Source organism: Pseudonocardia nematodicida, assembly GCF_040105385.1.
Lineage (GTDB): Bacteria > Actinomycetota > Actinomycetes > Mycobacteriales > Pseudonocardiaceae > Pseudonocardia > Pseudonocardia nematodicida.
Genome location: NZ_JBEDNQ010000006.1, coordinates 112210 through 167984 on the forward strand (window position 1 = coordinate 112210; position 55775 = coordinate 167984).

A 55775-nucleotide genomic window follows, 5' to 3' on the forward strand; every position below is an offset into this window, starting at 1 on the left:
CACCGGCCGCTACTCCTGGCGCGGCCCGCTGAAACACCGTGTCCTCATGGGACACAGCCCGTCGATCGTCGAGCCCTCCCGGTCGACGACGGCGTCGATGCTGCGCGACGGCGGCTACGCCACCGCGGCGATCGGCAAGTGGCACCTCGGGCTGAACTGGCGCTGGGACGACGGCACGGTCCTCGACGGGTTCGCCCCGGACGCCCCGCTGTTCCTCGACGCCGACACCGACTCCGGGGAACGGATCGACTACGCCGCCGGATTCACCGGCGGCCCCGTCGACCTGGGCTTCGACTCCTTCTTCGGCATCGCGGGTTCGCTGGACATGGCCCCCTACACGTTCCTGCGTCAGGACGGGGTCGACGACCTCCCGGTGAAGCCGAAGGTGGAGTACGCCACCGCCCAGCGGCCGGGCCTGCAGTCCGAGGACTGGCAGGACGACCAGGTCGACGTGCGGTTCGCCGAGGAGGCGGTGAGCTGGATCCGGGAGGACCGGCCCAAGGACCGCCCGTTCTTCCTCTACTTCGCCACCGCCGCGCCGCACCGCCCGTGCGTGCCTCCCGACTTCGTCGCGGGCCGGTCGCAGGCCGGCCTGCGCGGGGACTCGGTGTGCCTCGTCGACTGGTGCGTCGGGGAGATCATGTCGGCACTCGAGGCGGAGGGCATCGCCGACAACACGCTGATCATCGTGAGCAGCGACAACGGCGCACCGCTGATCTTCCCCGAGGACGGCGACGTCGTCGGGCACCTGCCGAACGGCCCGTACCGGGGCCAGAAGGGCGACATCTGGGACGGCGGACACCGCGAGCCGTTCGTCGCCCGCTGGCCGCGGCGCCTGCCCGCCGGCCGGACCGTGACCGACCTGCTCTGCCTCACCGACGTCTACCCCACCCTGGCCTCGGCGGCCGGCCTACCGGTCCCGGTCGGCGCCGCCGAGGACGGCGTCGACGCCCTCGGGCTGCTCACCGGGGAGGTGCCCGCGGACGAGGGGCGGACTGTGGTCCACCACAGCCGGGAGGGCCGTTTCGCCATCCGCCGTGGCCGGTGGAAGGCGGTGTACTGCACCGACTCCGGTGGTGGGTTGTCCGCCCCGGTCGAGGAGTTCTCACCCGGGATCCTGTCCCGGCGCGCCGAACCCTTCGACCGGGACCACCCCGAGGGGCAGCTCTACGACGTCGAGAACGACCCCTCCGAGCAGGACAACCTGTGGGACTCGGAGCCCGCCCTCGTCCGGGAGCTCTACCGGGACCTGTGCGACATCGTGCGCGAGGAGTCGAACGGGCTGCCGTTCGACGCGCTCCCGCGCGAGCAGGTCGGCTCCGGAGCCTGACGCTCCACCCCCGCACGTCGCGCGGGCCCGGCCGGGGCCCGCGCGCCACCCCCCGCTTCCCTTCATCGGCCCGGCGGCATCGACGCCGTCACACCACGGGCCGTAGGAGTTCTCATGCTGACCATCGTCGGTCTTCTCACCATCGCGACCGTGGTGTTGCTCCTGGTCACGGGCCGGGTCACACCGATCGCCGCATTCAGCCTGCCGGCTCTGGGTGCCGCGCTGTTCCTGGGCCACGGGGCCTCGGACCTCGCCGGCTTCTTCGAGAGCGGCATCGGTCAGGTCGTGAACATCGCCGTGATGTTCGTCTTCGCGATCCTGATGTTCGGGACGCTGGCCGACCTCGGGCTCTTCGACCCGCTCGTGCGGGTGATCCTCCGGGTGACCGGCGGGAACATCGTCGCGATCTGCGTCGGAACCGTGATCCTCGCGGTGATCTGCCAGCTCGACGGGGCGGGCCCCACGACGCTGCTGGTCACCATCGCGGCGCTGCTCCCGACCTACCGCAGGCTCGGGATGAGCCCGCTGCTGCTCCTGTCGCTCACCACGCTCTCGATCGGGCTGATGAACCTCACGCCGTGGGGCGGACCGCTGGCGCGGGCGTCCGCGGTGACCGGGATCGACGTCGCCGAGCTCTGGCGGCCGCTGATCCCGCTCCAGCTGATCGGTGTGGTCCTGCTGATCGGGATCGCGGTCGTCCTGGGGATGCGGGAGCGCCGGCGGATCGGCACCCGGGTGCCGGAGCCGGCCCTCGTCGGCGGTGGCCCGCCGTCCGGGACGGACGACAGCGCCGGGGACGGCGCGGACGGCGAGCGACCCGACGGCACCGGCGCAGACACGGAGGCCCGAGACGACGACACGCCGGCGGTGGACCCGACGGCCGGGCGGCCCGATCCGTCGATGCTGCGCGGGACCCACACGTTCCGCATGTGGTTCAACCTGGCCGTCGCGCTCGGGACGATGGGTCTGCTGGTCACCGGCACGCTGCCGCCCGGCTACGCGTTCCTGCTCGGCGCCAGCGTCGTGCTGGTGGTCAACTTCCGGAGCCGCGACGACCAGATGGCCCAGATGCGCAGGCACGCCCCGAACGGGCTGACGCTCGCGGCGATCATCCTGGCCGCCGGCACCTTCCTCGGGGTCATGTCGGAGACCGGCATGCTCGAGTCCGTCGCGCTGGACCTCATCGCCGTCCTGCCGCAGTGGCTGGTCGAGAACCTGCACATCCTGTTCGGGTTCCTCTCGGTCCCGCTGGACTTCGTGCTCAGCGTCGACGCCTACTGGTTCGCGCTGTTCCCCGTCGTCCTCGAGGTCACCGGGACCACCGACATCAGCACGACGACGATCCTCTACTCGATGCTGATCGGGAACACGATCTCGTCGATCCTCGGCCCGCTGAACCCGGTGATCTGGCTGGCCCTGAGCCTGGTCAGGGCCGAGTTCGCGGCCTACGTGCGCTATGTGTTCCCGTGGATGTGGGGCTTCAGCCTCGCGCTGTTCGGGGCCGCCATACTGCTCGGACTGGTGCAGATCTGACGGGACCCACGGTGCGGGAGGAGACACGATGGCCGGATGCTGTCCGCCCGGACGCCACCCGGGGCCGGGGGGTCCCGCCGGAACGATGACCGCCGGAGCGCTGCCCTCCGCCGCGACCGGCGGGGAGGAGCACGACGACACGCTCGTCGAGCTGCCCGGCGGCACGTTCCGGATGGGTACCGACGACCCGGACGGGTTCCCCGCCGACCACGAGGGTCCGGTCCGGGAGGTCACCGTGGCGCCGTTCGCGATCGACGTCCATGCGGTGTCGAACGCGCGGTTCGCACGGTTCGTCGAGCACACCGGCTACCGGACCGAGGCCGAGCGCTTCGGATGGAGCTACGTCTTCGCGCCCTTCCTCCCGGCCGAGCTGCGACGGGGAGCGCCCCGGCCGCAGCAGGCACCGTGGTGGTGTGGCGTCCGTGGCGTCACCTGGGCGCGGCCCGAGGGACCCGGCAGCGCGATCGACGACCGGGCCGATCACCCCGTCGTGCACGTGTCGTGGAACGACGCCGCCGCGTACTGCCGGTGGGCGGGGCGTCGGCTGCCGACCGAAGCCGAGTGGGAGTACGCCGCCCGCGGCGGGCTCGACCAGGCCCGCTATCCGTGGGGCGACGAGCTCACCCCGGGCGGGGAGCACCTCTGCAACATCTGGCAGGGCCGGTTCCCGTCCCGCAACACCGCCGAGGACGGCCACAGGGGAACCGCACCGGTCGGCAGCTACCGCCCCAACGGGTTCGGCCTCTACGACGTCGCCGGCAACGTGTGGGAGTGGTGCGCCGACCGGTTCGGCCCGGGGCAGGCGAACCGCAGCATGCGTGGCGGCTCCTACCTCTGCCACGACTCCTACTGCAACCGCTACCGGGTCGCCGCCCGGACCGCGAACACACCGGACAGCTCGAGCGGCAACACCGGGTTCCGCACGGTCGCCGATCTCCGGGCGGGTGCCTGACCGACGAGACCTGGAGCCGGAGGGACGACCGATTCACCGGCCGATCCGGCGGGGACCACGACGCCCGACACTCGGTGCGTGAGCCGACCGCCCCCCGGAACACCGGGTGGCGTGCGCCTCCGGCCCAGCCGGAGGACCATCGGCCGTCGACGGCGGAGGGGAACGATGGACGACACGGACCGTGGCCCCACTCTCCGGATGGGGACGGCGTCGGGCCGGTGGGTGCTGCTGGTGACGGTGCTGGGCTCCGGCATGGCGATGCTGGACGCCACCGTCGTCAACATCGCGCTGGAACGCATCGGCACCGACCTCGACGCGAGCTTCGCCGGCCTGCAGTGGACCGTCAACGGCTACACCCTGACCCTGGCCGGGCTGATCCTGCTCGGCGGCTCGCTCGGTGACCGCTTCGGCCGCCGGCGCATCTTCCTCATCGGGGTGGTGTGGTTCGCGCTCGCGTCGCTGCTGTGCGGTCTCGCACCGAACATCGGCACGCTCGTCGCGGCCCGCATGTTGCAGGGCGTCGGCGGGGCGCTGCTGACGCCGGGCAGCCTGGCCATCATCTCGGCGTCGTTCCGCGGCCCGGACCGGGCCGCGGCCATCGGCGCCTGGTCGGGCCTGGGCGGTGTGGCGGGAGCGATCGGCCCGTTCGTCGGGGGCTGGCTGGTCGAGTGGAGCTGGCGGGCGGTGTTCCTGATCAACGTGCCGTTCGCGGTGGCGCTCGTCGTCCTGGCGCTGCGGCACGTACCGGAGAGCAGCGACCCCCGTGCCGCGTCCTCGCTCGACGTCCCCGGGACGGTGCTGGTCGTACTGGCGCTCGGCTCGCTGACCTGGTCGCTGACCGCCGCGGGCGAGGGCGGTGCCGGTGCGCTCTCGATCGGCGTCGGAGCGGTCGGCGTCGTCCTGCTGGCGCTGTTCTTCCTGGCCGAGCGGCGTTCCACGCACCCCCTGGTACCCGGTGAGCTGTTCGCGAACGCCCGCTTCACGGCCACCAACGTGGTCACCCTGCTCGTCTACGGGGCGATGGGGGTGCTGTTCTTCCTGCTGGTGCTCCAGCTCCAGGTGGTGGCCGGGTTCAGCCCGCTCGCGTCGGGCACGGCCCTGCTCCCGGTGACCGTCCTCATGCTGCTGCTCTCCGCGCGTTCCGGCCGGCTGGCGACCCGGATCGGGCCGCGTATCCCGATGGCCGTCGGGCTGACGGTCGCCGCCGTCGGGCTGCTGTTGCTCCTGCGCGTCGGCCCCGACGCCTCCTACTGGACCGACGTGCTCCCGGCGGTGGCCGTGTTCGGGCTCGGGCTCGCCGGCGTGGTCGCCCCGCTCACGGCCACCGTGCTCGACTCCGCCGCGGACCGGCACGCCGGCGTCGCCTCCGGGGTGAACAACGCGATCGCCCGGGCGGCCGGGCTGCTCACCGTCGCACTCGTGCCCGCGGTCACCGGTCTGAGCGGCGACGCCTACACCGATCCGGGCGCGATGAACGCCGGCTTCCGGACCGCGATCATGGCCGCCGCCGGGTTGCTCCTGGCGGGTGCGCTGCTCAGCGTGATTGCGGTACGCGGGCCGCTGGGGGCCGCACCCGAGACGCCGGCCCCGGAGGGCGCGCCGCCTCCGGCGGCCGACGACGTCGACACCGCGGTCCTGTCGCACTGCGCGGTGTCCGGGCCGCAGCTGCACGCCGCCGATCCGGCTGCTCGATCGGGCCGGTGAAGGACTCGCCGGTCCTGATGAAGGCCAGTTCGGGCGGGTGGTCCGTCACGAGCTGACGCCGACGCGACGGGGCCCCGCCCAGAACCTGCGGCCGGGCCTCGCGTTACGCGCCGACTCGGCGTGCGTGACTACCCCGGTTGTCGGCGCACAGACCGGGGAGGAAGGAGTCAGTTGGTCCAGGTGATCGGGTCGGAGAAGCTGAACGACGGCGCGTACTTCACCGCGTTCATGTCCGTGGTCTGCTGGTCGCCGCACACCATCCCGGAGGTCGTGCCTCCCGGGGTCAAGTCCCCTGCCCTCCTGGCGCCACGACCAGCGACGGCGATCCGTCACCCCGAGCGGTACAGCGATTCACCATCAACGCCCCCGGCTTACGAGCCGACTGACCCGTCCGTGACCTGGGAAAAGATCCTGAGACGGACGCGCTTCGCTCGCAGGGAACGCTGAGATCGACGATGGAGCCGGACGGTGGAGCCGGAGATCGGGATCGAACCGACGACCCACTGTTTACAAGCCCGTTGACGGCGGTCACATTGTGCTCTGACGTGCAGTTGCGTTCACACCTCGAGTCGCACCGTCCTCGCTGCAGACCACGGAGCGCGGTGCAGGTGGATCACATGGGTGGTCACACGCCGCGAGAGCCACCCTCGCTTGCCTTGGTCGCGCCTCGTCGACGAGGCGCAACCCTGGATCGTGCGCCTGGGCGGCATCTACGCCATAGCCGGTGCGGTCGACGTACTCGTCGACCGCCTCTTCCAGAACGTCAAGGTCAACTCCAACGAAGTGGTACACGCCCACCATGGCGACCCGGCCAACGGTCCGGGCTACAAGTTCCTGGCCACCGCCTGGTCGGTCGAGGCCACGGGCGGCCCGGCCTGCTACCCGGGTCTGGACATGGACACCGCTCACAGGGACATGGCGATCACCGATTCGCAGTTCGACGCGGTCTACTTCGAGATCGAGTCCACGCTTCATTTCCTCGGCGTTCCGGACGTCGAGACCGAGGAGTTCATGGGCATCATCGAGCGCTACCGCGGCCAGGTCGTCAAAGCCTGACCTGGAGCTGGCGATGTCATCACAGCCCCAATGCGCTGGTTGAAGCTGGAGGCGGGCCGACCGGCGCACTCACCCCAGGAACGGACCAGCCCATGCTGTGACGAGACGCAGCGGACCGTGCGGGACGAACGAATCTCTTCGGGCGAGCTCGGCGGTTGGCATCGTGTATCGAGCGGAGCCAGCCTTCCGCAGCACAGGAGTAGGCGTCGATCCGTCAGGGCCGGAAAAGGGGCGTTATCGGGTGGGTCTCACCGCGGCGCAGTGCGCGCAGCAGACGCCGTGCGAGGGTCAGGCGACGCCGTACCTGCCGGACCGGCTCGAGCTGGGTGACCTCGTGCAGCGGGCGGTGCACGCCAGTGCCGCGGGCTGCTGGCTCCTCTGCGCCGTGCTGTGCCTGACTGACCTGGATCATCGTCTTCTCCGCGGCCCGGCCTAGAGTGTGGAGTTGGCGGGTCGTACCGCGGTGTTCCCCGGATTCGAGCGGCCGGCGCAATCGAGTGCTGTCGCGGCAGGCGGGGGTGGGCAGGGGTGGACGCTGGCTCGGTCGGCCTCGCGGCCCATGTGCAGCTGGTGGAGCAGATGCCGGAGCGCCTCGCTGCCGCCGTCGCAGCAGGGGCGTTGGACCCGGCCGAAGCGGCCGAATTCGTTCATCGAGCACGACTTCTGCTCGAGGCACGCCTCGCAGAAGGCCGAGAACAACGGCAGGCTTCGACAGCCCCGCGGCCACCGCGACGCTGAGAGAGTTCGGCCTACGACCGGGCGTAACCCGATGAGGTGGTGTGTCGTTGTCGAGGTAAGGCGTCGGCTGGACGTCTGCTCCCCGCCCGACCGATACACGACGACCCCAGACCCTGGTCGCTCTTCCCGTCGGGCCGACACGAGGAGAGCTCGTGTTCCACGGTTTCACCAAGAAGTTCCTGCAGGACTCGATCGAGCGCAGCGCCGAGAACGGGATGGACCGTCGCAGGTTCCTCCGCGCGGCCGGCCTCACCGGCGCTGGCGTCGCCGGGCTCGGCGTTCTGGGCAGCGGTGTCGCATCGGCCAGTGAGGGCGGCCTGCTCGACGGCATCCTCGGCAGCGGGAGCAGCGGGAGTGAGTCGGCGGTCTCGGACGCCGCGGTGCTGAACTTCGCGCTCAACCTGGAGTACCTGGAGGCGGAGTTCTACCTGCGCGCCGTGACCGGCAATGGTCTGGCGGACTCGCAGATCGACGGTCGGGGAGACCTGGGCCGGGTCACCGGCGGTTACAAGGTCAAGTTCGAGACCAAGCTCGGCCGCCAGTACGCCGAGGAGATCGCCCAGGACGAGCGGGCCCACGTCGATTTCCTGCGTGGAGCCCTCGGCGACGCCAAGGTCGCACGCCCTGCGATCGACCTGCAGGACGCCTTCACCGCTGCTGCCATGGCGGCCGGCGTGATCGGGCCGGGCGAGACCTTCGACCCGTTCAAGGACGAGACGAGCTTCCTTCTCGGCGCCTTCATCTTCGAAGACGTCGGCGTCACCGCTTACAAGGGCGCGGCGCCGCTGGTGGAGAACAAAACGTTCCTGGAGGCCGCCGCCGGGATCCTCGCCGTCGAGGCCTACCACGCCGGCCTGGTCCGGACCCTGCTGCTGCAGGGCGGCGCCGCGGACGTCGTCGGACAGATCTCCGACGCACGTGACTCGCTCGATGGCCCGTCGGACCTCGACCAGGGCATTGTCGACCGCAACGGCAACGCGAACATCGTTCCGGCCGACGAGAACTCGATCGCCTTCTCGCGCACGCCGGGCCAGGTCCTCAACATCGCCTACCTCAACCCCGACTCGGTCACCTCCGGCGGCTTCTTCCCCGCCGGGGTGAACGGCGAGGTGAACACCAGCGACGCCAACGGCTGACCGTTCCGAGTCGCGGAGCCGATTCCGGCCTCACGATGTGGGGTCCGCAAGAGGACAGGAGATGTCGATGGGCGCGATGAGCCCGACTCACTGGTTGATCGTCATCGCGGTCTTCGTGCTGTTGTTCGGCGCGAAGAAGCTGCCGGAACTCGCAAGGTCGCTCGGTCAGTCCACACGCGTACTGAAGAGCGAGATGCGAGTGCTCCGGGAAGACGAGACAGATCGCTCCGGCGAGCACCTGGAACTGCGAGCTGTGACCGGTTCCGGAATGTCTCTGCCCGGGTCAAACGAGACTCGGACGTCTCCCAGAAGCTGACCGACCGCAACCGCAGAAGGCGCCGCTGTCCCGAAGGGTTCGGGCCGGCGGCGCTTTCCCGTGTCTGCCACTCGCCGTCCCTCACGGTGTGGCACGTTGACGTCCCAACTGTGCGGATCGACGAAGACGCGAAACCCGACGGGCCGGTCCGCCGAGGCGGACCGGCCCTTCGATTTGCGGATGGTGCGAGATCAGCCGGTGAAGCCGGAGACCTGGTCGAGGATCGACCGCTGGGACTGCTCGGTGGAGGCGCGGTTGCCCTGGTCGTTCGTCGACTCGATCGAGTTGTCCTGCAAGATCGACTGGCTGTCGCCGCCCCGCGAGTCCTCGTTGGCGAAGTCGCTGAGGCCCAGAACATCGGAGATGTTGAAGGCCGGGTTGGCCTGGGTGACCGGCGCGAAGCTGGTGTTGCCCTGCTCGGTGCCGGCGGTCTGCTCGCCGCTCACGGCACCCTCGGTGACCTGGCGCTGGTCCTGGTCGAAGTCGAAATCGTCGGCGAACGCCATGCCGGCGACGCTGAGGGACATCGGAACGGCCATCGCGGACGCGACCAGAGTACGCACAGACTTGCGCATGAAATCCTCCTGAGTTGGATGCACCACCGAGCAATTGACCGGAGGTGCTGGAACGGACGCTAACGCGTTTGCTCGCGTCAAGATCGGCCGGGACCCCCTCACTTTTCACTCGATCGTGGTGAACCGACGATCAACCCAAACCGAAGTGCGTAGATCGGCACCCCTCTGACCTGCATTTTTACCGGCCCACCATTGCGCTATGTCTGTCGTTCTACATAGTTGCGAAACGGCGCAACCGTGACACACGATCGGATGAAAACTGAGTCGATTAGTGCTACGAACGTGGCCATTGTAATGTTACGGAAAGTAGCATGCTGCTCGCCAGCTGCGATCGGCCGCTCAGTTGATCTTGTGGTTTACGGGCTCTTCCGGATTCGGGGTGCAGGTGAGGCCGTGAGAGGCCGTGGCGGCCGGGCCGTGTCGCTGCGGTGAGGCGGGCCCCGGGAAGTTGATGATGCGGGTTTTTACACCTTGCTCATCAGTGCCCCGGGAGCCGTCGAGGGCGGCGTCGGTGATCGTGACCACGGTGGTGTTCTGCGACCTGCTCGAGCGTGTCACGCGAGCGCCCTGGCGCGGGTCGACCCGCGAGAACCTGCTGGTCAGATGCGGAGCCGGAGGTCGGGATCGAACCGACGACCTACTGTTTACAAGACAGTTGCTCTACCACTGAGCTACACCGGCGGAGCCCCCAGCCTATCGCCTCCGCCCCGTCGCACCCCTCTGGCCTGCCCGTACCCACCCCGGCGTGATCTCCGGCCGTGCCCCCGTTACCGCTCCGCAACACGGCCCTAGCCTGGTGGCGTACGACGGCACGACAAGACGGGGGTGACGGGGCTCGTGGCCGAGGAGACGCCGACGGCCGACCGGTTCGCACGGCGGCTGCGCGGTGCGCTGCGCCGGGACGCCAAGAAGCTGCTCACCCCCGGTCCGTCGACGGTGCCGATGCTCATGCTCGGCCCGCAGGTCCCCGACGACGCCCGGGTCCAGGAGGTCCTGGACCTCTGCATGCGGATCGGCGAGATCGAGCTGTCGTCGGGCGAGTCGGTCGACGAGGTGACGGCGACGATGCTGCGCCTGGCCAACGCGGCCGGGCTGCCCGCCGTCGACGTCGACATCACCTTCACCTCGATCACGATGTGCTGCCACCGCGGCAACGCGGCCCAGCCCGTGACGACCATGCGGCTGGTCCGCTACCGCACCCTCGACCTGTCCCGGCTCGCCGAGACCGAGAAGATCGTCCGCGACCTGGAGGCGGGCAAGCTCGACGTGCGCGCGGCGGCCACGCGGGTCTCCGAGACCATGCGCACCCCGCACCCGTTCCCCCGGTGGGTCGCCACGGTCGGCTGGGCCGGGCTGGCCGCGTCCATCGCGCTGCTGCTGGGCGGTGGCCCGGTCACCCTGGCCGCCGCCTTCGTCACCACCGCGGTGATCGACCGGGTCGGCCGGCTGCTGTCCCGGCTCGGCGTCGCGTCGTTCTTCCAGCAGGCACTCGGCGGGTTCCTGGCCACCGGCTCGGCGATCCTGCTGATCTCGATCGGGCTGTTCCCGGCAGGCACCCGGCCGTCGTTCATCGTCGCCGCCGGCATCACCGTGCTGCTGTCCGGGCTGAGCGTGGTCAGCACCGTGCAGGACGCGCTGACCGGCTACTACCTGACGGCCTCGGCCCGCATCGTGGAGATCTCGCTGCTGTCGGCGGGCCTGCTGACCGGCGTCGTGCTCGGACTGCAGCTCGGCTTCCAGTTCGACGTGCCGATCGAGGTGTCCGGCGACCTGCCCAGCAGCGTCGGCCAGTTCGGCCTCTCGGTCTTCGCCGGTGGCCTGGCCGCGGCGTTCTACGCGCTCGCCGGCTACGCACCGATGCGCTCGCTCCCGGTCGCGGCCGTGGTCGGCGGCGCCAGCTGGGCGGTCTACGGGGTGCTCACCCAGGTGTTCGGGATCGGCCAGATCCCCGCCACCGGGGCCGCGGCGGTGGTCGTCGGCCTCGCGGCCGGCCTGCTGCGGCGCGGCACGACCACCCCGCCGATGGTCATCACGCTCGCCGGCGTCACCCCGCTGCTGCCCGGCCTGGCCGCCTACCGCGGCTTCTACCAGCTGGCCGTCGAAGGCGGTTCCGAGGGACTGGTGACGGTCACGTTCGCGCTGGGCGTCGGTCTGGCGCTGGCCGCCGGTGTGGCGCTCGGCCAGTTCGCGACCCGGCCGCGCAGGACGTCCGAGGAGAAGCCGACCTCCACCGACACCCCGGCGGTAGCGACCGGCGGTTTCATGCAGGAATCCGACAGCGAGGCCGGCGAGGGCCCGGCCGCGCCCTCGGATTCGAAGTAGGGTCGGGCGCGGGCCCGGGGTCGAGCCCGGGCCGTCTGCGTCGAGGAGGGCATGTGACCAGCGGCGATCCGGTGACCGCGGCGGATCTGATTGTGGTGGCCAACCGGCTGCCGGTGGACTACGAGACGCTTCCCGACGGCAGCACCGGCTGGAAGCGCAGCCCCGGTGGCCTGGTCACCGCCCTGGAGCCGACGCTGCGCGCCCGGGAGGGCGCCTGGGTCGGCTGGCCGGGCGTCCCGGACGTCGACGTCGAGCCGTTCGCCGAGGACGGCCTGACCCTGCACCCGGTGAAGCTCACCGCGACCGAGGTGCAGGACTACTACGAGGGCTTCTCGAACGGCACGCTCTGGCCGCTCTACCACGACGTCGTCGCGCAGCCGCAGTTCCACCGGCACTGGTGGCGCGCGTACACCACGGTCAACCAGCGCTTCGCCGAGGCCGTCGCCGACGTCGCCGCGCACGGCGCGACGGTCTGGGTGCAGGACTACCAGCTCCAGCTCGTGCCCGGCCTGCTGCGGGAGCTGCGCCCGGACCTGCGGATCGGGTTCTTCCTGCACATCCCGTTCCCGCCGGTCGAGCTGTTCCGCCAGCTGCCCTGGCGGACCCGGATCATGGAGGGCCTGCTCGGCGCGGACCTGGTCGGGTTCCACACCGACGGCGGCGTCCGCAACTTCCACTGGCTCGCCCAGGAGCTGGCCGGCGCCACGCCGGACCGCGACCCCGAGGTCGTCCGGTACGGCGACCGGCGCGTCCGGCTCGGCGCCTTCCCGATCTCGATCGACTCGAGGAACCTCGACGAGCTCTCCCGCACCGACGAGGTCCGCGCACGGGCCGCGCAGATCCGCTCCGAGCTCGGCAACCCGGCGAAGATCGCTCTCGGGGTCGACCGGCTCGACTACACCAAGGGCATCGACGTCCGGCTGCGCGCCTTCCACGAGCTGCTCCAGGAGGGGCGGATCACCGGGGGTGACACCTCCGGCGAGCACGCCGACGACGCCATCGACACCGCGATGATCCAGCTGGCGACGCCGTCCCGGGAGCGGGTCGAGCACTACCAGCAGATGCGCGACGACATCGAGATGTCGGTCGGCCGGATCAACGGCGAGTACGCCCGGGTCGGCCACCCCGCCGTCCACTACATCCACCGGTCGCTGCCGCGCGAGGAGCTCGTCGCGTTCTTCCTCGCCGCCGACGTCATGCTGGTGACCCCGCTGCGCGACGGCATGAACCTGGTCGCGAAGGAGTACGTCGCCTCCCGGCACGACGACGGCGGCGTGCTCGTCCTGTCCGAGTTCGCCGGGGCGGCGATCGAGCTGACCAGCGCGTTGCTGGTGAACCCGCACGACACCGACGGGGTCAAGGAGGCGCTCTACGCGGCGCTGACCATGAACCCCGACGAGGGGCAGAAGCGGATGCGCACGCTGCGCCGGCAGGTGCTCGACCACGACGTCGACCGCTGGGCGGCGTCCTTCCTGGAGACCCTCGGTGTGAAGGTGGCGCAGCCGGAGTGAGTGACCTGTTCTCCGCCCTGGACGAGCTCGCGGCGACCGACCGGCTGCTGGTCGCCCTGGACTTCGACGGCGTCCTCGCGCCGCTGGTGGACGACCCATCGGCGTCGCGCCCGCTGCCGGAGGCCGCCGACGCCGTGCGCAGGCTCGCCGCGCACCCGGCCACCACCGTGGTCATGGTCTCCGGCCGCGGCCGCGACGACCTCGCGGCCGTCTCCGGGTTCGGGCCGCCGGTGCACCTGGTGGGCAGCCACGGCGCCGAGTTCGACGACGACCTCGCCGCCCGGCTCGGCCGGTCCGGGCTGCTCACCGACGCCCAGACCGCCCGCCGCGAGGCGCTGCTGACCGGGCTGGCCGAGCTCGTGGACGCCACCCCCGGGGCCCGGCTGGAGACCAAACCGGCCGGTGGCGCGGTGCACGTGCGGGGCATGGACCCGGCCGCCGGGGCGGCGCTGCTGGAGCGGGTCGAGGGCGAGTGGGTCCGCGACGGCGTCGAGGCCACCGCCGGCAAGGACGTGCTCGACCTGGCGGTGCTGCGCACCACGAAGGGCTCCGCGGTCTCGGCGCTGCGCGACCACCTCGGCGCGACGGCGGTGCTGTTCGCCGGCGACGACGTGACCGACGAGACGGCTTTCGTAGTGCTGGGCGACGGCGACGTCGGCATCAAGGTCGGCGACGGCGACACCGGCGCGGCCTACCGGGTCGCCGACCCGCACGAACTGGCGACGGCGCTGACCAGGCTGGCGCTGTCGCGCTAGCGCGGTGGGCCGTCCGCCGGGTCCGCATCCTCCAGGATCTCGACCGGGTCGCCGACGCGGAGCTCGACGCCGGGGTCGTCCGGGATCAGGTTCATCCCGAACCAGGCCCCCTTGTCGAACCGGCGGTGCCGGGCGAGGGTGACCATCGGTTCGCGGCCCTTCACGCCGGTGTCCGGGTGCACGGTGGTGAGCACGCAGCGGGCGCAGCCCTTGACCGCCCGGAACCGGGCGTCGCCGATCCGGATCCGGCGCCAGCCGTCCTCGGCCCAGGCCGGCGCGCCGGAGACGACCAGGTTCGGCCGGAACCGGGTCATCGGCATCGGCCCCTCCGCGGCGTGCTTCCCGTCCGCGACGAGCTCGTTGAGCGCGTCCAGCGACTCCCGCGCGGTGAGCAGCAGCGGGTAGCCGTCGGCGAAGGACACCCGGTCCTCGTCGGCGCCGAACGTCGGATCCACCCGGCGGCGGGCCGGGTCGTCGAGGTGTAGCAACCGCACCTTCTCCCCGAGCAGCTCGGAGAACCAGGCGTCGGCGTCCGGCCCGGCGAGCACGCCCGCGGTGTCCGACCGGTGCACCCGCACCGGCACGGTCCCGGCCGCCGGATCCGGCACTCCGACGCGGAGGGTCGGCAGGTCCGGGCCGTCGATCACCAGCCCGTCGCCGTCCGGCCGGGGTGCGGCGAGCACCAGCCGGGGATGGGTGCGGCCGGTGATCATCCCGCCGTCGTCGTCGGTGAGCATCCAGCGGCGGTCCCCGGCGAGCCCGGACCGCTCGACGACGAGGTGGTCCTCCGAGATCCCCCGGCAGGACTTCACCGGGTACCGGACCAGCTCGGTCAGCCTCACCATCCCGAGAAGAACTCCCCGGACTGCCGCAACGCCCTGGTGGTGTTCCCGACGATCAGCTCGGTCGGCAGCGTCACGTGCTCGGGCACGTTCCGGTCGCCGCGCTCGAGCAGCAGCCGACCGGCCTCCTGGCCCTTCTCCCGGAACGGCTGCCGGACCGTGGTGAGCCCGGCCCGCTCCGCCTCGGGCACACCGTCGAACCCGGCGATCGACAGGTCGTCGGGCACGCGCAGGCCCCGCGAACGGGCCTCGCCCAGCGCGCCGAGGGCCAGGATGTCGGAGGTGCAGACCACCGCGGTGATCCCGGGGTGGGCGTCGAGCAGCGCGCCGATGCCGTCCGCGCCGGCCTCGAGGGTGTGCTCGTAGCGCTCGATCACCGGCACCCCGGACCAGTCGACCCCGGCCTCGGTCAGCGCCGCCCGCAGCCCGGCCAGCCGCTCACGCTGCACGCTGTAGGAGCTCGCCTCCTGCCGGGTGGTGTCGGCGGGGCCGTCGTGCCGGCGGGCTCCGAGGCGCATGCACAACACGCCGATCCGGCGGTGCCCGAGCTCCATCAGGTGCCGGCCGAGCGACAGCATCCCGGCACGGTCGTCGACCCCGACCCGGTCGACGCCCTCGACGTCCGCGGGCTGGTCGCACACCACCGTCGGGAGCGGGCGCGCCAGCACGGCCTTGAAGTGCGGGTCGTCCTCGCTGACCGAGTAGACGACGAAACCGTCCACACCGGCCCTGTGGGCCGCGTCCACATCGGAGTGCTCGGGGCTCACCGGGACGAGCAGCAGCCCGGTCCCGGCCTTCTCGCAGGCCAGCGCCAGCCCTTCCAGGAACCCGGTGGCGCCGGGGTCGCGGAAGGCGTAGCTCAGGGCCTCGGTGAGCAGCAGCCCGACCGCGCCGGCCTTCCGGGTGCGCAGCGACCGCGCGACCGGGTCCGGCCCCGGGTAACCGAGCCGCCGGGCCGCCTCCAGGACGCGCTCGCGCAGCGGCGCCGACAGCTGGTCGGGCCGGTTGTAGGCGTTCGAGACGGTGGTGCGGGAGACGCCGAGTTCCGCGGCCAGCGACGCGAGCGTCGCCGGGCGTCGCGCGTGCGGAGGCCCGGTCATTCTCCGACCGTAGCGGCGCGGTCACCCGGGTGGAAGCCGACCCCGTGCCGGTCCGCCGGGATCACATCGGAGAACCCTCCGGTTCCCGCCGACTCCCGGTAGAGTGAATCGAGAACGGTTATCGATAATAGTATGCCGATACGTTGATAGGAGCTCCACCCCGTGTCCCGATCCATCCTCCATCCGGCCCGCGTCGTGGCCGGCGTGGCCGCACTGGCGCTGGGGCTGTCCGCCTGTGGTTCCGGTGCCACCGACACCCCCAGCACGGCCGACACCCCGCAGGTCGACGTCGTCGCCTCCACCGACGTCTGGGGGGCGGTCGCGAAGGCGGTCGGCGGCAACTTCGTCCAGGTGGAGTCGATCATCGACTCGCCGACCCAGGACCCGCACGGCTACGAGGCCACCCCGCAGGACGCCGCCACCGTCGGCGGGGCCCAACTGATCGTGATGAACGGCGGCGGGTACGACGCTTTCATGACCGGCCTGGTCGACGCCTCCGCGACGACCGCACCGGTCGTCGACGCCGTCGAGGCCTCGGGGCTGGAGGGCGCGGCCGAGGCCGCCGCCGGCGATCCCGCCCACGGCGCGGAGAACGCGACCGGCGACGACCACGGGCACGCCGAGGGCGACGGGCACGGTCACGACGACGGGCACGGTCACGACGACGGCCACGACCACGGCGCGTTCAACGAGCACGTCTGGTACAGCCTGCCGACCGTGCAGCGGGTCGCCGAGGACGTCGGCCGGCACCTGGCCGAGATCGACCCGGCGCACGCCGACTACTACGCCACCAACGCGCGGACGGTCGGCAGCGGCGTCTCCCAGCTGACCTCGAAGGCCACCGACCTCGGCCGGGCCCACACCGGCGCCCGGGTCGCCGTCACCGAGCCCGTGCCGGACTACCTGCTCGAGACCGCGGGGATCGAGAACGTGACACCGCCGCAGTTCTCCGCGGCCGTCGAGGAGGGCACCGACCCGCCCGCCGCCGTCGTCGCGCAGACCCTGGACCTGTTCCGCACCGACCCGCCGGTGGACGCCCTGGTCCTCAACAGCCAGACCGAGTCGGCGAGCACCGACCAGGTCCGCGCGGCCGCCGAGGAGGCGGGCGTCCCGGTCGTCGAGATGTCCGAGACCCTGCCCGACGGCGTCGACGACTACATGCGCTGGATGAACGTCCAGCTCGACGAGCTCGGCGCCGCCCTGCAACGGTGACCGGGGCACCAGTGGAGACTGCCCTCATGAACGATCCGACCGCCGGCCCCGCGCTCTCGCTGCGCGGGGCGGGCCTGCGGTTCGGCGACCGGACCCTGTGGTCCGGGCTGGACCTGGACGTCGCGCCCGGCGAGTTCGTCGCCGTGCTCGGCCCCAACGGCTCGGGCAAGACGACGCTGATCCGCGTCCTGCTCGGCCTGCTGCGGCTCTCCGAGGGCGAGGTGCGGGTCGCCGGACGGGCGCCGCGCCGGGGCAGCCCGGAGATCGGCTACGTCCCCCAGCAGCAGCCGCTGGACCCCGACCTGCCGCTGCGCGGCCGCGACCTCGTCGGACTGGGGCTGGACGGGCACCGCTTCGGGCCCGGGCTGCGCGGCCGCCTGCACCGTCGGGAGCGCGTCGACCGGGCGCTGGCCGAGGTCGGCGGCAGCGAGTACGCCGGCGCACCCGTCGGCCGCCTCTCCGGCGGTGAGCAGCAACGCCTGCGGGTCGCCCAGGCCCTGGTCGGGAACCCGGCGGTGCTGCTCTGCGACGAGCCGCTGCTGTCGCTGGACCTGTCCCACCAGCGCACCGTGACCCGGCTGATCGACGAGCGCCGGCGGACGGCCGGCACCGCGGTGCTGTTCGTCACCCACGAGATCAACCCGGTCCTGCCGCTGGTCGACCGGGTGCTCTACCTGGTGGACGGCCGGTTCTCGGTCGGCCCGACCGACGAGGTCATGACCTCGGAGACGCTGTCGAGGCTCTACCGGACCGAGGTGGACGTGCTGCGCGTGCGGGACCGGCTCGTCGTCGTCGGCGCCGAGGACGCCGACCTGCACGCCCATCACGGGGCCACCGTCTGATGGACCGGCTGATCTCCTTCGACGGCACGGCCGAGCTCCTCGCCGAGCCCTTCGTGCAGAACGCGCTGATCGCCTGTGCGGTGCTCGGCCTGGTGGCGGGCCTGCTCACCCCGCTCGTCGTCAGCCGGGGCATGGCCTTCGCCGTGCACGGCACCGCGGAGCTCGCGTTCACCGGCGGCGCGGCGGCGCTGCTGATCGGTCTCGAGGTGGGGCTCGGGTCGGTGGTCGGCGCGGTCGTCGCCGCGACGATCTTCGGCGTGCTCGGGCTGCGGCAGCGCGAGCGGGACTCGGTGATCGGCGTGGTGATGGCGTTCGGCCTCGGCCTGGGCGTGCTGTTCCTGTCGCTCTACGAGGGCCGGTCCGCGAACCGCTTCGGGCTGCTCACCGGGTCCATCGTGTCCGTCGACGGCACCAACCTGCGGGTGCTCGCCGTCGTGGCGGTGCTCGTGCTGGCGATCCTGCTGGTGGTCTACCGGCCGTTGCTGTTCGCCAGCACCGACCCCGACGTCGCACTCGCCCGGGGCGTCCCGGTCCGCGCGCTGTCGCTGGTGTTCGCGGTGCTCATCGGGCTGGTCACCGCGCTCGCGGTCCCGATCGTCGGGGCGATCCTGGTGCTCGCGGTGATGATCGTCCCGGGCGCGGCGGCCAACCGGGTCACCGCGAACCCGGTGCTGGCGACGGTGATCGCGATCGTGATCGCCGAGGTGGCGCTGGTCGGCGGCACGATCCTGTCGCTCGCGCCGGGCCTGCCGGTGTCGGCGTACGTGGCGACGATCGGGTTCGTGGCCTACCTGCTCTGCCGCCTCGTCGCCCGGCTGCGCGGCCGGACCCCGGTCCGCGCCTGACCTCGCCCGACCCCCGACCGGGGACGGGGCCGGGGGAGCTCAGCGGCCCCGGCGCTCCAGGCGCCGCCGGCGCGCGACCTCGGCCAGCACGACGCCGGTCGCGACGGACGCGTTCAGCGACTCGACGTCGCCCGCCAGCGGGATCGACACCGTCACGTCGCAGGTCTCCCGGACCAGCCGGGACATCCCCTTGCCCTCGGAGCCGGTGACCAGCACCAGCGGCCCGGTGGCCAGGTCGAACTCGTCGAGCGAGACGTCCCCGTCGGCGGCCAGCCCGGCGACCATCAGCCCGGCCGAGGCGTACTCGCGCAGCGTCCGGGTCAGGTTCGTCGCCCGGGCCACCGGCAGCCGGGCCGCGGTGCCGGCGGAGGTCCGCCAGGCCACCGCGGTCATCCCGGCCGCCCGCCGCTGCGGGACGACGACGCCGTGCCCGCCGAACGCGCTCACCGACCGGACGACCGCGCCCAGGTTCCGTGGATCGGTCACCCCGTCCAGCGCGACGGTCAGTGCCGGGCGCCCGGACCCGGCGGCGGCCTCGAGCAGCTCGTTCGGGTGGGCGTAGTCGTACGGGAGCACCTGCAGGGCCAGGCCCTGGTGCAACGCGCCGCCGGTGATCCGGTCGAGGTCGTTGCGGGGCACCTCGAGGATCGAGATGCCCTGCTCGGCGGCCAGCGCGACCGCCTCGGCGACCCGGTCGTCGGCGCTCATCCCGGTCGCGACGTGCAGCGCCGTCGCCGGCACCCGCGCGCGGAGACACTCCACGACCGGGTTGCGGCCCAGCACCGTCTCCGGCCCCTCGCCGTCGCCCCGGCCGCGGCCGGCGACCGGGCGGCGCCGGTTCTGCTGGTCGGCGGCGTTCGCGCGGCGCGCCGCCGCCTTCTGCTTCGGGTGCCCGGGCCTCATCTCGCCCGGCGGCGTCGGGCCCTTCCCGCGCACCGCGCGCCGGGACTGGCCGCCGGAGCCGACGACCATCCCCTTCTTCGTGCCCTCCTTGCGGACCGCACCGCGCCGCTTGGAATTACCAGCCATGTGATGTCTACCTACGCGTCTTTCAGTGTCCAGGTGGAACCACCGGCGCCGTCCTCGACGGCGATCCCGGCGGCCAGCAGTTCGTCGCGGAGCCGGTCCGCGGTGGCGAAGTCGCGCTCGGCCCGCGCGATCCGGCGTCGTTCCAGCATCGTCTCGACCAGTCCCGAGAGCGCCTGACGGGCGGCGTCGCCCGAGGTGTCCGCCGGCCCGCCGGCGACCAGCGGGTCCAGGCCCAGCACCCCGGTGGTGGCCCGCACGCACGCCGCGGTCCGGGACGCGCCGACGGAATCGCCGGCGTCGAGGGCGGTGTTGCCCTCCCGCACCAGCTTGTGGATCACCGAGAGGGCGCCCGGGGTGCCCAGGTCGTCGTCCATGGTGGCGGCGAACTCCGCGGGCACGTCCGCCGACGGCTCGGGGAGCCCGTACCGCTCGCGGACCCGGTTGACGAACGACTCGATCCGCCGGTACGCCACGACCGCCTCGTCCAGCGCGGCGTCGGAGAACTCGATGTTCGACCGGTAGTGCGGGCCGACGAGGTAGTAGCGCAGCTCGGCGGGACGGGCCCGCCCGAGCAGGTTGTCGACCGCGAGGGTGTTGCCGAGCGACTTCGACATCTTCTCGCCGCCCATGGTCACCCAGGCGTTGTGCAGCCAGTACCGCGCGAACGGGTCCCCGGCGGCGTGCGACTGGGCCTGCTCGTTCTCGTGGTGCGGGAACACCAGGTCGAGACCGCCGCCGTGGATGTCGAACTCGGGCCCGAGGTAGGTCGTGGCCATCGCCGAGCACTCCAGGTGCCATCCGGGGCGCCCGTGACCCCACGGCGTCGGCCAGCTCGGCTCGCCCGGCTTGGCGGCCTTCCACAGCGTGAAGTCCAGCGGGTCTCGCTTGCCCCGCGGTTCCCCCTCACCCTGGTGGACGTCGTCGACCTTCTGGCCGGACAGCGACCCGTACTCGGGCAGCGTGCGCACGGCGAAGTACACGTCGCCGCCGGCCTCGTAGGCGTGCCCGCGCTCGATCAGCCGTTCCATCAGCTCGACCATCTGCGTGATGTGCCCGGTCGCCCGCGGCTCCAGCGACGCCGGCAGGCAGCCCAGCGCGTCGTAGGCGGCGGTGAAGGCCCGTTCGTGCGTTGCCGCCCACTCCCACCACGGACGACCCGCCTCCTGCGCCTTGCGGAGGATCTTGTCGTCGATGTCGGTCACGTTGCGGACCAGGGTGACGTCGTAGCCCGAGTGCATGAGCCAGCGGCGCAGGACGTCGTAGTTGAGGCTCGACCGGACGTGCCCGATGTGCGGGAGCCCCTGCGGGGTGGCGCCACAGACGTAGATCGACACGGCTCCGGCTCGCAGCGGCGTGAAGGCGCGCTGCTCCCTGGTCGCGGTGTCGAGAAGGCTGAGGCTCACGTCACCAGGGTACGGAGGCCCCCCGGCGGTAACGTGCTGGGGCGTTCCGATTCGTCCACGACGACATCGTCCGGTCTGCGGGACGCTCGTCGCATGACCGTCTCGCAGCTCTACCCACGTCTCGTCGTCGGCCGCGCCGACGACGCCATCGCCTTCTACCGCGACGCCTTCGGCGCCGAGCTGGTCGAGCGCTACACCGACGGCGCAGGCCAGGTCGTGCACGCGCTGCTGCGCGCCGGGACCGCGATCTGGGCGATCAAGGACGGCGACGACGTCGACGCGCCGCCCGCCGGACCGAGCGGGGTGATCCTGGCGCTGTACGTCGACGACCCGGACGCCGTCGCAGCCGCGATGGTGGCGGGCGGCGGCAGCGTGATCTTCGAGGTGGCCGACCACGCGTACGGCGACCGGGGCGGCCGGATCGCCGACCCGTTCGGCCACTCCTGGATGGTCGCCACCCGCACCGAGGACCTCACCGCGGAGCAGGTCCAGCAGCGGACCGAGACCGCCTATCCCTGAGCGGCGAGCAGTAGCGCGGTGGCGACGGCGGCGCGGCCCTCGCCGCGGCCCGTGAGACCGAGCCCGTCGGTGGTCGTACCGGACACCGAGACCGGTCCGCCGACGATCCCGGTGAGCACCTTCTCCGCCTCGTCCCGCCGGGTGCCGATCTTCGGGTCGTTCCCGATCACCTGGACGGCGGCGTTCCCGACCGTCCAGCCGTCGCGCTCCAGCAGCCGGCGGACCTCGGCCAGCAGGGTGGCGCCGCTCGCGCCCGACCACTCCGGGCGGCCGGTACCGAACACCGCGCCGAGGTCTCCGAGGCCGGCGGCGGAGAGCAGCGCGTCACAGAGCGCGTGCGCGCCGACGTCGCCGTCGGAGTGCCCGGCGCAGCCGTCGACACCGTCCCAGCGCAGTCCCGCGACCCAGCAGTCGCGGCCCGGTTCGACGGGGTGCACGTCGGTGCCGATCCCGACCCTCACACGGTCCTCCCGGACATCTCCTCGAGCACGGCACCGGCGAGCAGCAGCTCGGCGATCCGCAGGTCCCACGCGGTGGTCACCTTGAACGCCAGCGGGTCGCCCGGCACGGTCGCCACCGGATCGCCGATCGCCTCGACCAGTCCCGCGTCGTCGGTCGCCGGATCCGGGATCCCCGCGTAGGCGCGGCGCAGGTCCGCGGCCCGGAAGGCCTGCGGGGTCTGCACCGCACGCAGCGCGGAACGGTCCACCGTGTCCGTCACGACCCCGTTCGGGTCGACGCGTTTGACGGTGTCGGCCACCGGCAGCACCGGGATCACCGCGGGCGCTCCGGCCCGCACGGCGGCCACCACCCGGCGGACCACGTCCACGGGTGTGAGCGGCCGCGCGGCGTCGTGCACCAGCACCACCTCGGCGTCCGGTCCGGTCGCGGCCAGCCCGGCCGCCACCGACGCGGTGCGGTCACCGCCACCGGCGATCACCGAAACCGGGCGTCCGGACAGCAGTCCGAGCGCCCGGTCCACCAGCTCCGACGGCACCGCGACGACGACGTGATCGACCACGTCGGACGCCAGCAGCCCGTCGACCGCACGCACCAGCAACGGCACCCCGGCGAGCGGGACGAACGCCTTCGGCTCCGCGGCACCGAGCCGCGTCCCCGATCCGGCCGCGGGCAGTACCGCGACGACATCCGCCCCGCGGGACGGCCCGTCCACGGTCGCGGTCAGGCCGTCGCGGTCGCGAGCACCTCGTCGAGCAGGACCTCGGCCCGCTCCTCGTCGGTGCCCTCGGCGAGCGCGAGCTCACTGACCAGTATCTGCCGCGCCTTGGCGAGCATGCGCTTCTCGCCCGCGGACAGGCCGCGGTCCTTCTCGCGACGCCACAGATCCCGCACGACCTCGGCGACCTTGTTCACGTCGCCGGAGGTGAGTTTCTCCCAGTTCGCCTTGTAGCGCCGGGACCAGTTCGTGGGCTCTTCGGTGTGCGGCGCGCGCAACACCTCGAACACCCGGTCCAGCCCTTCCTGGCCCACCACGTCACGAACGCCGACGACCTCGACGTTGTCGGCGGGAATGCGGACCGTCAGATCCCCCTGCTGGACCTTCAGGACGAGGTACTGCACTTCCTCGCCCTTGATCGTCCGGGTCTCGATCGCCTCGATGAGAGCGGCACCGTGGTGCGGGTAGACGACGGTCTCTCCGACCTTGAAAACCATGTGTCCTCTGGCCCCTTTCGCTGGCTCCAGATTAACACGTCGCTCCCGCGACCCGGTGACCGGCTTTCACCGTCGTCGCAGGTCAGGGGGTTGACAACACCGACAAAACGTGTTTCCCGCGCACACGTCGGGCGTCGTCACCCTCGGCGTCGACCGCGCGTCACCTGTCCGACACGCCGTCCCCGCCCGGACGTCGGCCGACCGACCGCGCACCCGCCGACGGCACGCGACTACGCTCTCGGGCGAAGACCGCGCGGTCACCGCGCGCGGTGCTGCCTCCTGAGACGGCCCGGCCGGACCGGGAGGCGCCCCGTGCGATCGAGCGGCGCCCCATCGTCGTACGACGCGCCGGGATCCGCTCCCGGCCGGCAAGGAAGGACACGCCGACCGTGAGCCGCAACCGCCACCGTCCCACCCGGACCCTGGCAGGGGTCGCCGGTGCCGTCGCCCTGACCGGTCTGCTGCTGAGCGGCTGCGGGGCCGGACAGATCTCGCAGACCGCACAGCAGGTGGCCGCCACCAACGGCCTCAACGCCTCGGTCGGCCAGGTCGACCTGCTCGACGTGCAGATCGCCTACCCGGAGAACCCGGCCGGGCCGAACGCCCTCTACAACCCCGGCGAGTCCGCTCCGGTGCGCGCCACCCTGGTGAACAACGGCGCGGTCGCGGACCGGCTGGTGAGCGTGTCCAGCGCGGACGCGGCGTCGGTCGCGATCGGTGGCGAGACCGCGCTGCCGGAGGGCGTCGCGCTGGTCGCCGTGGGCAACAGCCAGCTCCAGCCGACGGCGAGCCGCCCGCTCGAGCTGACCCTGGAGGGCCTCTCGCGCCCGGTCGCTCCCGGGACCGACGTCGAGATGACCTTCGTCTTCGAGCGCGCCGGATCGGTCACCGTGACCGTCCCGACCGCGATCCCGGAGCAGAACGCCGCCGCCGGGCCCCCGGAGCGCGACGACTTCCACGCCGAGGCCGAGACCGGTGGCGCGGAGCAGCCGCCGCCGCCCGGCCCGCCCGCCGACGGCGAGGGCGCCGAGGTCGCACCCGGCAACGAGGAGTCCGGCTCGGGCGGCGCCGCGGGCAACTGACCCCGCGGTCCCGGTCCGCCCGCTCGGGCGGCTACCGCTGCACAGAGTGCGACCAGCGCACCGCGCAGTGGGTCGGACGCTGCCCGGGATGCCAGGCCTGGGGCTCCCTCGAACAGGTCGAGGCGCCCCGGTCGATCCCCGGCCGGACCGTCGTCGCGGGGGCGCCGAGCACTCCCGCCCGGCGGATCGCCGACGTCGAGCTGGACGCCTCGCGTGCCCGCGCGACCGGCGTCGACGAGCTCGACCGCGTCCTCGGCGGCGGGCTCGTGCCGGGCGCGGTGGTGCTGCTCGCCGGTGAGCCGGGCGTCGGCAAGTCCACCCTGCTGCTCGAGGTCGCCGCGAAGGCCGCGGCCCGCTCCCGGGTGCTCTACGTCTCCGGTGAGGAGTCCGCCGGCCAGGTCCGGCTGCGGGCCGAGCGCACCGGCGGGCTGCACGACGAGCTCTACCTCGCCGCCGAGTCCGACCTCGAGTCGGTGCTCGGCCACGTCGAGACGCTGCAGCCGTCGCTGCTGGTGATCGACTCGATCCAGACCATGTCCACCGCGGGCGTCGACGGCAGCCCGGGCGGGGTCACCCAGACCCGGGCGGTGACCGTCGGGCTGACCGCGCTGGCCAAGGAGCGCGGGCTGGCCGTGCTGCTGGTCGGTCACGTCACCAAGGACGGCGGCATCGCCGGTCCGCGGGTGCTGGAGCACCTGGTCGACGTGGTGCTGCACTTCGAGGGCGACAAGCACTCGGCGCTGCGCATGGTGCGCGGGGTGAAGAACCGGTTCGGCCCGGCCGACGAGGTCGGCTGCTTCGAGCTGCGCGACTCCGGCATCGTCGGGCTGCCCGACCCCTCGGGGCTGTTCCTCGGCCGCTTCGGTCAGGGCGGCGAGGCCGTGCAGCCGGGGACCGCGGTCACCGTCGTGATGGACGGGCGACGGCCGCTGCTCGCCGAGGTGCAGGCGCTGGTGGCGGGGGCCAACATCCCGAGCCCGCGACGGGCGGTGACCGGGCTCGACGCGTCCCGGGTACCGATGCTGCTGGCGGTGCTGGAACGCCGCGGCAACCTCAAGCTGCACGACCAGGAGGTCTACACCGCGACCGTCGGCGGGATGCGGGTCACCGAGCCGGCCGCGGACCTGGCGATCGCGCTGGCCGTGGTCTCCGCGAAGCGGGACGTGTCGCTGCCCGCGGACCTCATCGTGCTGGGCGAGCTCGGCCTGGCCGGGGAGCTGCGCCGGGTGCACGGCGTCGGACGACGACTGGCCGAGGCCGCCCGGCTCGGCTTCACCAGGGCGATCGTGCCGCCGGACTCGGACACCGGCTCCACCGGCATGAAGATCACCGAGGCCTCGTCGCTGCGGGAGCTGATGAACCGGGTGCGCTGACGCGCCTGTGAGTACTTTTCGGGGTCAGGGCCCCGGAAAGTACTCACAGGGGCGTCAGCCCATCAGCAGCGGCGCGGGCTCGCTGGTGAGCGGGCCCAGCCGGGCCACGACGCGGTAGCCGCCGGCCGGCACCCGCTCCCGCGCCGCCGCGCAGCCGGGCACCGACCCGAGGCCGCTCCAGGTCACCGCGAAGGCCACCGGCTCGCCGGGCACGAGGGTGCGCAGGTCGTCGGTGGCCGGGTTGGCGCAGTCGTTCGACGACCACAGCCGGGTGCCGCCGTCGCCGCTCCACACCAGGATCTCCTGGTCGGCGCCGTCCAGGTCGCGCACGCACGGCTGCCCGGAGACGTTCGTGACGACCAGGCGCAGCTCCGGACGGGCGCCCGCCGGGTACGTGGGCTGGCCGGTCTCGGCCCGCAGCTCGATCATCTCGTCGGTGCACGGCACCGGCCCGGTCGGCGGCGACGGCGCCGAGGCCGGCACCTCCACCGATGCCCGCGGGGTGTCGTCGGGGCGCACCGTCTCGTCCACCGGACCCGCGCTCGGGGACGCGGGTCCGGTGGACGTTGCCTCCGCCTGCCCGGGGGGAGCACCGGGTTCGTCGGAGGCGGGGAGCGGCGTCTGGGAGGGGTCGCCCGGGGCCGGGGAGGCCGGGCCCGCCGCTCGGGGGTTCGCGGGGTCGGAGTCCGGGGAGTCGGGTTCGGCCGCCGCCGCGTGGACCGGGTCGCCGGTCACGTCGGACGGGATCAGGAACCGGGTGGAGAGCCAGAGCAGCGCGAACAGCGCGAGCAGCGCCAGGCCGATCGCGACGGCACGCCGACGCCAGTACACCGACGCCGGCAGGGGTCCCACCGGGTCCATCACGTCACCGACGGTAGAACTCCGGTTACTCGATGTCGTCGACGCCGCGCCGTGACCTCGCAGGTCGGCGCAGGTCCACCCGGGCGAGGGAGGCACGGAACCCCGTCGGAGTGGCCGCCCTCCGCACGGTCGATCAACCGCCGACCGCGCGTGGCGGTCCACACCGGACGGACCGCGACGCGGCGCCGCCCGTCCGGGTGGCGGATCGACCCACGGTGATCCCCACCGCCGGATGCCCCGGCGCCCCGCGGACCGGATCGCCCGAACGCGACCCGGTCGTGACGGGCGCCGCGGCGCCGATCGCGATAGTGGCGGGCTCGGTCCCCGCCCGATGGCCTGCGGGCACGGCCGCCCCCGCGCCTGCGGACGCGCCCCGGCCCGCGCGTCCCGCGCCTCGCTCCCGCACCCTGGGCGCGGAGGTCGCACCGGGTGCAGTCGGTGCGGGGACGCCGCGGGGGTGCGAGAACCGAGCCGGGGCCGGGTGCGGGCGCCCGGGCGGGCGCCGCGACACTGGTCGGGTGCTGGCCGAGCTGATCTCTCCGTGGTTCCGTGCGCAGGCGCGGGACCTGCCCTGGCGGCGGCCCGAGACCACCCCGTGGGGCGTGCTGGTCAGCGAGTTCATGCTCCAGCAGACCCCGGTAGCCCGGGTCGAGCCGGTCTGGCGGGACTGGATGGACCGCTGGCCCGCCCCGTCCGCGCTGGCCGCGGCGCCGCGGGCGGACGTCCTGCGGGCCTGGGGGAAGCTCGGCTACCCGCGCCGCGCGATCCGGCTGCACGACGCGGCGGCGGCGATCGCCGAGCGGCACGACGACACGGTGCCCTCCGATGTGGACTCCCTCGAGGCACTGCCCGGGATCGGCTCGTACACCGCCCGCGCGGTCGCCGCGTTCGGCTACGGACTGCGGGCGCCGGTCGTCGACACCAACGTCCGGCGGGTCGTCGCGCGCGCGGTGCACGGTCAGGGCGACGCCGGCCCGGCCCGCACCCGGGCCGACCTGGCCGACGTCGACGCGCTGCTGCCCGCCCGCGACACCGAGGCCGCCGTCGTCTCGGCCGGGCTGATGGAGCTCGGGGCCCTCGTGTGCACCGCCCGCTCCCCGCGCTGCGCGGACTGCCCGGTCGCGCACGCCTGTGCCTGGGTCGCCGCGGGCAGGCCCGCCTACGACGGGCCCCGCCGCCCGGTGCAGGGTTTCGCCGGGACCGACCGGCAGGTGCGCGGCAAGCTGATGGACGTGCTGCGCGGTGCCCCCGGCCCGGTCGAACGCTCGGCACTCGACGCCGTCTGGTCCGACGCCGGACAGCGCGACCGCTGCCTGCACTCGCTGCTCGTCGACGGGCTGGCCGAGCAGACCGACGACGGCCGCTTCGCGCTGCCCGCCTGACCGGCCCGCCCGATGCCCAGCACCGTCCGCTTCCGCCTCGACGACGACGGCGTGTCCGCGCTGCGGGACCTCCGGGCCCGGCTCGCCGGCGCCGGCATCCCGGTGTCGTCCGGGACCCCGCAGGTGACCGTCGCGGCCGGGGGCACCATCCCGCGGGGCGCCCGCGACGCGCTGGCCGCCGAGCTGCGGCTGGTCGCGCTGCCCGCGCTCTGGCTGGCCGGCCTGGGCTCGGTCACCGGCGACGACGACGCGCTGGTGCTCACCGCCGTCACCGACCCGGAGGTGCTCGCCGTGCACACCGCGGTGCACGACGCGCTCGCCGGCCGGGTCCGCGGTGCGCACGCCGCGCACCTGCCGGGGTCCTGGCTGCCGCACGTCGTGCTGGCCACCGGCCGGCCGGCGGCGGCGTTCGCGCTGCTGCACCCGGTGAAGCCGGTGCGGGCCCGGATCCTCGCCGTCGAGCTGCACGACTCGCGCACCGGCGAGACCGAGACCCTGACCGCGCCCGGGAGGTCCGATGGCTGACGAGGACGACGTCCGGCGGATCGCCCTCGCCCTCGACGGCGCCGAGGAGAGCCCGAGCGACGGCTTCGACTTCAAGGTCGACGGCAAGGGGTTCGTCTGGTCCTACCCCGAGCGCGTGCCCGGCCGGCGACGGGTGATCCGTACCGACGTCGCCGTGCTCTACGTCGGCGACGAGGCCGAGAAGCAGGCGCTGCTGCTGGGCGAGCCGGAGCTGTTCTTCACCGTCCCCGGCTACGACGGTCTCCCGCTGGTGATGCTGCGGCTGGAGCGGGTCGACGTCGGCCGGCTGACCGAACTCGTCGGCGACGCCTGGCGCATGCGCATCGACGCGGCCGGGAGGCGCTAGCGTGGGGGCCATGGCTGTCGTGAAGATCAACGCCATCGAGGTGCCCGAGGGAAAGGGCGCCGAGCTGGAGAAGCGGTTCGCGCACCGGATGGGCGCGGTCGACCACGCCGCCGGGTTCCTCGGCTTCGAGCTGCTGCGCCCCGTCGCCGGGGAGACCCGCTACTTCGTGGTCACCCACTGGGAGACCGACGACGACTTCCGGAACTGGATGGCCGGCGACGGTGCGGCGGCGCACGCCGGCGAGCGGTCCCGGCCGGTCGGGACCGGCTCGGCGGTGCTGGAGTTCGAGGTCGTCGACCTCGAGAAGATCGCCGCGGACTCCTGATCGACCCGGACATCCGCCGGGCGGCGGACCTGGTCCGCGGCGCGGAGGCGCTGCTGGTGACCGCCGGCGCCGGGATGGGCGTGGACTCCGGCCTGCCCGACTTCCGCGGCACCGAGGGCTTCTGGCGGGCCTACCCGCCCTACGCCCGGCTCGGGCTGCGGTTCGAGGAGCTGGCCGACCCGGAGCACTTCGCCGACGACCCCGCACTGGCCTGGGGCTTCTACGGGCACCGGCTGAACCTCTACCGGCGCACGGTGCCACACGCCGGGTTCGCGGTGCTCCGGCGCTGGGCCGAACGCCTCCCGACGACCGTGTTCACGTCCAACGTGGACGGCCAGTTCCAGCGGGCCGGGTTCGCCCCGGGCGACGTCGCCGAGGTGCACGGCTCGATCCACCACATGCAGTGCGTACGGCTCTGCGGGCACGGGGTGTGGCCGGCCGACGGCGTCGGGGTGACCGTCGACGAGGAGTCGATGCGGGCCGTCGGCGATCTCCCGGCCTGCCCGGGCTGCGGCGCGCTCGCCCGTCCGGCGATCCTGATGTTCGGCGACGCCGGCTGGGACGACACGCACGCCGCCCCCGCCCTGGCGCGGCACTCCGACTGGCTGCGGGAGCGCCGGGACGGGCTCGCGGTCGTCGAGCTGGGGGCGGGTACGGCGTTGCCGACCGTGCGCCGGCGCTCCGAGCTGGCCTCGGCCGCCACCGGAGCCCTGGTCCGGATCAACGTCCGGGAGCCGGAGGTCCGGCACGGCCGCGGCGTCGGGATCGCCGGCCGCGCCGCGGCGACCCTGGCCGCGATCGACGAGGCCCTGACTCGTCCCTGAGAGGCTGCCACAACAGCCTCACGCTGCTCACACACCCCATCCCCCGCCCGACTCATGACGCTTTAGTCCGGTGATACCGAACTAAAGCGTCATGAGTCGGGATTGGAGTGAGAGGCGCGGGCAGGAGCGAGGGCGCGCGCAGAGGTCAGTCCGGGACGGACTTGTGGTCCGGGACGACGATGGCGGGCAGGTCGGACAGGCCCGCCAGTGCGGCGGCGTGCACCTCGGCGGCCGGTACCGCTGTGCCGTCGATGCCCGGAAGGGCGCGGGTCGCCGTGGCGGCCGCGACGACGGTCGGCACGTAGCCGCCCGAGAAACCGCTGCGCGCCGTCGAGTTGACGCACATGTGCGTCATGAACCCGGCGAGCACCAGGTCCTGGGTACCTTCCAGCAGGTCCGCCAGTCCGGTGTGGACGAACGCGCTGGGGAAGTTCTTGGTGACGACGGGCTCGCCGTCCCGCGGCGCGACCGAGGCGTGGATCGCGCCGATCGGGGCGTTCACGTCGTACGGGCTGCCCTCGCCGGCGTCGTGCCGGATGTGGATCACTCTCGCACCGGCCGAACGGGCCCGGTCGAGCAGCGTCGCCGCCTCCTCCAGGGCGGGCTCGACGTTCTCCAGGCGCATGACGCCCTCGGTGTAGGTGTTCTGCAGGTCGATCATGATCAGCGCGGAGCGTGCGAGCGGGGCCGGCTCGGCCGGCAGGCCCATCAGCCCGCGCAGGGTGTGCGGAGCGGACATCGATGTCCTCCTGTGCGACGGAACGCAGCACGGGCCCGGGACGTGTGCCCCGGGCCCGCGGGCGGGTCAGTTCTGCATCGCCCGCCACTCGTCGTCGGTGAACAGCCGGGAGCGGATCAGGAACCGGACGCCCTCCGGCGCCTCGACCGAGAACCCGCTGCCCCGTCCCTTCACCACGTCGACGGTGAGGTGGGTGTGCTTCCAGTACTCGAACTGCGACGCCGACATCCAGAAGCCGATCGGCTTCTCCAGCCCCTCGACCTGCAGGTCGCCCAGGTGGACGTCCGAGTTGCCGGTCTTGAACTCACCGTCCGGATAGCACATCGGGGCGCTGCCGTCGCAGCACCCGCCGGACTGGTGGAACATCAGCGGGCCGTGCAGGTCGGTGAGCCTGACCAGCAGATCGGCGGCTGCCGGCGTCAGCGCCACCCGCTCCGTCCCCGATCCCGGAACCTCCGGGACCGGCTCCGCAGGGGCGGCGCTGTCGCCCGCGGACATCAGAAGAAGCCCAGCGCGTTCGGCGAGTAGCTCTGCAGGACGTTCTTCGTCTGCTGGTAGTGGTCGAGCATCATCTTGTGGTTCTCGCGCCCGATGCCGGACTGCTTGTAGCCGCCGAAGGCCGCGTGCGCCGGGTAGGCGTGGTAGTTGTTCACCCACACCCGGCCGGCCTGGATCTCCCGGCCCGCGCGGTAGGCGGTGTTCGCGTCGCGGCTCCACACGCCGGCACCGAGGCCGTAGAGCGTGTCGTTGGCGATCTTCATGGCGTCGTCGTAGTCACTGAACCGCGCGACCGACACGACCGGGCCGAAGATCTCCTCCTGGAAGATCCGCATGGCGTTGTTGCCCTCGAAGATCGTCGGCTTGATGTAGTAGCCGCCGGAGAGCTCGCCGCCCAGGTCCGCCTTCTCGCCACCGGTGAGGACCTTGGCGCCCTCCTGCCGGCCGATGTCGATGTAGGACAGGATCTTCTCGAACTGGTCGTTCGAGGCCTGCGCACCGATCATCGTGTCGGTGTCGAGCGGGTGGCCCTGCTTGATCTGCTCGGTCCGCTTGACCGCCTGCTCCAGGAAGTCGTTGTAGATGCCGCCCTGGATGAGCGCGCGGGACGGGCAGGTGCAGACCTCGCCCTGGTTGAGGGCGAACATCGCGAAGCCCTCGAGCGCCTTGTCGTAGAACGCGTCCTGCTGCGCGGCGACGTCGTCGAAGAAGATGTTCGGGCTCTTGCCGCCCAGCTCCAGGGTGACCGGGATCAGGTTCTCCGAGGCGTACTGCATGATCAGCCGGCCGGTGGTGGTCTCACCGGTGAAGGCGATCTTCGAGATCCGCTTGTTGGACGCCAGCGGCTTGCCGGCCTCCACGCCGAACCCGTTGACGACGTTCACCACGCCCGGCGGGAGCAGGTCGGCGACCAGCTCGAGCAGCACGTGGATCGAGGCCGGGGTCTGCTCGGCCGGCTTGAGGACCACCGCGTTGCCGGCGGCGATCGCCGGGGCCAGCTTCCAGATCGCCATCAGGATCGGGAAGTTCCACGGGATGATCTGCCCGACGACGCCCAGCGGCTCCTGGAAGTGGTAGGCGACGGTGTCGTCGTCGATCTGGGAGAGGTTGCCCTCCTGCGCCCGGATCGCTCCCGCGAAGTAGCGCAGGTGGTCGACGGCCAGCGGGATGTCGGCCGCGAGGGTCTCGCGGCAGGCCTTGCCGTTCTCCCAGGACTCGGCGATGGCGATCGACTCGAGGTTGGCCTCGATGCGGTCGGCCATCTTGTTGAGGATGTTCGCCCGCTCGTTGACCGACGTCTTGCCCCACTTCGGGGCCGCGGCGTGCGCCGCGTCGAGGGCCTTCTCCACGTCGTCCGCGGTGCCGCGGGCCACCTCGGTGAAGGTCTCGCCCGTGATCGGCGTCGGGTTCTCGAAGTACTGCCCCTTGGCCGGCGCGACGTACTCGCCCCCGATGAAGTGGTCGTAGCGGGGCTTGAAGGAGACGACGCTGTCCGGCTGACCCGGTGCCGCGTACTTGGCCATCGTTGGTCCTTTCGGCGTTGAACTATGTCGTGCTGGCACACGCACGTCCTGCGCGTTGCGCGTGACGCCCGACACTAGGAAGCTGGGGGTTGCACCGGAGTTGCACGCAGATGCGGAACCTGACCCCTAGGTCAGGACCGAGCACGCGGATCCGATTCAGGCAAGGCTGAGCTCACCTCAAGGTCAGGTCGGGAGGGTGTCGTGACGGAGCGGCGCGGCGCGCTGGACCGGGCCCGGGAGTCGGTGCTGACCGGCGGCCCGGATGCCGGTGTGCGCCCCGAGGTCCGGGACTCGTGGGCGCGGTCGCTGGCCGCCGCCGTCGACCCGGAGCGCGCGCGTCCCGGGCACACCTACGACCACGCCGAGGTCACCGCGCTGCGCTCCGGGCACCCGCTCGCCGGTGCGCTGCCGGTGCTGCGCGACACGCTGGTGACCGCGGCCGAGCAGTCCCGGCACATGATGATCGTGACCGACGAGCGCGGGCACATCCTCTGGCGCGAGGGCGCCCGGGACGTGCTGCGCCGCGCCGAGCGCGTCGAGCTGGTCGAGGGCACCCGCTGGAGCGAGGACTCGGTCGGGACCAACGCGATGGGCACGGCACTGTCCGACGACCGCCCGGTGCGCATCCACTCCGCCGAGCACCTGGTGAGCGCCTACCACCCGTGGACCTGCGCCGCCGCGCCCGTGCACGACCCGGAGACCGGGCGGCAGATCGGCACCGTCGACGTCACCGGGCCCGAGGACTCCTTCCACCCGATGACGCTGTCGCTGGTCACCGCGGCGGCCCGGCTCGCGGAGAGCCGGCTGGCCGAACACACCGCCGCGCGGGACGAGCGGCTGCGCGCGACGAACCTGCCGCATCTCACCGGGCTCGGCCGGACACCCGGTGCGTTGCTCTCCCCGCGCGGCCGGGTGCTCGCCGCGAACCCGGCCGAGCGGTTCCCCGCCCGCGTGGAGCTGCCCGAACGGGGCGACCGCGTGCTGCTCGACGGCGGCGTCGAGGGCCAGATCGAACCGCTCGGCGAGGGCTGGCTGCTGCGGCTGCCGGAGCCGGAGGGACCCCCGATCCCCGAGCTGACCCTGCCGTTCCTCGGCGTCCGGACGCCGACGGCCCGCCGCGACGGACGCGCCCTCCGGCTCGGTCAGCGCCACGCCGAGGTGCTGGCCCTGCTCGCGCTGCACCCGGAGGGGATGACGGCCGAGCAACTGGCGGTCGCACTCTACGGCGACCACGGGCGCCCGATCACCGTCCGCGCCGAGATGCACCGGCTGCGCCGGCAGGTCGGCGAGGACACCGTGCGCACCCAGCCGTACCGGATCGCGGCGCGGGTGGATGCCGACTTCCTCCGGCTGCGCGAGGCCCTGCGCGACGGGCGGGTGCGCGACGCCGCCGCCGAGGCCGCCCGGGGACCGCTGCTGCCGGTGTCGGAGTCCCCGGCGGTCCGGGCGGAACGCGAGCACCTCGTCGTCGCCGCCCGGTCGGCCGTGCTGCGCTCCGGCGACCCGGACGCGCTCTGGTCGCTGGTCCGGTCCGGCGAGGCCGACGACGAGCTGCGCGCCCGGCTGCGGGCGCTGCTCCCGCCGTCGGACGGGCGCCGGCACGACCTCGGGTGACCTCGATCGGCGGGGCACTAGGCTCGCGGACGTGAGCCGCACCGCCGCCCAGGTCGCCGGCGACGCGCTGCCCCGGTCCACCTCGGCGGTCAGCGGCCGGGGCGGGCGGTTCGACCGGTTCGTCGTGATCGCGAGCTGCACGCTCCTGCCGGTCGGGCTGGCCTGGATGGTCGTCACCGTCGTACCGACGGGGGTGTGGTTCCTGCTCGGCGGCCTGCCGGTCTACCTGCTGGCGCGCTACGCGTTCTTCCGGGTCCGCGGCAGCGAGACCGGGACCTTCGCCGTCGACCGGGCGGGGACCGTCCGCATCCTCGGCGGGCATACCGGGATCCTGCGACTGCGCCGGATGTTCGACGGCCGGGTGCGTGAGCAGCTGCTACCCGGCATCGCGGTGGGACTGCTGATCGGGATCGGTCTGCCGGTCGGGATCACGGCACTGTGCGTGCTGCTCGACGACCCGCGACCGGCCCTGCTGGTGCCGACCTCGGCGGCCTACTTCCTGCTGGACCTGCTGCGCTGGTACGTCGCCGTCACCCGGGTCCGCCGCCGGGACGACCTGGAGCTCCTCGACCCGACCATGCTGCTCCCGCTGATGGCGCTGTACGCCCGGCACCACGGGGCCCGAGCCCTGCTGCACGGCGTCGCCGCGGACGCGCTCGCCGCGACCGTGCGGGCACACCCGCAGGACGCCGAGACCGCGTTGCGGTTCGGTGTCGCGACGGCGGTGCTGGGGCAACTGGCCCGCTGACCCTCACCGGCACCGGACAACCGGCCCGACACGCGGAGTCGCCCGGCGGCGGGTGACGGGTCGCGGCAGAACCCGTTCCCGGACACGACGAAGGGCCCGCTCCGGATCACTCCGGGGCGGGCCCTTCGGTCTGCCTGCGGCTATCTCACTCGTCGCCGGCCATCGCGGTCGGCGGGGTGTCCGGCACCGGCTCCGACGGCTTGAGCTCACCCCGGAAGGTGAAGTGCGCCTTGTCGTCGTAGGCCTTGGAGCCCTCTTCCGCCTCGGTGTCGAGCCCGTCGACGTCGACCAGCACGATCTGACCGGCCTCGATCTCGCCGAAGAGGATCTTCTCCGAGAGCTGGTCCTCGATCTCGCGCTGGATCGTCCGGCGCAGCGGCCGGGCGCCGAGGACCGGGTCGAACCCGCGACGCGCCAGGAGCTTCTTGGCCCGGTCGGTGAGCTCGATGGCCATGTCCTTGTTGGCCAGCTGCTGCTCCACCCGCCCGATCATCAGATCGACCATCTCGATGATCTGCTGCTCGTTGAGCTGGTGGAAGACGATGATGTCGTCGATACGGTTCAGGAACTCCGGGCGGAAGTGCTTCTTCAGCTCGTCGTTGACCTTGGTCTTCATCCGCTCGTAGTTCGACGCCTCGTCGTTACCCGAGGAGAAGCCCAGACCCACGGCCTTCGAGATGTCCTGGGTACCCAGGTTCGAGGTGAAGATCAGGACCGTGTTCTTGAAGTCGACCACGCGGCCCTGACCGTCGGTGAGACGGCCGTCCTCGAGCACCTGCAGGAGCGTGTTGTAGATCTCCTGGTGCGCCTTCTCGATCTCGTCGAACAGCACCACCGAGAACGGCTTGCGCCGCACCTTCTCGGTGAGCTGGCCGCCCTCCTCGTAGCCGACGTACCCGGGAGGGGCACCGAACAGCCGCGAGGCGGTGTAGCGGTCGTGGAACTCGCCCATGTCGATCTGGATGAGCGCGTCGTCCTCGCCGAACAGGAAGTTCGCCAGCGCCTTGGACAGCTCGGTCTTACCGACACCGGACGGGCCGGCGAAGATGAACGACCCGGACGGGCGCTTCGGGTCCTTCAGGCCGGCGCGGGTACGGCGGATCGCCTGGGAGACCGACTTGACCGCGTCCTCCTGGCCGATGATCCGCTTGTGGACCTCGTCCTCCATCTTGAGCAGCCGGGTCGTCTCCTCCTCGGTCAGCTTGAAGACCGGGATGCCGGTCCAGTTGCCCAGGACCTCGGCGATCTGCTCCGCGTCGACCTCGGCGACCACGTCGAGGTCGCCCGACTTCCACTGCTTCTCGCGCTCACCCTTCTCGCCGAGCAGGGTCTTCTCCTGGTCGCGCAGGTGCGCGGCCCGCTCGAAGTCCTGCGCGTCGATCGCCGACTCCTTGTCCCGGCGGACGTTCGCGATCTTCTCGTCGAACTCCCGCAGGTCCGGCGGAGCGGTCATCCGGCGGATGCGCATCCGGGCGCCGGCCTCGTCGATCAGGTCGATCGCCTTGTCCGGCAGGAACCGGTCGTTGATGTAGCGGTCGGCCAGCGTCGCGGCCGAGGACAGCGCGTCGTCGGTGATCGTGACGCGGTGGTGCGCCTCGTACCGGTCGCGCAGGCCCTTGAGGATCTCGACGGTGTGCGCGACCGACGGCTCGGACACCTGGATCGGCTGGAAGCGGCGCTCCAGGGCCGGGTCCTTCTCGACGTACTTGCGGTACTCGTCGAGCGTGGTGGCACCGATGGTCTGCAGCTCGCCGCGGGCCAGCATCGGCTTGAGGATCGACGCGGCGTCGATCGCGCCCTCGGCGGCACCCGCCCCCACCAGGGTGTGGATCTCGTCGATGAACAGGATGATGTCGCCGCGGGTGCGGATCTCCTTGAGCACCTTCTTGAGGCGCTCCTCGAAGTCACCGCGGTACCGGGAACCGGCGACCAGCGAACCCAGGTCGAGGGTGTAGAGCTGCTTGTCCTTCAGCGTCTCCGGGACCTCGCCCTTGACGATCGCCTGCCCCAGGCCCTCGACGGCGGCGGTCTTGCCGACGCCGGCCTCGCCGATCAGCACCGGGTTGTTCTTGGTCCTCCGGGAGAGGACCTGCATGATCCGCTCGATCTCCTTCTCCCGGCCGATGACCGGGTCCAGCTTGCCCTCACGGGCCTGCTGGGTGAGGTTGCGACCGAACTGGTCCAGCACCAGCGACGACGACGGGGTGCCCTCGCCACGGCCACCGGTACCGCTCTCCTGCGGCTCCTTGCCCTGGTAGCCGGACAGCAGCTGCAGGACCTGCTGGCGGACGCGGTTCAGGTCGGCGCCGAGCTTGACCAGAACCTGGGCCGCGACGCCCTCGCCCTCACGGATGAGCCCGAGCAGGATGTGCTCGGTGCCGATGTAGTTGTGCCCGAGCTGCAGCGCCTCGCGCAGCGACAGCTCCAGCACCTTCTTCGCCCGGGGGGTGAAGGGGATGTGCCCGGACGGGGCCTGCTGGCCCTGACCGATGATCTCCTCGACCTGCTGCCGGACGCCCTCCAGAGCGATACCGAGCGACTCGAGGGCCTTGGCGGCAACGCCCTCGCCCTCGTGGATCAGGCCAAGGAGGATGTGCTCGGTCCCGATGTAGTTGTGGTTGAGCATCCGGGCCTCTTCCTGGGCCAGGACGACAACACGCCGTGCTCGGTCGGTGAACCTCTCGAACAATTCGCACTCCTTGCCTGCTGCGCCTCACGTACGGCGCGACCAGCACCTGTAGTCCGGCCCCGGCGCACCGGGTCCGGCACTGCGCCCTTCGTAAAGCACCGTGCCCTCGCGTGATACCGCGCCAGGCCACCCCCACGGGGGAGACCTCATACCACTGTATCGGTCCGACGGGGCCCGGCGCCTCCACCTGACGGGCACCGTGGGATGTTCCGGGCGTAACGCGGGCTACATTCGATGTGTTCCCGGTCGCATCGCCGCCGCCTGGTCATGCGGCGATGGCCTGCCCGGCCCCTTCGCGGGCGCGCTCCGCGGCCTCGAACTCGCGACAACCCTCCTCGGGCCGCCCGCGGCGCCGGAAAGCCGACACCGGACGTCGTCCCGGGCGACAGCGCACTCGCGCAGCAGGTGCCGGCGCAGCTCGCGCACCGCGACAGCGGGGCGACCGGCGGGCAGGCGTTCGGGTGCCGCGCAGTTCGCGGGGACGGCCGCCTCGGCGCCGACGAGCGGGTGCCGGTCGGCACCGGCGCCGGGCTCGTCGGTCCCGCCGGGACCGAGCAGCCGGAGGGCGGTCACCGGACCGGGCCGCGGCCGCCCACGGCCGGGGGACCGGCGTCGCCGTGGTGGACGACGTCGACGATCGTCTCGCCCGCCTCGTGATCGAGCGAGTGATCGAGCGAGCGGACGGTGCAGGCGCGGGTCGCGGGGCCAGATCCACGGCTCGGGGTACTCGACGCCCGGCAGCGGGAGGAGGATGAGCTCGACGTAGCGGTCGGTGTACGGGGTCTGCCGGAATCCGGCCGGACCCGCTGCCTCCGGACACGGGGAAGGGGCGGACCGCCGGTACCCCTCCCCCGGACACATCCGGTGAGGCAGACCCTATTCAGTGCTGTTGCTTCGGCCCTCGACCGCCGGGCCTCGGCGCCGCTGCTTCGGCCCTCGACCGCCGGGCCTCAGTTCTCCTGGTGGTAGGCCTCGAGGACCTCGGCCGGGATCCGGCCGCGGTCGGAGACCTTCATCCCCCGCTTGCGGGCCCATTCCCGGATGGCCTGGTTCTGCTCGCGGTCCACCGACGGGCGACGGGCGGCCGAGTTCGACGACGCGCCGCGACGCCGGGCCGGACCGGCGGCACGCCGGGCGGCGGCCACGTAGTCGGTGAGAACGTCACGCAACTTCTTCGCGTTGTCGTTCGTCAGATCGATCTCGTAGTTCCGTCCGTCGAGACCGAACTCGATCGTTTCGTCCGCCGCGTCGCCGGTCAGGTCGTCGACGAGCCGGACCTCCTTGATCTGCGCCATCGTCGCAGCCTCCCTGAATGACCGTGCAGGTATACGGGTGAACCGGCCCGACTGGTACAGGCTCGCAAATCAGCAATACCTGGACGCAATGGTGAGGCCACGCGAGGCAGCGGTACCGGCTCGAATGGAAGGCTATACGAGAAATGACCGTCCCGTCGACCGGGCCCCTCAATCAATGGGCAATCGAGTCGAAAGCCACTCGTTCGGGCCGTGGTCTTCGGTGAGGATGCTGCGTTCGCCGGGTACGACCGGTTCAGGATTCCCCACGGACGAGCGGGAACAGGATCGTCTCGCGGATGCCGAGTCCGGTCAGGGTCATCAACAGCCGGTCGACGCCCATCCCCATCCCGCCGGTCGGCGGCATCCCGTACTCCATGGCCCGCAGGAAGTCCTCGTCGAGCTGCATGGCCTCGGGATCACCCGCGGCGGCCCGCAGCGACTGCGCGTGCAGGCGTTCCCGCTGTTCCACGGGGTCGACCAGCTCCGAGTACGCGGTCGCCAGCTCCACACCGAACACGATCAGGTCCCAGGACTCCGACAGTCGCGGGTCGTCCCGGTGCGCCCGGGTCAACGGCCGCACCTCGACCGGGAAGTCGCGCACGAAGGTCGGTTCGGACAACGTGTGCTCGACGAGCTTCTCGAACAGCTCCAACACGATCTGCGCGGCGGTCGGGTATTCGGTGACGTCGACGTCGTGTGCGGCCGCGATCTCCTGCAGATCCTTCAGTTCGGTGTCCGGGGTCACATCGCGACCGACCGCGTCGGAGACCGCGTCGTAGAGCGTGATCGAACGCCACTCCCCACCGAGATCGTGCTCGGTACCGTCGTGGTGACGCACCACAGTGGAACCGAACAGTGCCCGCGCCGAGGACTGGATCAGCTCGCGGGTCAGCACGGCCATGTCGTCGTAGGTCGCGTACGCCTGGTAGGCCTCCAGCATCGCGAACTCGGGCGAATGCGTGGAGTCGATGCCCTCGTTGCGGAAGACCCGGTTCAGCTCGAAGACCTTCTCGATACCACCGACCACGCACCGCTTCAGGAACAGCTCGGGAGCGATACGCAGGTACAGATCGGAGTCGAGTGCGTTCGCGTGCGTGACGAACGGGCGGGCGGTCGCCCCACCGTGCAGCAACTGCAGCATCGGCGTCTCGACCTCGATGAAATCGGCGTCCGTCAGTACTTCGCGGACGGTGCGCAGCACCGTGGAGCGGGAACGCACGGTCTCCCGCGCCTGCGGGCGCAGGATCAGGTCGACATAGCGCTGCCGGACCCGGTTCTCCTCGGAGAGTTCCTTGTGCGCGGTGGGCAGCGGGCGGACCGCCTTCGACGCCATCGACCACTCGGTGGCCTGCACCGAGAGTTCGCCGCGCCGGGAGGTGATGACCTCACCGCGGACGAGCACGTGGTCCCCCAGGTCGACGACGGCCTTCCAGCGGGCCAGCTCGTCGGCACCGACGCGGTCCAGCGACAGCATGGCCTGCAGCTCGGTGCCGTCGCCCTCGCGCAGGGTGGCGAAGCAGAGCTTGCCGGTGTTCCGCAGGAAGATCACCCGCCCGACGACGGCGACCTCGTCGCCGGTGGCGGTGTCCGCGGGCAGGTCCGGGTGGGAGTCACGGACCTGGCGCAAGGTGTGCGTGCGCGGCACCTCGACCGGATAGGCCTCGCCGCCGGCGGCCAGCAGTTCCTCCCGCTTGGCCCGGCGGACGCGCATCTGCTCGGGGAGGTCTGCCTCGGAGTCGGTGGGAGTGCCGCCGGGAGTGTTCACGGCCGGTCAGGCTATCCGCGAGGCGGTGGCCTCGCGGCTGTCACCCCCCGACTACGACGGAACGGGCCCCGACGGCGTCGTACGTGCCGCGGGCCCGCGCGTCCCGAGTCGCGAGGACGACGTCGTGCGCAGCCGCGCACAGCCCGACGAGTGCGTCGTACACGGCTCCGCCGGCGATTCCCGCACGAGCGAGAATCGTGGGAAGATCCGCGGCGACCGCGTCCGGAAGAATCAGAGGTGAGCCGAACCGCTCGGCGATCAGCCGGGCTGCGTCGCCCGGGTCGAGCCGGCTATCACCGGGCAGGCGGGTGAGTACCGAGTAGGTCTCCGCGAGGGCGTGACCGGCCAGCACGACAGGCCGACCGTCCCACCAGCGGACCACGGCGCCGTGCGCTGCGTGTGCCCGGACCAGCAGCGGCACCGCGACGCTCGTGTCGAGGGCCGGCACCGTCACCGGCGACCGGCGTCGATCAGACCGAACACGACGTCGTCGTCGATCGGGGTGTCGCCGTCGGCGACCAGGACTCCGTCCTCCTCGACCAGCCGTGCGGTCCTCCCGACAGGGACGAGCTGCAGGCCGGCCCCGTACGCCGACACGTCCACCGTCGAACCGGGAACCAGCCCGAGCGCATCCCTGAGCTGTTTCGGCACGACGATGCGCCCTACGCTGTCCACCGTCGCTTCCACAGGGAAAACGCTACCAGCGTTTTCCCAGTGACGACCGGACTACCGTGAGCCGCATGGTCGATCCTGTCCGGGCGCGCAGCTTCGGCCCCGTCGCCGCCGCGTACGACGCGCACCGGCCCGGCTACCCGGACGAGGCCGTCGACCTCGCTTTGGACGGCACGGGCCCGCGGGTGCTCGACCTCGGCGCCGGGACCGGGAAGCTGACCCGGTCACTGCTCGACCGGGGGCGCGACGTCGTCGCCGTCGAGCCGGACGCGGGGATGCTCGCGGTGCTGACCGACCGGCTCCCGGGCGTCGACACCCGCCGCGGTTCAGCGGAGCAGATCCCGCTGCCGGACGGCGCGGTCGACGCGGTGCTGGTCGGGCAGGCCCTGCACTGGTTCGACATCGACCGGGCGACCCCGGAGATCGCGCGGGTGCTCCGGCCGGGCGGCCTGCTCGCGGGGCTGTGGAACGGCGTGGACGGCGACGTCGACTGGATCGCCGCCATGGAGGAGCTGCGCACCGGCGCGCCCCGTCCGGCGGACAACCCGGCGGGTGGCGGCGAGGGCCCCGAGATGCCCGGCCCGCCGTGGTTCTCCGACGCGCAGGAGCGCCGGGTGGCGTGGTCGTGGGAGACGACCGTCGAGGGTTACGTGCACAACCTGCGGACGCACTCGTGGGCACTGACCAGCGACCCGGCGCACCGGGAGGCCGTCCTGGACGGGATGCGCGACCTCCTGGCCGCCCACGCGGACACCACCGGCACGCTCGTGCTCCCGATGCGCACCATCGTCTGGCGGACGCATCGGGTGTGACCGTCCAGCGCCGACGATCTCTCCGCGCGCTCCGCTCAGTGCCGATGTTCGCTCCGCACGCTCCGCTCAGTACCGATGTTCGCTCCGCACGCTCCGCTCAGTACCGATGTTCGCTCCGCACGCTTCGCTCAGTGCCGATGTTCGCTCCGCACGCTCCGCTCAGCGGGCTCGGTGGTGGCGCAGGTGGGTCAGCCGCAGCCCGTGCAGGGTGAGGTCGGGCACGTGGTCGGTGACGGTCTCGGCCCGGTCCTTCACCAGCCCGGCCAGCCCCCCGGTGACGACGACGGTCACCGGCCCCGCGTCCGGCCCGAGCTCGGCCACGATCCGCCGGACCAGCCCGTCGACCTGTCCGGCGGCGCCGTAGAGCACGCCGGCCTGCACCGCCTCCACCGTCGTCCGCCCGATCACCGAGCGCGGCTCGAGCAGGTCGACCGGCCGCAGCGACGACGCCCGCTCGGCGAGGGCCTGCATCGCGATGTCGATCCCCGGGGCGAAGGCCCCGCCGAGGAACTCCCCCCTCGCCGACACCACGTCGATGTTCGTGCAGGTGCCGAGGTCGACGGACACGCAGGTGGTGCCGAACAGGTGGTGCGCCGCGATCGCGTTGACGATCCGGTCGGCGCCGACCTCGCGCGGGTGGTCCACCAGCAGCGGGACACCGGTGCGGACCCCCGGCCCGACGACGAGCGTGCGCATCCGGTCCGACCAGCGCGCCAGCAGGGTGCGCAGCTCGCGGGACGGGCCCGGGACGGTGGACAGCGCGGCGACCGCGGTGAGGTCGGCGACGTGCGCACCGAGCATCCCGGTGATCGTCAGGTCGAGCTCGTCGGCGGTGGCGCCGGTGTCGGTCCGCAGCCGCCAGCGCCGCAGCGGGACGGGATCCAGCGACGCCGGATCGGCTCCCGGTTCCGGCTCGGGGTAGAGGCCCAGCGAGACCGACGCGTTCCCGACGTCGATGCAGAGCAGCACTCTTCTCCTCGGAGATCTACCGGGCGGCGCTGCTGAGCAGCCCCGAGCCCTCCGGGGCGTGTCCCGGGTCGGCGCCGAGCTCGGCGATCCGGTTGTCGGCGTCGACGAACACCACCCGCGGGCTGTAGTCGCGCAGCTCGGCCGCGTCGTAGGAACCGTAGGAGATCAGGATGACCAGGTCGCCGGGGTGCACGAGGTGCGCGGCGGCACCGTTGATCCCGATGACCCCCGAGCCGGGATCGCCGGTGATCGCGTAGGTCTCCAGCCGGGCGCCGTTGGTGATGTCGACGATCGTCACCTGCTCGCCCTCGAGCAGGTCGGCGGCTGCCATGAGGTCGGCGTCGATCGTCACCGAGCCGACGTAGTGCAGGTCGGCCTGCGTCACGGTCGCCCGGTGGATCTTGGACTTCATCATCGTGCGGAACACGGTGCGCTCCTAGAGGGTGATCGGGGTGTTGTCGATCAGGCGGGTGGCGCCGAACCGGGCGGCGATCAGCAGCCGCGCGGCACCGGAGTCCGGCGGCGGACCGAGGTCGACGCCGCGCACCGCCAGGTAGTCGACGTCGACCTCGGGCTCCCCGGCGAGCTCGGCGCGAGCCGCCGCGAGCACGGCGTCGGGACCCCGGACCGACATCGAGGCCCCGGCGGCCAGCGCCCGGTGCAGGACGGCCGCACGGCGGCGCTGCCCGGCGTCGAGGAAGGCGTTGCGCGAGGACAGCGCGAGGCCGTCGTCCTCACGGACGGTCGGGACGCCGACGACGTCGAGCGGGAAGTACAGGTCGCGCACCATCCGCCGGACCAGCGTGAGCTGCTGGTAGTCCTTCTCCCCGAACATCGCGACGTCCGGTCCGACGATGTGGAACAGCTTCGACACCACGGTCAGCACGCCGTCGAAGTGGCCCTTGCGGGACGCGCCCTCCAGCTCGTCGCCGAGCGGCCCGGCCACCACCCGGGTGTCGGATCCCGGCGGGTACATGTCCTCGGCCCGCGGGACGAGGACCAGCTCGACGCCCTCCTCCCGGCAGGCGTCCACATCGGCCTTCAGCGGGCGCGGGTAGCGCTCCAGGTCCTCGCCGGCGCCGAACTGCAGCGGGTTGACGAAGATCGACACGACCGGGACGACGGCGCCCGGGATGCGGCGCGCGTGCCGGATCAGCTCGCGGTGCCCGTCGTGCAGGGCGCCCATCGTCGGGATCAGGACGATCTTCCGGCCGGTTCCGCGCAGCGCGCGGGTGACTCCTCCCAACTTCGCCGGGTCGTTGTGCACGGTCAGCCGGCCGGGCACGTAACCGTTGCGGGTCGATGCGGTCACCGGTCGTCCTCCAGGGTCTTCTCGACGTCGAGCAGCGCGGCGTGGTCCAGCAGCCCGGCCGCGGCGGCCCGCCGGGCGGTGCGCGCGGCGAGCGCCCGGTAGGCGGTGGCCAGGTCCGGGTCGGCCTCGGTGATGCGCTCCAGGTGGGTGCGGACGGTGCCGGCGTCGCCGCGGACGACCGGCCCCGTCAGCGCCCGGTCACCGTGCCGCAGCGCGTTGTCCAGCGCCGCGGACAGCAGGGGTGCGACGAGCCGGTCCGCGGACCGGACGCCGGCCGACTCCAGGAGCTGGACGCAGTCCCCGACCAGGGTCATGAGGTGGTTGGCGCCGTGCGCGAGCGCCGCGTGGTAGAGCGGGCGGACGGCCTCCGGGATCCGTACGGGCTCGCCGCCGGTCTCGAGCACGAGTGCCTCGGCCACACTCCAGCCGACCGCGTCGCGCGGGTCGGCGCCGGGGTCGTCGTCGGCCGGCGAGCCGGGGGCGGTGACGCCGATGCTGCACGCGGCGAGCCGCTGCAGGTCCTCGGACCGGCCGGTGAAGGTCATCACCGGGTGCAGCGCCAGGGGCAGGACGCCCTGGCCGGCGGCCGGGTCGAGCACACCGACGCCGTGCGAGCCCGCGGTGTGCACCGCGATCTGGCCGGGCCGGAAGCAGCCGGCGGCGGCGAGGCCACGGACCAGGCCGGGCAGGACGTCGTCGGGGACGGCGAGCAGCACCAGGTCGGAGCGGCTGCAGACCTCGTCCGGAGGGAGCAGGGGTACGTCGGGGAGCAACGTCGCGGCCCGCTTCACCGAGGCCGGGGAGACCCCGGAGGCGGCGACGACGTGGTGGCCCGCGCGCCCCAGCGCGGCTCCGAGCACCGAACCCACTCGTCCGGCGGAGATCACGCCGACGGCGAGCCGCGCGGGGCGACCGGCATCGATCACGTCAGTAGTCCGTTTCCTCCCGCTCCGGTCCGTGTCGGTACCGGTCGGGCAATCCGCGGTGCGCCCGGCCTGCGGTGGCCGGGCGTGCGACCGCGAGGGTAGACGCGCCGCCGCCCGCCACGGGCCCCCATATGACCGGCTTCACCCGACGGCCCGGACCGCCACCCCGGCCACGTCCCTCCCGGACCCCGGCTGCCAGGGGCCGACGGGGCGGGAGAGCGGCGGGTCAGGACGTCGTGGGGGGCGGGTCCTCGTCACGGCGGGCCTCCTGCCGGTTCCCCGGCTCCGCGTCGGCGGCGGTCGTGCCGGGTTCGCGGAGCATCGGCCGGGTCGGGCCCGGGTCGGCCGGGTCGTCCTGGTGCCGGCCGCGCTGCGCCGGGTCCGGTGCGTCGGCGCCGTCCGGACGACGGACCGGCCGGGTCAGGCCGTCGACCGGCTCCGGGGCCTGGCCGGGACCGGAGCCGGAGCCGGGTCCCGCGGGCCGGGCGGGGCCGTGACCGCTGTCGAGCGCCTGCTCGGAACCGGCGCCCGGGTGTGCGGGACGGCCGGGAGGGGGCGGTGGCGGCCCCGCGACGGGGCGGGGGCCCCCGCCCGCGTCCGGTTCGCCGGCCTGCTGCCACCACGGCCGTCCACCCGGCGCCGGAGCGCCCGGGCCGGGGATCCCGCCCGCGCCCCTCGGCCCCGGGACACCGGGGCCACCCGGCGCCGCGGGACCACCGGGAGCACCCGGGCCGCCGGCCGCCCCCGGCGCGCCGGGACCACCCGCCCTGCCCGGAGCTCCCGAGCCACCCGGTCCACCGGAGGAGCCCGGGGCGCCGGGAGCACCCCACCCCGGTCCGCCGCTCGCGCCGGGTCCGGGGTGACCGGGGTGACCGGCCCGACCGCCCGGACCGCCGTTGCCCGGCCGCCCACCGGGACCCCACCAGGCGGCGGGGGCGTCGTCGGGGATCGGCGGCCCGTCGGGGAACGCCGGGATCCGGTACGCCCCGGAGTAGCTGCCGTCCGGTGCCGCCGGCGGCGGTGGCTCCCAGCCGTGCGGCCGGTCCTGCCGCCAGGCCGCGACGAGCGCCTCGGGCACCCCGACCGCGATCGCGCGGGTCCGCAGGACCGCCGCGAGCTTCTCGTCGTGCAGGGCACGCGCGCTCTCCCGGACGGCGCCGCGAGAGATCCGGTTGCGCATGAAGGCCAGCTCGGTGACGGCGGCCTGGTAGTCCGCGACCGCCTTCGCCGCCGCCTTGCCGGACCGCCGCCGCACCAGCGCGCGCCAGCCCTTGCGCCGCGACAGCCGGGCGAGCAGCGGGACCTCGCTGGGCGCGATCCAGCCGGCCGCCGCGAACCCGGGGAGCTGCGCCGCGACGATCGACGCCTCGCGCCGCCGGGCGAACACCACCAGCACGATCAGTCCGGCGAAGATCGGCACCATCACGAAGAGGTAGATCTGGAAGAAGGCCCCCGGCGACGCGGCCAGCACCGAGGCGCCGTTCCACAGTGCGTGCAGCACCACCGCGGCGGCGTAGCCCACGCTCAGCGCCAGCACCCGCATCCCGATGCTGCGGCTGGCGACCGCCACCCCCGCCGCGATGCCGATCATGCAGGTGAACAGGGGGTGCGCGAACGGCGAGGCGATGCCGCGCACCAGCAGCGTCGCCACCACCCCCGCGGTCTCCGGGTCGGACACCGCGCGGCCCAGGTAGAGGATGTTCTCGGTGAAGGCGAAACCGGCGGCGGTGATCCCGGCGTAGACGATGCCGTCGACCATCCCGTCGAACTCCCGGCGCCGGAACACCAGCAGCCCGACGATGAACAGCCCCTTGGCGAACTCCTCGACGATCGGCGCGACGACGACCGGGCCGACCAGGTCCCCCGTTCCGCGCCCGGCCGCGGCGTCCAGCACCGCGGACGCGCTGGTGTTGATCAGCAGCGAGACCAGCGCGGCGAACCCGGCGCCCCAGAGGAACGCACCCATCAGCATCCGCGGCGGCTCGGGCTCCCAGCGGTCCACCCACAGGAAGGCGGCGACGACGGGCACGACCGGGAGCAGCGCGGCGAGCGTTCCGACCACGACGCCTGCGGTGCCGATGGCGCGCTGCAGGATGCCCACGGTGATCACCGTCAGCAGCGCGAGGACCACGAGCCCGATGACGGGCAGCAGCACGCCGCGGCGCTTCGCCGACGGGGCCGGCAGCAGAACGGTCGGGCCGCCGGGCGGGGCGGCGGGAGGAGCCATGGGCGCAGAGCGTAGAGAACTACCGGCGGTTCCACCCGGTATTCGGCGGCGCGACCCGGGCCACACCGCCGTCGGCGCCGATCATCCGCCGGAGCGGACGCCCCCGTCGGTGTCGTCCGGGTCGTCCGGGGCCCGGCAGCAGTGTTCGAGCCAGAGCCCGGCACCGACCAGCAGGAACGCGCACCCCAGCCCGATCCCGGCCACGATGCTGTCCCGGAACGCCGCGACCACGACGGACGCCATGGGCAGGGTGTGCACCAGCACGCCGGCCCACAGGCCCGCGATCACCGCCCCGCCGACCGAGGACGCCTTGGCCACCAGCACCGCCCGCGCGGCGACGAGCGGTGGGACCGGCAGGGCGCCGTCGCGGCGCTCGATCCGGCGGCGCAGCACGAACCCGCCGACGATCTCGGCGACCGCCAGCACCCCGACGGTCACGCCCGAGGCCACCGGCAACGACGGCAGCGACGAGTACGTCAGCTGGACGAGGATGTTCCCGAGCAGGGTCGCGACGATCACGATCGCGGCGAGGTCCCGGTAGCGGGTCGGCCGCACGGTCGGCTGCGGCTCCTCCTCCGGGCCGGGACGACGGCCGGACCCGCCCGGACCGGCCGCGGTCACGGCGACGCCCCCGGGTCGAGCGAGAGGTCGTCGCGCCGGACGATGCCGTCCCGCCCGGCGGGCCCGAGCCGTTCCAGCAGGTCCGCGACCGGGCCGTGCCCGTGCAGTACCGCCTCCGGGTCGGCGGCCAGCCACGGCAGCAGGACGGTGCCCCGCTCCGGGGTCCCCGGGTGCGGCAGCAGCAGTTCCGGGTCGTCGGAGAACACCGGCCCGTCGGGCCCCTCGACCTGGACGACGTCGACGTCGAGGGTGCGCGGGCCCCAGCGCTGTTCCCGGACCCGTCCGGACGCGTCCTCGAGTCCCTGCCCGCGGCGCAGCCAGCCGTGCGCGTCGAGCTCCGGGGCGTCGGCGACGACCACCGCGTTCAGGAAGTCCGGCTGGTCGGTGACGCCCCACGGCGCGGTCTCGTAGACCGGTGAGACGGCGACGAGCCCCGGCCCGAGATCGGCGACGACGGCGCGCAGGTGCGCGATCCGGTCTCCGAGGTTGGACCCGAGCGAGAGCACCGCGCGGCTCACGACCGCCCCCGGCGGATGACGACGGCGACGTCGGCGAACGTCAGCGGGATCGGTGCGGACGGCTTGTGCAGGGTCACCTCGACCTCGCGGACCCGCTCGTCGGCGGCCAGCACGTCGTCGGCGACCGCCCCGGCGACCGACTCGATCAGGTCGTGCGACGGGCCGCCGAGGATCGCCGCCGCCCGCTGCGCGAGCACGCCGTAGTCGAGGGTGTCGGCGAGGTCGTCGGAGGCCGCGGCCGCGGACAGGTCGGCGTGCACCACGAGGTCGACGACGAACTCCTGACCGTCGCGCTTCTCGTGCGCGAACACCCCGTGGTGGCCGCGTACCCGCAGCCCGCTGAGCTCGATCCGGTCGGTGTGCGCTGCCGGCCCGCTCACCGGTCACCGTCCCGCCCGGTCCGGGCCCGTGACGCGCCGAGCCGGCACGCCGCGCTGACCGCGACGGCGTCCATCGTGGACTCGACGTCGTGCACGCGGACGCCCCACGCGCCGGCGTTCGCGGCGATCGCGCTGATCGCGGCGGTGGCGATGTCGCGGCCCGGCGGGGGGCGGAGCTCGCCCTCGGCCGAGGCCAGCAGCTCACCGAGGAACCGTTTGCGCGAGGCGCCGACCAGCACCGGGAAGCCGAGCCCGACGAGCACGTCGATCCGGCGCAGCAGCGCCCAGTTGTGCGCGGCGGTCTTGGCGAACCCGAGACCGGGGTCGAGCACGATCCGGTCCGGGTCCACCCCGGCCATCACGGCGTGGTCGACCCGGGCCACCAGCTCCCCGCGCACCTCGCCGATCACGTCCTCGTACCCGGCGAGCTGCTGCATCGTGGAGCTGTGCCCGCGCCAGTGCATCAGCACCCAGGGCACCCGGGTCTCGGCCGCGACCGCGGCCATCCGCGGGTCAGCCAGCCCGCCGGAGACGTCGTTGACCATGACCGCGCCGGCCTCCACGGCCGCAGCGGCCACTTCGGACCGGGTCGTGTCCACACTGACCCGCACGCCCTCGGCGGCGAGCTCGCGCACCACCGGGAGTACCCGCTCGCGCTCGGTGGCCGCGTCCACCCGCTGCGCGCCGGGCCGGGTCGACTCCCCGCCGACGTCGATCAGGTCGGCCCCCGCGTCCCGCATCGCGACGCCGTGCGCGACGGCGTGTGAACGGTCGAGGTAGCGCCCGCCGTCGGAGAACGAGTCGGGGGTGACGTTCAGGATCCCCATCACCGCACACCGGCCCAGCTCCGGCAGGCCACCGTCCGGAGCGACCACGGCTACGACCCCCTGATCAGCGACAGCGCCTCCGCGCGCGAGGACGCGGAGCTCTTGAACAGCCCCCGGACCGCCGAGGTGGTGGTACGCGAGCCGGGCTTGCGGATGCCGCGCATGGCCATGCACAGGTGCTCGGCCTCCATCACGACGATCACCGCGCGCGGGTTGAGCTTGCGCACCAGCGCGTCGGCGACCTGCTTGGTGAGCCGCTCCTGCACCTGCGGGCGCTTGGCGTACAGGTCGACCACTCGGGCGATCTTGGACAGGCCGGTGACCTGCCCGTCGACCGCGGGGATGTAGCCGACGTGCGCGACCCCGTGGAACGGCACCAGGTGGTGCTCGCAGGTCGAGAACAGCGGGATGTCCTTGACCAGGACGAGCTCGCCGTGGCCCTCGTCGAACGTCTTCTCCAGCACCGTGTCCGGATCCACGAACAGCCCGGCGAAGATCTCGCCGTAGGCGCGCGCGACCCGGGTCGGCGTCTCGCGGAGCCCCTCGCGGTCCGGGTCCTCGCCGACCGCGAGCAGCAGCTCGCGGACGGCGTTCTCGGCGCGGGCGAGGTCGACGCCCTCGGGCACCGCCTGGGTGACCCCTGCCGCGACCGCCGCGGACCGGACGGGCGCGGGGACGCCGTCCGTCGTCGTCGTGCTCAGTGTCCTGCCTCCGGGTTCGTGCCCCGCCGGTCGTCCGGGCCGGAACCGTCCCCGGTCCCGCCGGAGGCGGAGCCCTCGCCGGACGGGCCGGTCCACGGTCCGTTCTGAGCGGGGCCCTGGCGACCCGTACCCGGCTGTGGCGTCCCGTCCGGCGCTGCCGGATCGGCCGGCCCGCCGGGACCGTCCGTGCCCGGGTCGGGCTGCACCGCGGGACCGGCCTGCGGCGCCGGGGACTGCGGGGCTGCGCCGTACCCGGCCGGGGCCTGGCCGTACTGACCCTGGCCCTGCTGACCCTGGCCCTGCTGACCCTGGCCGTACTGCCCCTGCCCGTGCCCCTGCCCCTGCTGGCCCTGCCCGTGCTGTCCGGCGCCCTGTTGCGTGGCGCCGCCCCAGTTGGCGGGCGGCCAGGTCTGCCCGTGCGGGGTCGTGGCCGGACGCCAGTCGGGCGGCGCACCGTAGTTGGGCGCGACCGCGGGCGGCGGTGGCTGGCCGGCTCCCTGGTAGCCACCCTGCTGACCGCCGTGCTGCGGGCCACCGTGCTCCGGCCCGCCGTACTGCTGTCCGCCGTACTGCTGTCCGCCGTTCGGCGCGGACGGGCCGTTGCCCCAGCCGTTACCGCCGGGCGTGGCGCCGTACCCGTTTGCGGGCGCTCCGCCGTGCGATCCGTTGCCGTTGGAGACCCCGCCGCCGTAGCCGCCGTCGTGGGGTGCGTCCGCCCGCGCCGGAGTACCCCCGCCGCTGGGGAACGGGGACGCACCGGGGGTGCCGGGGGCGTCGCCGTACCCGTTCGAGACACCGCCGGCGCTCGAGCCGACCCCGGCCGGCTCGGGCTCGGGCCACGGCTCGCCGCGCTCGTAGGCGATCTCGCGCCGGGTCTTGATCGGCGGCTTGTCCGACGGCGTGCGCTCACCGAAGTCGTTGAACGCGGTGATCCGCGGCCGCTTCTCCACCGATCCGAAGATCCGCTCCAGGTCCTTGCGGTTGAGCGTCTCCTTGTCCAGGAGCTCCACCACCAGGTCGTCGAGCACGTCGCGGTAGGTGTTGAGGATCTCCCACGCCTCGGTGTGCGCGGCCTCGATGAGCTTGCGCACCTCCTCGTCGATCTCGTGGGCGATCTCCAGCGAGTAGTCCGCCTGGTTGCCCATCGAGCGACCGAGGAACGGGTCGCCCTGCTCGCGCCCGTAGCGGACGGCGCCGAGCTTGGCGCTCATGCCGTACTCGGTGACCATCGCGCGGGCGATCTTGGTCGCCTGGTCGATGTCCGAGGACGCGCCGGTCGTCGGCTCGTGGAACACCAGCTCCTCGGCCGAGCGCCCGCCCATGGCGAACACCAGGCGGGCGATCATCTCGGCGCGGGTCATGAGGCCCTTGTCGTCCTCCGGGACGACGAGCGCGTGCCCGCCGGTGCGCCCGCGCGGCAGGATCGTGAGCTTGTAGACCGGCTCCAGGTCCGGCATCGCCCACGCGGCCAGCGCGTGCCCGCCCTCGTGGTAGGCGGTGATCTTCTTCTCCCGGTCGGAGACGATCTTCGACTTGCGCTTCGGACCGCCGACGACGCGGTCGACGGACTCCTCCAGCGCCGCCCCGTTGATCAGGTTGCCACCCTCGCGAGCGGTCAGCAGGGCCGCCTCGTTGATCACGTTGGCCAGGTCGGCACCGGACATGCCGACGGTGCGCTTGGCCAGCGACTCGAAGTCGACGTCGTCGGAGAAGGGCTTGCCCTTCGAGTGCACCCCGAGGATCGCCTTGCGACCGGCCAGGTCGGGCGCGCCCACCGGGATCTGGCGGTCGAACCGGCCCGGGCGCAGCAGCGCCGGGTCCAGGATGTCCGGCCGGTTGGTCGCCGCGATGAGGATGATGCCGCCGCGGGCGTCGAACCCGTCCATCTCGACCAGCAGCTGGTTCAGCGTCTGCTCGCGCTCGTCGTGACCGCCGCCCAGGCCGGCGCCGCGCTGGCGGCCGACGGCGTCGATCTCGTCGACGAAGATGATGCAGGGCGCGTTCTGCTTGGCCTGCTCGAACAGGTCCCGCACCCGGGAGGCGCCGACACCGACGAACATCTCGACGAAGTCCGAACCGGAGATCGTGTAGAACGGCACCGCCGCCTCGCCGGCCACCGCGCGGGCCAGCAGCGTCTTGCCGGTACCGGGCGGGCCGTAGAGCAGGACGCCCTTCGGGATCTTCGCGCCCAGCGCCTGGTAACGGGCCGGGTTCTGCAGGAAGTCCTTGATCTCGTAGAGCTCCTCGACCGCCTCGTCGGAGCCCGCCACGTCGGCGAACGTGTTCTTCGGCATGTCCTTGTTCAGCTGCTTGGCCTTGGACTTGCCGAAGCTCATCACCCGGTTCCCGCCGCCCTGGGCGTTGTTCAGGAACCAGAACAGGATGAGCAGGATCAGCGCCAGCGGGATCATCATCAGCAGCAGCGAGGACAGGAACGAGTCCTGCCGGACGACCGTGTCGTACTCGGCGATCCCGGGGACCTGGCGGACCTGGTCGAAGATCTGCCCGGAGAGCTGCGCCGGGTACTGCGTGATGATCTGGTCGGCCTGGGTGCCGTCGACGTCGATCGGACGGTCCAGGGTCAGCCGCAGCTGCTGTTCCCGGTCCTCGACCAGCGCGTCACGGACGTTGCCGTCCTGGATCTGGGTCAGCGCGACCGACGTCGGCACCTCGGAGTAGCCGCGGGTGTCGTCGAACAGCTGGCTGAACCCCAGATAGATCAGGATCGCGACGAGGATCCAGATCAACGGGTTGCGGAGCAGGCGCTTGCGGTCCATTCAACGTCGGCCGGGTGGCCTTCACCTTCCCGAGAGTGGTTCACAGCAGCGGCGGCGGAGACGAGGACACGCCTCACCGTATGGCCCTGACCCGCCAGGATAGCCGCCCGCCGGGGCGTCTGCGCCGGGCGGACCGGACCGGACGGACCGTACAGGCCGCCCGGCGGAGGAACGTCCGGCCGACCTGCCCGGTTCCCGTTCGGGGGTGTCCCGCCGCACACCGGGCCGCGGCGGTGTGGGAGAACTGTTGCGACACGCTCGGTGACGCCGGGGGACCGGTCCGCACACGACCGTCGGACCTCCCCGCCCGTGCCGTGGGCGTGAGGTCGGACGGGGTCGGGAGGGGCGGGCGGATGGCACCGGGCGCGGCGGACGGACCGGCGGGACCTCCGGGTCCGGACGAGCCGGACCGGCCCGCGGGCGCCGGCCGCGACCTGCCCGCCGCCGCCCTGCGCCGCCCCCGCCGGACCGCGTCCCTCCTGGCCGCCGGGCTCGCCGCCTCCGCCGTGCTCGCCCTGCTCGCGTCGCCGGCCGACCCCGCCGGTCGCCCGCCGGCGCCGCAGCCGGCGCCGGCCTCCTCGGCCGCGGTCGGCCCGACGACGTCGGCGCGGGCCGTGCCCGGCCCCCTCCCGGTGGTACCGGCGGGCCCGGCGGCGATCGGTCCGGGCACCGTCACCGAGACCGCCGGCGCGGGCCTGTGCACCGCGGGGTTCGTGCTCACCGCCGGGCCGCGGACGTTCCTCGCCCAGGCCGCGCACTGCGCCGGGACCGGCGACGAGACCGCGACCGACGGCTGCGTCTCACCGACCGTGCCGCTGGGCACGCCGGTGACCGTCCGCGGAGCCGGCCGGACCGTGACCGGCACGCTCGCGTGGAGCTCCTGGGTGACGATGCAGGCGCGCGGGGAGACCGATCCCGACACCTGTGCCTTCAACGACTTCGCACTGGTCGAGCTGCCGCCCGAGGCCGCGGACGCGGTCGGCGCGGCGGTGCCGTTCTTCGGTGGCCCCGGGACCGTCCGGACCGCCCCGCCACCGCCCGGCACCCCGGTGTTCGGTCTGGCCAACCCGGCCGACGAGCGCGGGGTGCGCACCGTGACGGCGCGGGCCGGGGCGATCGGCGGCCGGCTCGGCGGCGGCTGGGCGCACACCGTGCACACCATGGACCCGGGCGTCGCCGGGGAGTCCGGCAGCCCGCTGCTCGACGACCGGGGCCGGGCGGTGGGGATCCTGTCCAGCCTCACCGTCGGCGACCACCCGTCGATCGAGTACACCGACCTCGGCCGGGCCCTGGGCTACGCCGCCCGCACCGACGGACCGCCCGGCCTGATCCCGGCCCCCGGTCCGGCCTTCACCCCGGCACCGTCCGGAGTGGACCCACGCTCGCTCGCCGTCCCCGCCGGTCCCGGCCTCGGGCCCTGATCCGCCCCGCCGCGCGCTCGTTCCGCTCCGTTCCGGGCCCCGGGCAGGGGAGGCCGGCGCGGGTCAGGCGTAGACCTTGGGGTCCAGGGTGCCGATGTAGGGCAGGTCGCGGTAGCGCTCGGCGTAGTCCAGCCCGTACCCGACGACAAACTCGTTCGGGATGTCGAAGCCGACGTAGCGCACCGGGACGTCGACCTTCACCGCGTCCGGCTTGCGGAGCAGCGTGACCACCTCCAGCGAGGCGGGTGAGCGGGTCTGCAGGTTGTTCAGCAGCCAGTTCAGCGTGAGACCGGAGTCGATGATGTCCTCGACGATCACGACGTGCCGGCCGGCGATGTCGCGGTCGAGGTCCTTGAGGATCCGCACCACGCCCGACGACGAGGTGGCCGACCCGTAGGAGCTGACGGCCATGAACTCGAGCTGCGCCGGGATCGGCAGCGCGCGGGCGAAGTCGGTCATGAACATGACCGCGCCCTTGAGCACGCCGATCAGCACCAGGTCGGTGTCCCGGCCGTCCTGCACGAGGTCGGAGTAGTCCGCGGCGACCTGCCTGGCCAGCTCGGCGGTCTTCTCCTGCACCTGTTCCTCGGTGACCAGTACCGACGAGATGTCACCGTCGTACACGCGCT

56 protein-coding genes and 1 tRNA gene (1 of these 57 running past the window's edge) are annotated in these 55775 nt (G+C 73.0%); 26 read left to right on the forward strand and 31 right to left on the reverse strand.

What is annotated here, in order from left to right; genetic code table 11:
* The 7 genes from WIS52_RS15845 to tatA all read left to right on the forward strand — a co-directional run.
* On the forward strand, positions 1-1330 hold the 3' portion of the coding sequence (locus WIS52_RS15845; RefSeq protein ID WP_349299024.1) for a sulfatase family protein. It extends 185 nt beyond the left edge of the window; 1330 of the gene's 1515 nt are visible here — the last part of the coding sequence; the start codon falls outside the window, past its left edge; it ends in the stop codon at positions 1328-1330.
* Positions 1331-1444: 114 nt separating this feature from the next.
* Positions 1445-2863, forward strand: a complete 1419-nt coding sequence (locus WIS52_RS15850) for a CitMHS family transporter (RefSeq protein ID WP_349299025.1) — start codon at positions 1445-1447, stop codon at positions 2861-2863.
* A gap of 28 nt (positions 2864-2891) precedes the next feature.
* Positions 2892-3815 carry a formylglycine-generating enzyme family protein gene (locus WIS52_RS15855; RefSeq protein WP_459077134.1) on the forward strand — a complete coding sequence of 308 codons (924 nt, stop codon included), beginning with the start codon at positions 2892-2894 and terminating at the stop codon, positions 3813-3815.
* Between the two features lie 165 nt (positions 3816-3980).
* A complete protein-coding gene (locus WIS52_RS15860) occupies positions 3981-5519 on the forward strand; it encodes an MFS transporter (protein ID WP_349299027.1) in 1539 nt (512 codons plus the stop codon).
* A gap of 621 nt (positions 5520-6140) precedes the next feature.
* Positions 6141-6575 (forward strand): group I truncated hemoglobin, encoded by a 435-nt coding sequence (locus tag WIS52_RS15865; protein WP_349299028.1) that lies wholly within the window; start codon positions 6141-6143, stop codon positions 6573-6575.
* 890 nt (positions 6576-7465) lie between these two features.
* Positions 7466-8449, forward strand: a complete 984-nt coding sequence (locus WIS52_RS15870; protein ID WP_349299029.1) for a ferritin-like domain-containing protein — start codon at positions 7466-7468, stop codon at positions 8447-8449.
* A gap of 67 nt (positions 8450-8516) precedes the next feature.
* Positions 8517-8765 carry a Sec-independent protein translocase subunit TatA gene (gene tatA / locus WIS52_RS15875; protein WP_349299030.1) on the forward strand — a complete coding sequence of 83 codons (249 nt, stop codon included), beginning with the start codon at positions 8517-8519 and terminating at the stop codon, positions 8763-8765.
* 191 nt (positions 8766-8956) lie between these two features.
* Here tatA and WIS52_RS15880 read toward each other — a convergent pair whose 3' ends face one another.
* From WIS52_RS15880 to WIS52_RS15890, 3 genes are all read right to left on the reverse strand, one after another.
* A complete protein-coding gene (locus WIS52_RS15880; RefSeq protein ID WP_349299031.1) occupies positions 8957-9340 on the reverse strand; it encodes a hypothetical protein in 384 nt (127 codons plus the stop codon).
* A 339-nt stretch (positions 9341-9679) separates the two neighbouring features.
* The gene (locus tag WIS52_RS15885; protein ID WP_349299032.1) at positions 9680-9865 is read right to left on the reverse strand and encodes a hypothetical protein; all 186 of its coding nucleotides are present in this window, start codon (positions 9863-9865) and stop codon (positions 9680-9682) included.
* Between the two features lie 84 nt (positions 9866-9949).
* Positions 9950-10021 (reverse strand) — tRNA-Thr (locus WIS52_RS15890).
* Positions 10022-10165: 144 nt separating this feature from the next.
* Between WIS52_RS15890 and WIS52_RS15895 the strand changes: the two genes are divergently transcribed.
* From WIS52_RS15895 to otsB, 3 genes are read left to right on the forward strand one after another with little or no spacing between them, the layout of a single operon-like run.
* On the forward strand, positions 10166-11662 hold the full coding sequence (locus WIS52_RS15895; RefSeq protein ID WP_349299033.1) for a threonine/serine exporter family protein: 1497 nt from the start codon (positions 10166-10168) through the stop codon (positions 11660-11662).
* Between the two features lie 53 nt (positions 11663-11715).
* Positions 11716-13173, forward strand: a complete 1458-nt coding sequence (locus WIS52_RS15900) for an alpha,alpha-trehalose-phosphate synthase (UDP-forming) (RefSeq protein ID WP_349299034.1) — start codon at positions 11716-11718, stop codon at positions 13171-13173.
* Positions 13170-13928 (forward strand): trehalose-phosphatase, encoded by a 759-nt coding sequence (gene otsB / locus WIS52_RS15905; protein ID WP_349299035.1) that lies wholly within the window; start codon positions 13170-13172, stop codon positions 13926-13928. The genes WIS52_RS15900 and otsB overlap by 4 nt, the downstream gene beginning before the upstream one ends.
* Here otsB and WIS52_RS15910 read toward each other — a convergent pair.
* Positions 13925-14773: an MOSC domain-containing protein gene (locus tag WIS52_RS15910; protein ID WP_349299036.1), complete on the reverse strand. Its 849-nt coding sequence runs from the start codon at positions 14771-14773 to the stop codon at positions 13925-13927. The genes otsB and WIS52_RS15910 overlap by 4 nt on opposite strands.
* Positions 14767-15870 (reverse strand): LacI family DNA-binding transcriptional regulator, encoded by a 1104-nt coding sequence (locus tag WIS52_RS15915; RefSeq protein WP_349299037.1) that lies wholly within the window; start codon positions 15868-15870, stop codon positions 14767-14769. The genes WIS52_RS15910 and WIS52_RS15915 overlap by 7 nt, the downstream gene beginning before the upstream one ends.
* Positions 15871-16032: 162 nt before the next feature.
* Between WIS52_RS15915 and WIS52_RS15920 the strand changes: the two genes are divergently transcribed.
* Genes WIS52_RS15920 through WIS52_RS15930 form a run of 3 tightly spaced genes read left to right on the forward strand, consistent with a single transcriptional unit; the run spans position 16033 to position 18769 of the window.
* The gene (locus WIS52_RS15920; RefSeq protein ID WP_349299038.1) at positions 16033-17082 is read left to right on the forward strand and encodes a metal ABC transporter solute-binding protein, Zn/Mn family; all 1050 of its coding nucleotides are present in this window, start codon (positions 16033-16035) and stop codon (positions 17080-17082) included.
* A gap of 26 nt (positions 17083-17108) precedes the next feature.
* On the forward strand, positions 17109-17924 hold the full coding sequence (locus WIS52_RS15925) for a metal ABC transporter ATP-binding protein (protein ID WP_349299039.1): 816 nt from the start codon (positions 17109-17111) through the stop codon (positions 17922-17924).
* Positions 17924-18769: a metal ABC transporter permease gene (locus WIS52_RS15930; protein ID WP_349299040.1), complete on the forward strand. Its 846-nt coding sequence runs from the start codon at positions 17924-17926 to the stop codon at positions 18767-18769. Before WIS52_RS15925 ends, WIS52_RS15930 begins: the two co-directional genes overlap by 1 nt.
* Before the next feature lie 39 nt (positions 18770-18808).
* Here the strand turns inward: WIS52_RS15930 and rlmB are convergent, their stop codons facing one another.
* Both rlmB and cysS read right to left on the reverse strand, forming a co-directional pair.
* Entirely contained in the window at positions 18809-19798 is a 990-nt protein-coding gene (gene rlmB, locus WIS52_RS15935) for a 23S rRNA (guanosine(2251)-2'-O)-methyltransferase RlmB (protein ID WP_349299041.1), read from the reverse strand.
* A gap of 11 nt (positions 19799-19809) precedes the next feature.
* Positions 19810-21201 carry a cysteine--tRNA ligase gene (gene cysS, locus WIS52_RS15940; RefSeq protein ID WP_349299042.1) on the reverse strand — a complete coding sequence of 464 codons (1392 nt, stop codon included), beginning with the start codon at positions 21199-21201 and terminating at the stop codon, positions 19810-19812.
* 93 nt (positions 21202-21294) lie between these two features.
* Between cysS and WIS52_RS15945 the strand changes: the two genes are divergently transcribed.
* The gene (locus WIS52_RS15945) at positions 21295-21720 is read left to right on the forward strand and encodes a VOC family protein (RefSeq protein ID WP_349299043.1); all 426 of its coding nucleotides are present in this window, start codon (positions 21295-21297) and stop codon (positions 21718-21720) included.
* Here the strand turns inward: WIS52_RS15945 and ispF are convergent.
* The 3 genes from ispF to WIS52_RS15960 are packed head-to-tail and all read right to left on the reverse strand — an operon-like array spanning position 21711 to position 23394.
* The gene (ispF, locus tag WIS52_RS15950) at positions 21711-22181 is read right to left on the reverse strand and encodes a 2-C-methyl-D-erythritol 2,4-cyclodiphosphate synthase (protein WP_349299044.1); all 471 of its coding nucleotides are present in this window, start codon (positions 22179-22181) and stop codon (positions 21711-21713) included. The two genes, WIS52_RS15945 and ispF, sit on opposite strands and share 10 nt — an antisense overlap.
* Complete coding sequence (gene ispD, locus WIS52_RS15955) at positions 22178-22894, reverse strand: 2-C-methyl-D-erythritol 4-phosphate cytidylyltransferase (protein ID WP_349299045.1); 717 nt, start codon at positions 22892-22894, stop codon at positions 22178-22180. Before ispD ends, ispF begins: the two co-directional genes overlap by 4 nt.
* 8 nt (positions 22895-22902) lie before the next feature.
* The gene (locus WIS52_RS15960) at positions 22903-23394 is read right to left on the reverse strand and encodes a CarD family transcriptional regulator (protein WP_093336355.1); all 492 of its coding nucleotides are present in this window, start codon (positions 23392-23394) and stop codon (positions 22903-22905) included.
* Positions 23395-23783: 389 nt separating this feature from the next.
* Here WIS52_RS15960 and WIS52_RS15965 point away from each other — a divergent pair, with 389 nt between their 5' ends.
* Together WIS52_RS15965 and radA are read left to right on the forward strand one after the other, a co-directional pair.
* Positions 23784-24476: a copper chaperone PCu(A)C gene (locus WIS52_RS15965; RefSeq protein ID WP_349299046.1), complete on the forward strand. Its 693-nt coding sequence runs from the start codon at positions 23784-23786 to the stop codon at positions 24474-24476.
* The gene (radA, locus tag WIS52_RS15970; RefSeq protein WP_349299279.1) at positions 24473-25849 is read left to right on the forward strand and encodes a DNA repair protein RadA; all 1377 of its coding nucleotides are present in this window, start codon (positions 24473-24475) and stop codon (positions 25847-25849) included. The genes WIS52_RS15965 and radA overlap by 4 nt, the downstream gene beginning before the upstream one ends.
* Before the next feature lie 54 nt (positions 25850-25903).
* Here the strand turns inward: radA and WIS52_RS15975 are convergent, their stop codons facing one another.
* Positions 25904-26713 carry a hypothetical protein gene (locus WIS52_RS15975; RefSeq protein WP_349299047.1) on the reverse strand — a complete coding sequence of 270 codons (810 nt, stop codon included), beginning with the start codon at positions 26711-26713 and terminating at the stop codon, positions 25904-25906.
* Between the two features lie 515 nt (positions 26714-27228).
* Between WIS52_RS15975 and WIS52_RS15980 the strand changes: the two genes are divergently transcribed.
* The 5 genes from WIS52_RS15980 (at position 27229) to WIS52_RS16000 (ending at position 30112) form a co-directional block, all read left to right on the forward strand.
* Entirely contained in the window at positions 27229-28092 is an 864-nt protein-coding gene (locus tag WIS52_RS15980) for an HhH-GPD family protein (protein WP_349299048.1), read from the forward strand.
* A 12-nt stretch (positions 28093-28104) separates the two neighbouring features.
* Positions 28105-28617 (forward strand): 2'-5' RNA ligase family protein, encoded by a 513-nt coding sequence (locus tag WIS52_RS15985; RefSeq protein ID WP_349299049.1) that lies wholly within the window; start codon positions 28105-28107, stop codon positions 28615-28617.
* Positions 28610-28963 carry an MmcQ/YjbR family DNA-binding protein gene (locus tag WIS52_RS15990; RefSeq protein WP_349299050.1) on the forward strand — a complete coding sequence of 118 codons (354 nt, stop codon included), beginning with the start codon at positions 28610-28612 and terminating at the stop codon, positions 28961-28963. The genes WIS52_RS15985 and WIS52_RS15990 overlap by 8 nt, the downstream gene beginning before the upstream one ends.
* 10 nt (positions 28964-28973) lie before the next feature.
* Positions 28974-29288 (forward strand): antibiotic biosynthesis monooxygenase family protein, encoded by a 315-nt coding sequence (locus WIS52_RS15995; protein ID WP_349299051.1) that lies wholly within the window; start codon positions 28974-28976, stop codon positions 29286-29288.
* A gap of 74 nt (positions 29289-29362) precedes the next feature.
* Positions 29363-30112 carry an SIR2 family NAD-dependent protein deacylase gene (locus tag WIS52_RS16000; protein WP_349299280.1) on the forward strand — a complete coding sequence of 250 codons (750 nt, stop codon included), beginning with the start codon at positions 29363-29365 and terminating at the stop codon, positions 30110-30112.
* 145 nt (positions 30113-30257) lie between these two features.
* Here WIS52_RS16000 and WIS52_RS16005 read toward each other — a convergent pair whose 3' ends face one another.
* From WIS52_RS16005 to adh, 3 genes are all read right to left on the reverse strand, one after another.
* Complete coding sequence (locus WIS52_RS16005; RefSeq protein ID WP_349299052.1) at positions 30258-30851, reverse strand: cysteine hydrolase family protein; 594 nt, start codon at positions 30849-30851, stop codon at positions 30258-30260.
* A gap of 66 nt (positions 30852-30917) precedes the next feature.
* A complete protein-coding gene (locus tag WIS52_RS16010; protein WP_349299053.1) occupies positions 30918-31349 on the reverse strand; it encodes a DUF779 domain-containing protein in 432 nt (143 codons plus the stop codon).
* Complete coding sequence (adh, locus tag WIS52_RS16015; protein WP_349299054.1) at positions 31349-32872, reverse strand: aldehyde dehydrogenase; 1524 nt, start codon at positions 32870-32872, stop codon at positions 31349-31351. The genes WIS52_RS16010 and adh overlap by 1 nt, the downstream gene beginning before the upstream one ends.
* Positions 32873-33073: 201 nt before the next feature.
* Between adh and WIS52_RS16020 the strand changes: the two genes are divergently transcribed.
* Positions 33074-34486, forward strand: coding sequence for a GAF domain-containing protein (locus tag WIS52_RS16020; RefSeq protein ID WP_349299055.1), 1413 nt, complete (start codon positions 33074-33076; stop codon positions 34484-34486).
* A 31-nt stretch (positions 34487-34517) separates the two neighbouring features.
* Positions 34518-35234 (forward strand): hypothetical protein, encoded by a 717-nt coding sequence (locus WIS52_RS16025; protein ID WP_349299056.1) that lies wholly within the window; start codon positions 34518-34520, stop codon positions 35232-35234.
* A 145-nt stretch (positions 35235-35379) separates the two neighbouring features.
* Here the strand turns inward: WIS52_RS16025 and WIS52_RS16030 are convergent, their stop codons facing one another.
* Positions 35380-37923 carry an ATP-dependent Clp protease ATP-binding subunit gene (locus WIS52_RS16030; protein WP_349299057.1) on the reverse strand — a complete coding sequence of 848 codons (2544 nt, stop codon included), beginning with the start codon at positions 37921-37923 and terminating at the stop codon, positions 35380-35382.
* Positions 37924-38328: 405 nt separating this feature from the next.
* Here WIS52_RS16030 and WIS52_RS16035 point away from each other — a divergent pair, with 405 nt between their 5' ends.
* Positions 38329-38580: a hypothetical protein gene (locus WIS52_RS16035; RefSeq protein WP_349299058.1), complete on the forward strand. Its 252-nt coding sequence runs from the start codon at positions 38329-38331 to the stop codon at positions 38578-38580.
* A gap of 293 nt (positions 38581-38873) precedes the next feature.
* On the opposite strand, the gene WIS52_RS16040 is transcribed toward WIS52_RS16035, so the two are convergent.
* From WIS52_RS16040 to WIS52_RS16055, 4 genes are all read right to left on the reverse strand, one after another.
* Complete coding sequence (locus tag WIS52_RS16040) at positions 38874-39218, reverse strand: histone-like nucleoid-structuring protein Lsr2 (RefSeq protein WP_349299059.1); 345 nt, start codon at positions 39216-39218, stop codon at positions 38874-38876.
* 253 nt (positions 39219-39471) lie between these two features.
* Positions 39472-40929 (reverse strand): lysine--tRNA ligase, encoded by a 1458-nt coding sequence (gene lysS / locus WIS52_RS16045; RefSeq protein WP_349299281.1) that lies wholly within the window; start codon positions 40927-40929, stop codon positions 39472-39474.
* A gap of 94 nt (positions 40930-41023) precedes the next feature.
* Positions 41024-41437 carry a type II toxin-antitoxin system VapC family toxin gene (locus WIS52_RS16050; protein ID WP_349299060.1) on the reverse strand — a complete coding sequence of 138 codons (414 nt, stop codon included), beginning with the start codon at positions 41435-41437 and terminating at the stop codon, positions 41024-41026.
* The gene (locus tag WIS52_RS16055; RefSeq protein ID WP_349299061.1) at positions 41434-41658 is read right to left on the reverse strand and encodes an AbrB/MazE/SpoVT family DNA-binding domain-containing protein; all 225 of its coding nucleotides are present in this window, start codon (positions 41656-41658) and stop codon (positions 41434-41436) included. The genes WIS52_RS16050 and WIS52_RS16055 overlap by 4 nt, the downstream gene beginning before the upstream one ends.
* A 65-nt stretch (positions 41659-41723) precedes the next feature.
* Here WIS52_RS16055 and WIS52_RS16060 point away from each other — a divergent pair, with 65 nt between their 5' ends.
* Complete coding sequence (locus tag WIS52_RS16060; protein WP_349299062.1) at positions 41724-42467, forward strand: class I SAM-dependent methyltransferase; 744 nt, start codon at positions 41724-41726, stop codon at positions 42465-42467.
* A gap of 159 nt (positions 42468-42626) precedes the next feature.
* On the opposite strand, the gene WIS52_RS16065 is transcribed toward WIS52_RS16060, so the two are convergent.
* The 11 genes from WIS52_RS16065 to ftsH form a co-directional block, all read right to left on the reverse strand.
* Positions 42627-43436 carry a type III pantothenate kinase gene (locus tag WIS52_RS16065; RefSeq protein WP_349299063.1) on the reverse strand — a complete coding sequence of 270 codons (810 nt, stop codon included), beginning with the start codon at positions 43434-43436 and terminating at the stop codon, positions 42627-42629.
* A 16-nt stretch (positions 43437-43452) separates the two neighbouring features.
* On the reverse strand, positions 43453-43863 hold the full coding sequence (panD, locus tag WIS52_RS16070) for an aspartate 1-decarboxylase (RefSeq protein WP_349299064.1): 411 nt from the start codon (positions 43861-43863) through the stop codon (positions 43453-43455).
* 9 nt (positions 43864-43872) lie between these two features.
* Complete coding sequence (panC, locus tag WIS52_RS16075) at positions 43873-44748, reverse strand: pantoate--beta-alanine ligase (RefSeq protein WP_349299065.1); 876 nt, start codon at positions 44746-44748, stop codon at positions 43873-43875.
* On the reverse strand, positions 44745-45671 hold the full coding sequence (locus WIS52_RS16080; protein ID WP_349299282.1) for a Rossmann-like and DUF2520 domain-containing protein: 927 nt from the start codon (positions 45669-45671) through the stop codon (positions 44745-44747). The genes panC and WIS52_RS16080 overlap by 4 nt, the downstream gene beginning before the upstream one ends.
* 229 nt (positions 45672-45900) lie before the next feature.
* Complete coding sequence (locus WIS52_RS16085; RefSeq protein ID WP_349299066.1) at positions 45901-47901, reverse strand: PrsW family intramembrane metalloprotease; 2001 nt, start codon at positions 47899-47901, stop codon at positions 45901-45903.
* 81 nt (positions 47902-47982) lie between these two features.
* Positions 47983-48522 (reverse strand): DUF3180 domain-containing protein, encoded by a 540-nt coding sequence (locus tag WIS52_RS16090; protein WP_349299067.1) that lies wholly within the window; start codon positions 48520-48522, stop codon positions 47983-47985.
* Positions 48519-49040 (reverse strand): 2-amino-4-hydroxy-6-hydroxymethyldihydropteridine diphosphokinase, encoded by a 522-nt coding sequence (gene folK / locus WIS52_RS16095; RefSeq protein ID WP_349299068.1) that lies wholly within the window; start codon positions 49038-49040, stop codon positions 48519-48521. Before folK ends, WIS52_RS16090 begins: the two co-directional genes overlap by 4 nt.
* Entirely contained in the window at positions 49037-49420 is a 384-nt protein-coding gene (folB, locus tag WIS52_RS16100; protein WP_349299069.1) for a dihydroneopterin aldolase, read from the reverse strand. The genes folK and folB overlap by 4 nt, the downstream gene beginning before the upstream one ends.
* The gene (gene folP, locus WIS52_RS16105) at positions 49417-50247 is read right to left on the reverse strand and encodes a dihydropteroate synthase (RefSeq protein WP_349299283.1); all 831 of its coding nucleotides are present in this window, start codon (positions 50245-50247) and stop codon (positions 49417-49419) included. Before folP ends, folB begins: the two co-directional genes overlap by 4 nt.
* Before the next feature lie 50 nt (positions 50248-50297).
* Positions 50298-50873 (reverse strand): GTP cyclohydrolase I FolE, encoded by a 576-nt coding sequence (gene folE / locus WIS52_RS16110; protein WP_349299070.1) that lies wholly within the window; start codon positions 50871-50873, stop codon positions 50298-50300.
* A 71-nt stretch (positions 50874-50944) separates the two neighbouring features.
* A complete protein-coding gene (gene ftsH / locus WIS52_RS16115; RefSeq protein WP_349299071.1) occupies positions 50945-53725 on the reverse strand; it encodes an ATP-dependent zinc metalloprotease FtsH in 2781 nt (926 codons plus the stop codon).
* Positions 53726-54078: 353 nt separating this feature from the next.
* Between ftsH and WIS52_RS16120 the strand changes: the two genes are divergently transcribed.
* Positions 54079-55146: a serine protease family protein gene (locus tag WIS52_RS16120; protein WP_349299072.1), complete on the forward strand. Its 1068-nt coding sequence runs from the start codon at positions 54079-54081 to the stop codon at positions 55144-55146.
* A 63-nt stretch (positions 55147-55209) separates the two neighbouring features.
* On the opposite strand, the gene hpt is transcribed toward WIS52_RS16120, so the two are convergent.
* Positions 55210-55770 carry a hypoxanthine phosphoribosyltransferase gene (gene hpt, locus WIS52_RS16125; protein ID WP_349299073.1) on the reverse strand — a complete coding sequence of 187 codons (561 nt, stop codon included), beginning with the start codon at positions 55768-55770 and terminating at the stop codon, positions 55210-55212.
* Between the last annotated feature and the right edge of the window lie 5 nt (positions 55771-55775).

What these genes read in the sequence shown, in the direction of transcription:
- WIS52_RS16060 (WP_349299062.1), top strand. Translation starts at nt 41,724, where the DNA reads ATGGTCGATCCTGTCCGGGCGCGCAGCTTCGGCCCCGTCGCCGCCGCG.
- WIS52_RS15945 (WP_349299043.1), top strand. Translation starts at nt 21,295, where the DNA reads ATGACCGTCTCGCAGCTCTACCCACGTCTCGTCGTCGGCCGCGCCGAC.
- WIS52_RS15910 (WP_349299036.1), bottom strand. Translation starts at nt 14,773, where the DNA reads ATGGTGAGGCTGACCGAGCTGGTCCGGTACCCGGTGAAGTCCTGCCGG.
- WIS52_RS15960 (WP_093336355.1), bottom strand. Translation starts at nt 23,394, where the DNA reads ATGGTTTTCAAGGTCGGAGAGACCGTCGTCTACCCGCACCACGGTGCC.
- lysS (WP_349299281.1), bottom strand. Translation starts at nt 40,929, where the DNA reads ATGCGCGTCCGCCGGGCCAAGCGGGAGGAACTGCTGGCCGCCGGCGGC.
- adh (WP_349299054.1), bottom strand. Translation starts at nt 32,872, where the DNA reads ATGGCCAAGTACGCGGCACCGGGTCAGCCGGACAGCGTCGTCTCCTTC.
- folP (WP_349299283.1), bottom strand. Translation starts at nt 50,247, where the DNA reads ATGGGGATCCTGAACGTCACCCCCGACTCGTTCTCCGACGGCGGGCGC.
- WIS52_RS15930 (WP_349299040.1), top strand. Translation starts at nt 17,924, where the DNA reads ATGGACCGGCTGATCTCCTTCGACGGCACGGCCGAGCTCCTCGCCGAG.
- WIS52_RS15915 (WP_349299037.1), bottom strand. Translation starts at nt 15,870, where the DNA reads ATGACCGGGCCTCCGCACGCGCGACGCCCGGCGACGCTCGCGTCGCTG.
- WIS52_RS15985 (WP_349299049.1), top strand. Translation starts at nt 28,105, where the DNA reads ATGCCCAGCACCGTCCGCTTCCGCCTCGACGACGACGGCGTGTCCGCG.
- WIS52_RS15850 (WP_349299025.1), top strand. Translation starts at nt 1,445, where the DNA reads ATGCTGACCATCGTCGGTCTTCTCACCATCGCGACCGTGGTGTTGCTC.
- WIS52_RS16040 (WP_349299059.1), bottom strand. Translation starts at nt 39,218, where the DNA reads ATGGCGCAGATCAAGGAGGTCCGGCTCGTCGACGACCTGACCGGCGAC.
- WIS52_RS16120 (WP_349299072.1), top strand. Translation starts at nt 54,079, where the DNA reads ATGGCACCGGGCGCGGCGGACGGACCGGCGGGACCTCCGGGTCCGGAC.
- WIS52_RS16085 (WP_349299066.1), bottom strand. Translation starts at nt 47,901, where the DNA reads ATGGCTCCTCCCGCCGCCCCGCCCGGCGGCCCGACCGTTCTGCTGCCG.
- ftsH (WP_349299071.1), bottom strand. Translation starts at nt 53,725, where the DNA reads ATGGACCGCAAGCGCCTGCTCCGCAACCCGTTGATCTGGATCCTCGTC.
- WIS52_RS15855 (WP_459077134.1), top strand. Translation starts at nt 2,892, where the DNA reads ATGGCCGGATGCTGTCCGCCCGGACGCCACCCGGGGCCGGGGGGTCCC.
- WIS52_RS16000 (WP_349299280.1), top strand. Translation starts at nt 29,363, where the DNA reads ATGGGCGTGGACTCCGGCCTGCCCGACTTCCGCGGCACCGAGGGCTTC.
- rlmB (WP_349299041.1), bottom strand. Translation starts at nt 19,798, where the DNA reads ATGGCTGGTAATTCCAAGCGGCGCGGTGCGGTCCGCAAGGAGGGCACG.
- WIS52_RS16005 (WP_349299052.1), bottom strand. Translation starts at nt 30,851, where the DNA reads ATGTCCGCTCCGCACACCCTGCGCGGGCTGATGGGCCTGCCGGCCGAG.
- WIS52_RS16010 (WP_349299053.1), bottom strand. Translation starts at nt 31,349, where the DNA reads ATGTCCGCGGGCGACAGCGCCGCCCCTGCGGAGCCGGTCCCGGAGGTT.
- WIS52_RS15925 (WP_349299039.1), top strand. Translation starts at nt 17,109, where the DNA reads ATGAACGATCCGACCGCCGGCCCCGCGCTCTCGCTGCGCGGGGCGGGC.
- WIS52_RS15880 (WP_349299031.1), bottom strand. Translation starts at nt 9,340, where the DNA reads ATGCGCAAGTCTGTGCGTACTCTGGTCGCGTCCGCGATGGCCGTTCCG.
- tatA (WP_349299030.1), top strand. Translation starts at nt 8,517, where the DNA reads ATGGGCGCGATGAGCCCGACTCACTGGTTGATCGTCATCGCGGTCTTC.
- WIS52_RS15860 (WP_349299027.1), top strand. Translation starts at nt 3,981, where the DNA reads ATGGACGACACGGACCGTGGCCCCACTCTCCGGATGGGGACGGCGTCG.
- WIS52_RS15990 (WP_349299050.1), top strand. Translation starts at nt 28,610, where the DNA reads ATGGCTGACGAGGACGACGTCCGGCGGATCGCCCTCGCCCTCGACGGC.
- WIS52_RS15995 (WP_349299051.1), top strand. Translation starts at nt 28,974, where the DNA reads ATGGCTGTCGTGAAGATCAACGCCATCGAGGTGCCCGAGGGAAAGGGC.